This is a genomic window from Sporosarcina sp. P19 (assembly GCF_002743165.1).
GTDB lineage: Bacteria > Bacillota > Bacilli > Bacillales_A > Planococcaceae > Sporosarcina > Sporosarcina ureae.
The window spans coordinates 634,385-675,217 of the sequence record NZ_PDYR01000001.1 but is presented as its reverse complement, the minus strand read 5'-3'; the positions used below and the strand labels follow the sequence as shown (position 1 = coordinate 675,217).

Here is a 40,833-nt window from a genome sequence, read left to right as displayed (position 1 = left end):
TTCTGTGTACTTTGCAGAAATTAAGGCACCTGTCCAGGGTCTCAAGACGCACGCTGATCCCTCAGGAGTCGGCCTTTCTCCGTTCCGGTACACTCTGATACTCTAAAAAATATTTACTGATAAGAACAGAAAAAACGTAAAGGACTCCCCTTACGTTTTTTCTGTTCTGTCCCAACCTCTTCTAAATTTTTCTATTATGCTTATAGTACTCTACGAAAGCCTTCGTGAAACGCTATGAATAATCTTGCCACTCTCTTAAGACTACGCTGTGCCTGCCTATTCTTTTCATTGCCTGGGAAATGTAAAGACCCAACAAAACCATGTTTCAGCTCGTTGGGTCTTCATTATTATAGTCCGATTGAAAACAGAATAACCGCCACTGCAGCACCTAAAATAGGTACAACGACAGACAAAGCTCCAAATGCCGGATACGCGTCTTTATGTGTTTCACCAGCAATTGATCGAATCGTTGTGACAACATATCCTCCTTGAGGAAGTGAATCTAACGAACCTGAAGATATGGCTACCGTTCGATGCAATGCTTCGGGATCTACACCTAGGTCTAAATAGTGAGGAGCCAATAGTGGTAATGCGATCGCTTGTCCACCTGACGATGATCCGGTCAATCCAGCAATGACTGCTACTGCAAGCGCACCACCAATCAGTGGGCTTCCCGGAATATCTGTCATGACATTTACTGCAGCTTCGAAAGCCGGTGTCGCCTTGACTACTCCACCAAAACCAACGACCGCAGCTGTATTGGCGATAGCAATTACTGCACCCATCGCACCTTCTCCTACTGCGTGTCCAAAGTTTTGGAAGTACTTTTTATTCAAAATAAATGTGGCCAATATACCGCCACTTAAAGAAATAATTAATGCAGAGGTACCGAGATAGTTGTGTAACAGTAACGTGATGCCAAGAACTACTACTAATGGAATCATGCTCAGTATCGGATTCGGAAGAGATCTTTGCATATCTACTTCCTTATCCGTATCTCTTGCAATAAAGCCTTCTCCTTTAGCGACAGCTTTTGAAATCATTCTCTTCAGCCACCAATAACCGAACAAGAACATGAAGATTGCTACGAAAATACTGACTTCCCATCCTGCATACGGACTCGTTCCAAGGAACTCAATCGGAATCCAGTTTTGGATTTCAGGAGATCCTGCAGATGTCATTGTAAATGTGGTAGAACCAAATGCGAGTGCAGCTGGAATGAATCTTCTTGGCAAGTCAGCTTGTTTAAAAAGACTTAACGCCATCGGATATACCGAGAACGCCACCACAAACAAACTTACCCCTCCATACGTTAACACTGCACAAGCGATGACAACCGCTAAGGCTGCTCTTTTCATACCAATTTTACTGACAATCCATTGGGAAATACTATCGGCACCCCCACTGTCTTCCATAACTTTACCGAATATCGCACCCGTTAAAAACATTAAATACCAAGAAGCGATAAATCCTGTAAAACCACCCATATAGTTCGTTAAGAAATTCACCGCGCCTTCTTCTACTAACTGTGGGAAAAGCGGGATGCCATTCATAATTGCGATAAACAATGCGGTAATGGGCGCTGCAATGAGAAGGTTCATCCCCTTCATTGTCAAAAAGATTAAGATCGCAAGTCCCCCAAAAAGGCCGATCATTCCTAACATAGTCATTCCTCCTAATTACCTTGCCACCTTAAAAACTTGCTTTATCTTTTGCCATATCGATCTACTCGGAGTTGTGCTTGTCTAGCATGTCCTTCAAAGTTCTCTAGCAAACAAAGGCGTGCTGCGTACTCACCGATATATGCAGAGGCTTCAGGAGTTACTTTCTGATAAGTAACTGTTTTGATGAATTTACCGACCCATAATCCACCCGTGTACCGAGCTGCTCCCTTAGTCGGCAATGTATGGTTTGTACCAATTACTTTATCTCCGTAAGCAACATTCGTCTCGGGTCCCAAGAACAGGCAGCCGTAGTTCGTCATGTGCTCGAGGAAGTAATCGGGATTTTCTGTTAAAATCTCCACATGTTCGAATGCTAAGCGATCTGCTTCGATCCGTGCTTCTTCAATAGAATCCACGACTAATATTTGACCATAATCTTCCCAAGACACACTGGCTACATCTGCCGTCGGAAGCGTTTCCAATTGACGTGCGATTTCTTTAATTGTTTCGTGTGCAAGTTCTTCAGATGTCGTAATCAACGCTCCAGGAGATGTCGGTCCATGCTCTCCTTGACCAAGAAGATCAATCGCAATCATTTCCGCATCTGCTGTATGGTCCGCTACTACTAATGTCTCTGTTGGACCTGCAAATAAATCAATTCCTACACGTCCGTATAATTGACGTTTCGCTTCAGCAACAAATGCATTACCAGGTCCGACAATCATATCGACAGATTCAATTGTTTCTGTTCCGATTGCCATTGCCCCCATCGCCTGAATGCCGCCAAGTAAATAAATTTCATCTGCTCCTGCTAAATACATTGCGGCAATAGTCGCTTTCGGAATTTCACCATTAATTGGTGGTGTACATGCAATAACCCGCTTCACTCCTGCAACTTTTGCAGTCAACACACTCATATGTGCAGACGCAACCATTGGATATCGTCCGCCTGGGATGTAACAACCGACACTGTTCACCGGAATATTTTTATGCCCAAGAATAACCCCAGGAATATCTTCTACTTCCACATCATGCAAAGAAGCTAGCTGTGCTTCTGCAAACGCTTTTATATTAGTTTGTGCAAATTTAATGTCTTCGATCACACTATCAGGTACTTGTGCAACTATTTCTTTAATTTCTGATTCACTCAGTCTGAAAGATTCTGGAGTCCATTTATCAAATTTCTCGGAAAGTTCACGTACTGCTTGATCTCCACGACTTTCTACGTCTTTTAATGCTGCAGAAACAATTTCAGAAACCTTTGTGTCGTTTGCTACTACTTCTTCTTGAGATTTACCTGCTTTAATTACTTTAACCATAATTACGCCTCCTATTTTTAACCGCTTACATTCTGTTTTTTCTGTAAACTAATTTTGGTAATGTATAGAATGCTCAAGCAAACTTCACTCTGCATACGTATGCATTTGAGTCTACGTCAAAATACTAGTCTAAATTTTCGTCAAAGTCAACAACTTTATGTCGTTTTCCTTTCAATTAGTTTCCCATCCACTTCTATCGTTTGTACAAATCCTGTATAAGATGTCACCTCTTCCATCAAATACGTTACCGTTGCTTCAATCATTTCTTCGATTGGCTGCTCCCATGTCGTCAAATCATAAGCAGGCCAAGAAGCCATACCGATATTATCAAATCCAACAACCCTAGTATGTTCAGGTATTCGGATTTCATGTTTGCGAAGAGCATCTAATAGCCCAAGTGCCATAATATCGTTCGCCACAAAAATTGCAGACGGTAATTGATCTTCTTCAAGCAAAGTGATTGCTGTGTCATACCCACCTTCATACGTATAGTCTGAATTGTACGTACGGTATGTAACATTTTGCTGATCGAGTACTTCACAAAAACCCTTTTTACGTTCGATACTTGTAGAGGTATCTTCATTCCCGGTGACCAATACTAAATCCGTAGACCCTGTAGATACTAAAAATTGCGCAATAGAGCGTCCAGCTTCTAAATTATTGCAACTCACTGAATGAAACACATCAGTATGAGGCTTTCTATTAAAGAAAACTAGAGGGATGTGATTCTTTTTGAACTCATCCCCAACTTTTTCAGAAATTGTAGCATCAGTCACAATTACGCCCGCCACATGATAGTTCAGTAAGGTTTCAACATCCTCACCTTGAATTTCATCATTATTAGTGGAGACAAATAAAATACTATAACCTTGTTGTTTGAAAATGGAACTAAATCGTTTCAATACATGCGCGTAGAATGGATTCTGAACACTCTTCATTACAAGGCCAATAATTTTGGATTGGTTTGTAATTAGGCTTCTCGCGTATACGTTGGGACGATAGCCAAGCTCTGCTGCTGCCTCAAGAACCCGTTTCCTAGTTTTATCAGAAACAGACGCCCCTTCAAAATATACTCTTGAAACAGACGATTGTGAAACGCCCGCCAACTTAGCGACATCCATCGCCGTTACGGTTTCTCTCATATTCATTCATTCCTTTACCATGTTTTTCAATTATATGTAATAGTTTAACTAGTGCTTTTTTGTTCAATCTAATGAATTATATAGTATGGACTCAAACATTTAAAATGAAATCTACTTTGAAGGTAGTGAAAATAACAATTCACATAAACCTTTACTGAATACAAAATCGTAATTTTACACGGAAATAAACAAAAAACTGCCAGGTACCAACACAGTTATCATGTGCTCGTACCTGGCAGCTTACAGTGTAATGAACGACTTCGTAATATACTTCAGCGAAAGCAATACCACTTATTAACGTAACGCACCTTCTGCTTCCGGAATATTATTCATGTCAATAGCATTCAATTTACAGAAATAGTCCATAAACTCTTTCGCTTCTTTGATCTGTTCTTCATCCGTCTTTAACGCGATAATATCTTGTAAAATTTGGGCAGTCCAAATATTATCAAAGTAACGGAATGTACCAGAGTTCCATGAAGTACGGTCAGGATAGTTTTTATTTCTATAGTAATTCCAGAAGAGCATTTTCTCAGCTTCTTCTTCTGTAAGTTGAATTCTATATTCAGGATGGGTAGGGACCAATCCGTCCTCGCCAATGCTTCCAGTAAATGTGTCACCAACCATGAAGAGACCTAGAATAGTTCTTTCCGTTTCTACTTGATCAGGAGTTCTCACTGTTAGAATACCTGCACTGTTTGGACGCAAACGAGTTACTGGGTTAGGTAATCCTTTATTCTTCCCGCTTTGAATGCTTCCAGTCGATACTTCCCAATCGGTAAACACATCTGACTGTCTTTCTTGATCTAACCAGAAAACAATTTGTGAACTTTCGTGAATTTTGTGGTTCTTCAATATTTCTCTACGTTGCTGTTCTAACACCTGGATAGCCTTTTCTTCCTTACGTTTCTTTTCCAGAATTTTCTCTTCTGCTCTCCGTTCCACAAAAACCTTCTCTAAAGACTCTGCCATACTTCGATTGTTTAAAGTAATAAAATTCTCAAATGCATCCGGATAGACAAATCTTTTTAGATTTTTATTGAAATCAACGGTGATAAACGACTCCTCGTGTTCTACAATATTTCCTTCACCAAACACGTTATGAGTAATTTCTTCATTAATTAAATTCACTAGAAAATCTCCTCCTATAAATTCTTTGATCAAAGCTTTACAGTTAACTGATTAAAAATACGTGAAATTCTACACGTCATTTCATTGAAATAAAACAATCCTTGTTGCAAATTTAAAAAATGCGCCCTTCATTCCTTTCCGGAATAAGCTGCGCAGGATTGTTGCATGCCGTCCTGTTTACTTGTACTTATACAGTATAACACATAATCAGAAATTTCTCAAATTCATGGTTGACATTGAACATTTGTTTATCGTATAATATACGATTCTGATTTTACAAGACTGTGTATGGAACTAGTTTTATTCTTCATAGTTTCAATATGTAACTCTTACTTGCTGCATGATCATGGTGTTTTACTATCATGGAAACAGCAGCTGAATGGGGCTTTATATGTACTGTCCGTCCCCTTGCGAAACTCTCTTTCATGTCTATTTGATGCGAAATGGAAAGCTTCTCAATAGTATTCAAAGTACCCCCCTTATAGTTTATTCCCCAGAAAATACTCACGTTTAGTTTCTTAATTACATGCACCTAAACTGTGTATATTATGAAACAAATAGTTATTTCTTTTCAACTATTCATCCATTCCTACTATATTATTCTTCACACATGCCATGTATAACGGAAGGGTTACTAGATTGCTCAAATTTTCTACAAATCAAAAAGCACCGCTAGCTTTCAGCGGTGCTCTTATCAATCTATTTTATTATTGTACGGTTTCTTCAACTGGTAATTGTTCTTTAACATAACGCAATACAGGCTTACGTGCTGCCTTTGTTTCATCTAGACGACCGATGACTGTTGTGTGCGGTGCTTCTTGAACGATTTCAGGATTCTCTTCTACTTCTTTGGCGATTTGAATCATCGCTTCGATGAAGTTATCCAATGTTTCTTTTGATTCTGTTTCTGTCGGTTCGATCATCATTGCCTCTTCCACGTTCAACGGGAAATAAATCGTAGGCGGATGGTAGCCAAAGTCTAGCAAACGCTTCGCCATATCAAGTGTACGTGCACCAAGCTTCTTCTGACGACGACCAGACAAAACAAATTCGTGTTTACAGTGCTGTGTATATGGCAGGTCGAAGTATGGCTCTAGACGACGCATCATATAGTTCGCATTGAGTACCGCGTATTCCGTTACAGCTTTTAAGCCGTCTGGACCCATTGAACGAATATACGTATACGCACGTAGGTAAATACCGAAGTTACCATAGTAAGGCTTCACCCGACCAATGGATTGTGGCACGTCATAGTTCAATATAAAGCGATCATCTACTTTTTCAACAACTGGTTTCGGCATGAATGCAGCCAGTTCATCCGTTACACCTACCGGACCTGAACCTGGCCCACCGCCACCGTGAGGACCTGTGAACGTCTTATGCAAGTTCAAATGAACCGCATCAAAGCCCATGTCGCCAGGGCGTGCTTTAGACATAACTGCGTTCAAGTTCGCTCCATCATAATACAACTTTCCGCCGACTCCGTGAACCACTGCCGCCATTTCTAGAATGTCTTCTTCGAAAAGACCGAGCGTATTTGGATTCGTCAACATCAATGCTGCTGTATCAGGACCTACTTTCGACTTCAAATCTTCAAGATCTACTAAGCCTTTTTCATTCGACTTGACTGTTATTGTATCAAAACCAGCAACCGTCGCAGAAGCTGGATTTGTACCGTGTGCGGAATCGGGAACAAGTACTTTCGTACGTTGGGTATCACCGTTCGCTTCATGGAAAGCACGGATCATCATCAATGCTGTCCACTCACCGTGTGCACCCGCTGCTGGTTGTAATGTAACTTGTGGCATACCTGTAATTTCAGCCAAGTGTTCTTGCAGATCGTACACTACTTCAAGTGCACCTTGTACAGTAGATTCGTCTTGTAGCGGGTGAACGCGTGAAAATCCTGGGAAACGGGCAACCGCTTCGTTGATTTTCGGATTGTATTTCATCGTACAAGAACCTAATGGATAGAATCCTGTATCGACGCCGTGATTCCGATTGGACAATGCAGTATAGTGACGCATGATATCCAACTCGGATACTTCGGGCAGTTCTGCATCTTTCGTACGAATGACGCCTTGAGACAAAATGGATGTAACATCTACTTCAGGCACATCTAATTCAGGTAAGCTATAACCGATTCGACCTGGTTTGGATAGTTCAAAAATGAGTGATTGATTGTCCTTATGCATGGATAGCCTCCAGTTCTTGCACGTATGCATCGATTTCTTCTTTCGTACGTTGTTCCGTTACAGCGATCAGTGCGTGATTCGCCAGATTTTCATCAACAAGACTAAGATCATACCCACCAATGATTCCTTGTTCAAGCAGGCGTTTATTGACATCTTTAATAGGTGATTTACAATCCACTACGAGTTCATTGAAATGCGCAGGACCGAATTTTACTTCGAAGCCAGCTTTTTCAAATGCTTGTTTCGCGTAAGCTGTTTTCGCGATGTTCTGATAGGCGATTTCTTTAATTCCTTCTTTACCAAGAGCTGTCATCGCAACAGATGCTGCAAGAGCGTTCAGTGCTTGGTTCGAACAAATATTGGATGTTGCTTTGTCACGACGAATATGTTGTTCACGCGCTTGCAATGTCAATACGTATCCTCTACGTCCTTGATCGTCATTCGTCTCACCAACTAGGCGGCCAGGAACTTTACGCATCAATTTTTTCGATACGGCGAAATATCCACAGTGTGGCCCACCGAATGATTCCGCGATTCCGAATGGTTGTGCATCTCCAACCGTAATATCCGCTCCAAGTGCCCCAGGGGGCGTCAATAGTCCAAGTGCAAGTGGATTCGCCGAGACGATCGATAATGCACCATTTTCATGTGCAATATCACTGATCGCCTGAAGATCTTCTACTTGTCCGTAGAAGTTCGGATATTGTACGAGTACTGCTGCAGTCTCACCATCAATCATTTCTTTCAGCTTATCGAGATCCGTTACACCATTTGTATGTGGAATCGTTACCACTTCAATGTATTGCCCGTCAGCGTAGGACTTCACTACTGCATGTGATTCGTTGTGAACAGTAGAGGACACAAGTAATCTCTTACGACGTGTATGACCTGCAGCAAGAGTTCCTGCTTCAGCAAGTGCCGTGCCTCCGTCATACATCGAAGAGTTCGCTAACTCCATGCCAGTCAATTCACAGATCATCGTCTGGAATTCGAAAATCGCCTGTAACTCACCTTGTGAAATTTCGGGTTGGTATGGCGTATACGCCGTATAGAACTCAGAACGTGAGATGACATGATCTACGATAATCGGACGATAATGATCATAGACTCCCGCTCCTAGGAACGAAGCATAATCTTGAGCGTTAATATTTTTCGCTGCCAAACGTCCAAGTTCTTTTAATAGAGATGTTTCGGATTTCGCAGGTTTGATCTTGTACTCACCTTTGAATCGCACTTTTTCCGGAATATCCGAAAATAGTTCATCGATGGAAGAAATTCCGATTGTTTCAAGCATGTCTTTCTGGTCTTGCTCCGTCATAGGTAGATAACGATGCTTCATAATAATTTTACCCCTTTTCACTTATGATCTTTTATAGAAAGGTGTTGCAATGACTTTTGCCTTTAGGCGTTTGGTGCGGATTTCCACTTCAACTTCTGTGTCGAGCTCCGTGAACTTTGTAGACAGAAGCGCAAAACCAATATTCTTCTTTAATGTAGGAGACTGTGTGCCAGTTGTTACTTCGCCAATCTCTTTGTCACCATCAAATACTTTATAACCTGTACGAGGAATCCCTTTATCGATCATTTCAAGTCCAACAAGCTTACGTTCCACACCTTGTTCTTTTTGCTTCACAAGAATATCTTTACCAATGAAATCTTCTTCCTTATTCACTTTTACGACGAAACCAAGTCCTGCTTCTAACGGAGAAATGTCCTCTCTTAGTTCTTGACCGTAAAGTGGTAGTCCCGCTTCAAAGCGCAATGTGTCACGCGCACCAAGTCCTGCAGGTACAACCCCCTCTTCTTTGCCTTCTTGCAAAATCTTTGACCACAGATTCTGGATTGCTTCGGGTGTACCGTAGATCTCAAATCCATTTTCCCCTGTATAACCAGTACGTGAAACGAGTACATCTTCACCGCCCACTTGAACATGTTCTTTAAAACGGAAAAATTTGATTTCTTCCAGCGACTCTTTCGTTAGTTTCTGTAATACAGACTCCGCCACCGGACCTTGCAGTGCAAGTAACGCGTAATTTGATGATTGGTTATCGATAACGACATTGTCGGTTTGTTGTTTTTCCATCCAAGCTACATCTTTTTCGATATTCGACGCATTGACTACTAGTAAATAGCGCTCTTCCTCTAATTTATAAATTAAGAAGTCATCGATCGTTCCACCTTGCTCATTACACATCACAGTATATTGCGCTTGGCCGATCTTCAATTTGGAAACGTCATTCGTTACGAGTTTCTGCAAATAGTCGAGTGCTCCGCTACCACTGATAAACACTTCTCCCATATGCGAGACATCAAACAAACCAGCTTTTGTCCGAACGGCTTCGTGTTCTGCTTTAATACTCGAGAACTGTACAGGCAACTCCCAGCCGCCAAAGTCGATCGTCTTGCCTCCATACTCTTTATAACTTTCAAATAACGGCGTACGTAATAATTGATTCGTCAAACTGTTTCCTCCTTTTTGTTCTGATCAAGGAACGATCAGTATGTAATTCATCAAAAAAAGGACAGGGGTCTCCTATAAAAGAGAACCCCTGTCCTTTTGCCTGAAAGCTTTACAGTTTCCATACTTTCTTCGGCCGCTGATTACTCAGCACTCTCCAGAGATGCGTCATGTATGCGTTTTGTTACCTGAGAGATTCATAACATTCGTTACTTGCTCCTTCGGCGGCGCCTAATGCGCGCTCTCCCCATACAATCATTCGCATGATTCAATTAATTTTTTCTTCACTGATATCTTAACATTTCATATAAGTAAGCGCAATCTATTTATTAAAAGTGCATAAAAGCGAATGATAGCTTGATCACAAACTAAAACATTCGCTTTTACAATGAGTTATTGATATCTTTCGATTTGAAAGATAATATATTCTGCAATATCCGTTAAAGATTTGCCTGTTGTCTCCACTGTGAAATGAGCAGAGTGTAAATACTTCGGCTTGCGTTTTTTATAAAGTGCTTTTAATTCTTGCCGCGATGATTGTTGTACAATCGGACGATTGACATCAGTCGAGATTCTGCGCCAAATATCGCGGAATGATGCATTGAGGAAAAATACGATGCCTGATTCGCGCATCAGTTGAATATTTTCTTCTTTTACCGCAACGCCTCCGCCAGTCGCTACAATACAATATTCTTCAGGGAATTTTTCGAGGAATTCTGTCTCCAGCTGCCTAAAATACAGTTCCCCGTACTGATCGAATATCTCAGGAATCGTCATGTGCATTTGTTCTGAAATTTCATGGTCCATATCAAAAAACGGAATACCTGTTAGCGTATGCAGCCGTTTACCGATTGCGCTTTTTCCACATCCCATGAATCCGACTAAATAAATCCTTTTCATTTTCATCCATCCCGTTTCATTAATTCAACTGCTTTATGCTCATAATAGGTTTCGAGCCAGTCGTATATTCTGTAGATACTATCATGCCATGAAACGAGGGAGAAAAGAAAGAGACTTACGCAAAATAATAAAACAATCGCGAAAATAAATGATCCTCCCTTCTCATTTTTGATATAAACCAATAGCAAACGTCCTTTCTTTACGTATACCATCCTTCATTTCGACAGCAAGCTTCAATTCGCTATCTTTCACAGTAAATTTACTGGATTTCACATTCATTAATAAAGGGACATGACCTGTTCCATTCACAACTTTACGAAGCATTTTATCGTATTGCTGTATAGTAATCTTTCCTCTTTTAGTATGGAACGTGAAGAGAGTAGGTTTTACTTCCTCCACTCCAGTTACTTCTTCCAACAATTCCTGTAATTCCAAAGAAAATAACTCCCACTCCCCTAGTAGATCTCCTTGATAAACTTTCTCTATGGGGGCTTGCCAGTAAAAAAATAGAATTGCAAATTGAATCAACATCGTGAATATAAGTAAATGAACGATACTCTCAACTAATGAATATCCTTTTTCATTCAATTGCTTCATAAACTCACACATTTACGTTTTTCAATTTGTTGTATTTCATATGCAACGCAGATCTGTCTATCACTAACCATCCAATTATAATGCAGATCTTCATGTGTTTTGTGTCCTGTTGTTTGTCCCGACGATTTATATAAAATAGCCGCTTGATAGGAGGTTTGGGCTGCAATCATTGCTTGCTTTTTTTCGGTAGCAGATGACGTCAATATGTCGGCCAACGGTAAAAGAGATCCGAAAATCACCATGACAACGAGTAACGACAACATAGCTTCTGGCCACGATTGCCCTTTTTCATTCATTGACGATCATCCTTCCTCTTTCAAACTGAAATGAGATGAATATTTCACCTTTGCTTTGTGTGAAAAAGATCATCTTCCCTGTTTTGACCATGTATCCGGTTTCAGCAAAATCCAATCTGTTAAGTGAAGATTGTTTAGTCCTGCCCATGCCTTCAGGAAATGATCCATGAATCACAGTTTCCGCCATGTTATTTTTTACCACCTTGTACGTAGTTCCACCGTCACTAAATATCAAAGCGATATTTTCCTTATGTGTCATGGCATACAATTGCGCCTCATGAACAGTAGTAATGAATTGCTTCAGTGCTTCTTCTTCACTTCTTCTTTGCAAGTGCTTTTCACTAAACGGAAGAATGACGGCTGTTAAAACCATCATGATAGATAGAACAAGCAAAAGTTCCAAGAAGGTAAACCCTTGCTGACCTTTAATAGCTTTCTTAGCCACCGCCATTTGACGCCGTCACTTTACCGTCTCCCGCAATTGAAATTGTGTTACCATTCGGACATGCTGGATTTTCGGGTAAATATCCATCTGTTGTTAGCGACGAAATCGTGGGAATCGTTTTTTTATCCATCTTATATGCTTGCACCTGGCCCTCTACCATTTTGACATACGCTTCACAGCCCTTTTCATCTATCGATTTAGAATGCTTCGTAACGTTCGGGATTGCGATTAAGATCAATACGGTAATGATCAACAACACGATCATCATTTCGATTAAAGTAAAGCCTTTTTCATTCTTCAGCAATTCTTTTCCTCCTTTTAGATACTGTCGATCATTTTATAAACTGGCAATAAAATAGATAAATAGGACAATAAAATACAAACTGCAAGGACACCAAATAAGGCAGGCTGTAAGATCGTTATCCATTGATTGACCTTTTCCTCCAACTGTTCATTTGTGTGTTCGCTATACAGTATGAGTTCTTTTGGTAAGTAACCGGTATCTGCCCCGTGTTTCGCAAAATCTGCGAGGCGTGGTGATAAACCATCTGTTAAACGGATTGCCTCGTGTAAAGATTCACCATAAATGACATGTTCACTTAGTTCGTTAGTAATCACCGATAATATAGGATCTTCTGTTTGCTCCTTTAGGACAGCTAATGCGCTTTGCATAGAAAGTCCAGATTGTAACAAACTTCCGAGCTCACTGGCAAAATCCCTAGTTTTCATTTCACTATAGAACGTATTGATTCCAGGGACTTTTAATACATAGCGTAAAACTTCAAAAGGGGACAACTTTTTTAACCACATTCGGACTAAAAGAAAACCAACAGCTAGTATAAAGGACGCAGTTAACAAAAGATCCGGTATAGAAGAGACGAGTTTTGGTAGCAATTGGACAATCCCGCCCTCGTTATTTGCCCGCATTACAGTTAACGCTTCGAAATTCGGCAAGAAAAATTGTCGAAATGCCACTAATAAAATGAGTAAGAAAGAGAATAGAACAATTGGATACGCCAATAGTTTTCGTATTTGTTTCTGCTTCTCCGCCTTTCGATTGACGCGGTCTGCTACTTCTTTCAACGCGCGCATCAAGTTGCCGTCCACTTCTGCAATGACAATCGGCAACATCATACTTTTACCGAAACCTAAACTCTTCAAAATATGTGAAACGCCATACCCCATCTTTAATTCCTCTTCTACTTGCCGAAGTTTCTCATCGTATTCTTTCGTATGATAGGGCAAGATCAGAATGAGTCCTTCATGAAAGGTATATCCTTCTTGTAGTAATACCGAAAGTCGCACTAAAAACTCCGCTGGCTTTGTTAACTTCTTATTGGAAGTAGGTCTGTATAATTTAATCCGTGCCATATAGCACCTTTTCATACAAAGCTTGCTGTACTTCGATTTTCTTATGAGTAGGAGGCGAAAACCGTAGACCATTCAACATGGATTCCGTAGCTACTTGTAGATCTGATTCCTGCAATATTTCAAAAACCGCTGCCGTATCTCCAGACTGTTGTGTAATCAATCGCTGAGCGGATATCGCGATAATGGTCTGTCTAAGCTCTTCTACATGAATACCGAGGTCCAGTAAACGATACAAGCAACCTACAGGATCTTTTGCATGAATTGTGCTAAGAACCAAGTGTCCTGTCAACGCTGCTTCTACTGCGATTTTAGCTGTTTCTGCATCACGTATTTCTCCAATCATAATGACATCCGGAGAATGGCGCAAAATCGCTTTCAATCCAGCAGAATACGTAATACCAGAACGTTCATTCACTTGAATTTGTAGTAAATGACTATGATTATTTTCTACCGGATCTTCGAGTGAAATGACATGACGTTTGAGTTCGGATACACAATGGGATGTCAATGAATATAATGTAGTTGTTTTACCAGAGCCAGTAGGTCCAGTGACGAGGAATAGTCCTTGTTTGCAAGCAGCGGCTTCTGCCAATTGCTGCGTCCATTCGGGATCGAGACATAGCTGGTTGAGCGGCACGATTTTATCATGCTTCTGAATACGAATCGCGACACTTTCCCTCAATTGAATAGACGGAATCGTCGAGACGCGAAAAGAGAAGTTGCAGTCGAAAAAGGACTGATGAAAGGAACCACTTTGTGGACGTCGTTGTTCACTGATATCTAAAGAAGATAAAAACTTATAGAATGAAATTAAACGACCACCTAATATATGAGGATATTGACCGATTTTTGAAAAATACGAGTGCTTGCGAATCGTCACGTCATATCCTTCTGTCGTAGGTACAAAATGAATATCTGTAGCTCCAGACTTAATAGCTTTTTCAAGCAGTTGTACACAAGTTTTTTCTATAGGGTTCTTTTCAGTTTCCATAGTTCTCCCCTTTCTCTATTCGACAAAAGACCACTTTTTATCTTGGAAAGAAGTATATATGGGAATTAAATTGTTTGAAAATGCACTACATTTGTGTGAATTCATTTTTCATAGTCATTATGGAGTCATAATTCATTTCTTTACGGCAATTCGATAGCAAAATTCAATTTTCATATTATTTTCATCACAGGTTCTGTTATACTGTTATCAGCTACTATCTTAATCCGTTCGTACAAGTACACTCTTTTGACACAATGTAAAATCGATTGGAGTTTACTTTTGGGCTGACGTTCTATTATAATGGATAAGAGCTTATTGTAATGTTTGTGAAGGAGGGATTCTTAGATGGATAATATGTTTAAACTTTTAGGATTCTGGTCAGGTATTTTTGCGGTAATGTTCTATGTAGGAAATATGGTTCCAGCTGCTTTACTTATGGTAGCAGGTACAATCTTCTTTGTTCTACTTGGATACTTGAAGCTTTCAGAGCGTATGTATATTTACCTATTCGGAGCATACCTGATGATCTTCATGGTTGGTTTCAGTTACTATTCAATTTTCATTCACGTACCTGGCGGAGGACACTAATCCGTACATACAAAAAACAGCTTCCACAAAGGCAAGCTGTTTTTTGTTTGCTTTATTTTGATCAAAATCCGTGCAAGTACGGATTTTTGTCTTTTTCAATTCCAGGTGTTGTCGCCGGTCCGTGTCCTGGATAGATCAACATTTCGTCGTCTAGTGTCAATAACTGTTCGTGAATCGCATTAAGCAACGTTTCCGTATCACCTCCAGGCAAGTCGGTACGACCGACGCTACCTTGGAACAACGTATCACCTACGATTGCAAATCCTTCATCTTCAAAGATATAGCAAACGCTTCCTGGGGAGTGTCCTGGCACATGACGCGTCTCCATCTTAAATGGACCTACTTCCAATTGCTTTTCATCACGTAGTAGTACGTCAGCAGGATTACAAATGACGTCAGGTAATACCGGATATTTAGCGGAACCGTTTAACTCAGGATTCGCAAGCCATTTCTTTTCCGCCACATGCAAGTACACAGGAATATCATAAGCAGTTCGAATCTTCTCCAACGCCCCGATATGATCAAAGTGTGCATGCGTCAGCAAAATGGCAACCGGTTTTAGCGACAACTTTCGTAATTCCGATAATAATGCCTCACCATCTTCACCTGGATCAAATAGTAGACAATTTTTCTTTTCATCTTCCACTATGTAGCAATTCGTCTGAATTGGACCTAATGGATGTATATGTACCCTCATTTAATTCACCTCTTTGTCTAATATTAATGAATGTGGACACAAACTTCAAATAATCGTCATTATTTAATCTCGACAAAACGATTCATTAACAGTACAATAGAGGAGGAATATCGCTTTATGGCATTCATTTTTTCAATGTTGAAAGGAGTGTCTACTCAATGAATTTATTAGTCATCATTTTTGGATTGATTGCAATTTTAGCAGTCTTTGGAACGGTCCAAGCTTTTAAAGAGCGGAATCTGTTAAGTATAGTTTTCAATGTGGTAACGGTTGTAGTTATCGGAGGATTTACGATCGCTACTGTCATATATTCTGGATACCCGCCACAACTACACAAATAAGTTCCAAAAAATAAGGACACCCCTTCATTGGGATGTCCTTATTTTTATGTTAAGATTCGTAGAGTGATTAGTCATGATGTATCCCTTTTATAGTAAAGCTTACTCCACTCGCCCAATCTCCAACCACTTTACCGTCTCACCGGTCTCAATATCAATCCAAGTATCCAAACTATACCCCGTCAGACACTTGTTACCTTCGCAATCTAGAGTGCCGCCTTCTGGTAGCTCTTGGCGCTTCACTTCCTCACCATCTTCTATCTTCACTAGAAAACTAGTTGGCATCATCTCGGTTTGATTAGTAACAGTCATCATCCATGTATTCTCATTTAAAAGAACAGCTCGATCCATCACGAATGCATCATCTTCAGCAAGCCAAGAGTTTTTCTCTTCTCCAGTAGAATTTAGTACTGCATACCGTACTTGCTCACCTTCAAATGATTCAATCAATACCCGATCTGTAGCTGAATGAAATTGGTTGGTATTATTCGCAAGTGTAGTCTTCTCTCCTGTAGACAGTGATTGTTTCCATACATTAGCGTCTTCTATGTACACCAACTCTTCAGTACCTAACCAATGGGGGAATGGATCAGGGAGTTCCACCGCTACCAATGTATCGTTATTTGCGTCATAGCGCATAATTTCGTAACTCCAGTCATCAGAGAAAGCAGTTATAAGTATTTGTGAAGCGTCGATACCGTTCCATTGTATTTCAAGCTCTGAGGATGCTACCGACACTTCGTTTAGTGGAGTACCTGCATGATCAAGTATATGTAGGATGGCTTCCGTTGGGTCGTCCGCTGTTTTGACTAGTAGTTGTTCAGCAGTAGGATGAACTTGTACTTCAGAAATCGTTGAAGAAGTGGTAAATATCGTATGTATATCTCCGGTTTGCAAATCATACGACAGCAGACGGTCTTCGGTATCTGTGTGAGCGACGAATAAAATCGCCGTTTCATTCAACCAGCCTACAACAAAACGAATATCATCTTGCGAAGCCGTAAGGGTTTTTACTGGTTCGACTTCATTTTCTACTGATTGTTCTTCGGTTTCAATATCTTCAGATTGCGTACATGCTATTAAAAAAACTGAGCATACTAATGGGACGAGTATTCTCTTCACTTTTTCACTTCCTCTACTTTAATTAAAAAAGCTGCACGGCATAGGCAGCCGCGCAGCTCATCAAGTTATTTACTTTCATTCAGTTCAGGACTGCCATCTGGCCTTTCTTTGAATCGAAGCAAGTCACCATTGATGATGGTATCTGAATAATTTAATTCAGTATTGGCACGCTCAATATACGGCTTACATGGCGCTGCATCTGATGCTGGTTCTCCTGTTTCGATATCATAGCAAATTTCCTGCGCGTAAATATTTTTGTCCGTGACAAGACGGCCATCACGGAAAATGACGAATGGTTCACGATCTGGTGAGAATAAATCAGAACCGAATTGCATATCTGCTTTTGTATCAATTCCAAGTAGGTGAAGAATGGTAGGACGAATATCTACCTGTCCACCAAGCTCATGCATTTGCTTACCTTTACCAGACCCTGGCATATGAATGAACAATGGAACTTTTTGAAGTTCTGCATTATCGAATGGTGTAATTTCTTTATCCATGTACATACCCATTGCTTTATTGTGGTTTTCGGAAATACCATAATGGTCTCCGTACATGACGATGATCGAGTCTTCATACAAACCACTTTCTTTCAAGTCTTCAAAGAACTCCTTAACCGCTTCGTCCATATATCGAACCGTCTGGAAATACTTATTCAACGTGTTGGAATTTGATGTGTATTCAGGAATTAATTTATCCTGTTCATCCAAATCAAATGGATGATGGTTTGTTAGTGTAATCATTCGTGTAGCAAATGGCTGTTTAATATCTTTCATTAAATCAACTGATTGATGGAAAAACGGAATATCTTTCATTCCCCAGTTGACTGCTTCGTCTTCACCGATTGTGTAGCTATCTACATCATAGAACTTCTGGACATTAAGCGCTTTGTACATAATATCGCGGTTCCAGAAACTCTTGCTATTAGCGTGCATGACACTTGTAGCATAACCATTCTCTCCTAGTCGTTCAGAAAGCGAGTTATACGTATTACCGCTGTGCGTAAAGAATACTGCACTACCATTACGTCCATATAATGAGTTCTCTACGATAAACTCGGAGTCAGACGTTTTCCCTAATCCAGTTTGCTGATAAAAGTTGTCAAAGTAGAATGTATCTTTATCGTTTGTTAATTCATTCAAGAATGGAGTAATTTCATGTCCATCCATGTCATTGTTAATAACAAAGTTCTGCAATGACTCAAGTGAAACGATAATGACGTTTTTGCCTTTTGCAGTACCGAACATTTTCGGATCCGGTTGTGCGTGGTTGGCTTTGACGTAGTTCTCTATTTCCGTCAATTCCGTCCCATCAGCAAATGTACGTTGTGCATGGGATTTGGATTGAACGAATAAATCATATAAATGGTAATTATACGTACCAATGTTTTTAACGAGTAATTCGCGGTCAAAACTTCTTGTCAATAGCTGTGGGCGCTGCGCTTCAGCAAGAGCCAAGTTGAACATCATCAACGTAGCAGCTGCTGCGAAATACACTTTGCGTCCCATTTTACGGCTTGACTCTTGAATTGGCCCTTGCTTAAAGAAGCGAATGGCTATAAAAATAATCAAGGCGTCAGAGAAAAAGAATAGATCCAGAAGTCGCAAATTCTCAGTAATAGAAGAACTTAAATCTGCAAAGTTACTTGTCTGGAACAATAGAGGCAGTGTAATAAAGTCCGTAAAGAAACGATAGAACACAGCATTGGCAAACATGATAAAAGAAGTAATTAAACTAACCGCTAAAATATATCGGTTACGTGTTTTCGTCTTTTTAATAAATAAAGCAACCCCGTAAATAAATAATAGAAATGCCAAGGGGTTAATTAGTAGAATAAATTGTTGCATAGCATTATCGATCTTCATATTGAAACTGGTGAAATACCCTATGTAGGTAGTTAACCAAGTTGCGATTACAGCGATAATGAGTACGGAATGCTTAGGCCATGAAAATTTTCTCATTCCATCTCTTCCTTTCGTTTCGTTTAGATACTGTTTTATAGTCTTCATATATATAGACGTTTGACTGCGTGAAAAGTTTCACATGAGACGAGGAATGAGTAGTTCGTATATTGTTAGCTAGTTGTTAGCTCGTTTGTTCTCTTCTCAAAACAAGCAATGCTTGAATATATGTTTGTTGATCAATAAATTGATGGTCATACAGTTCTTTGACTACGGACTCCATCACCATGCTGTCCTGTCTTTTATCGCCTGTATAAATGATTACACCAAAACGTTTAAGCAATTTCATCACGTCATAAAATTCATTCATTTTCTTCACGAGCTTTCTGACAATCTATAATATGTTCGTCTGTGTAAATATAGGACACCGGAACATCGTGCGGCTCCCTAACTATATTATGACGGATTTGACAGTCAAATGCCAGTGATATCGTTTGAAATGGAAAATTTATCAAATAACGATCGTAGTAACCGCCACCGAATCCAATACGATAACCAGTCTCTGAATACACGACACCCGGTACAATTTGCAAGTCTATGTCTTCAGGTTTTATAGGCTCTGTCAGATCAATCTTCGGTTCTTTTAAATCCATATAGACCACTTCTGTTTGATCAAATGAATTGATCAGACGAAAATCCATTTCTCTCGTAGAAGAAATACATCGTGGAATCGCAATTCGCTTTCCAGCTTGCCAGGCGGTTTCTATCAAACGATGCGTGTCCACTTCCGGAAATCTGGATAATGTGATTCCGATGGTCTCCGCATGCTTAAATTCATCCGAAGCAAGAACTTTATCTCTTATAATGGCTGATTTCCGTTCGTGATCAGATGGAGTTAATTGATGTAATTGCTGTATAACCTGTTTTCGAAGAAGCTGCTTTTCCACTGTATTACCTCCCGTAAGAAAAAACCAAAACCGAAGCAGGTTTTGGTTTTAATGATTATTTCGTTTCACGGTGCAAAGTTTGCTTTTTTTCACGTGAGCAATATTTCATCATTTCAATACGTTCTGGATTGTTACGCTTGTTTTTCTTAGTAATATAATTACGCTCTGCACATTCTGTACAAGCGAGTGTTACGTTTACGCGCATTACTGTCCCTCCCACTCAATAGCTATAGATATAAGTAAAACATGAGCATGATCTATACGACTAATATATTATACCATAGTTTTATTCATTGTACAGTAAAAAATATTCAATTATCATTCATCAAATGCTTATGGTATTATGAAGGAAAATCTAGTTATTTTGGAGGGAAACGGTATGGATATCCCCTTAATCTTACTCAGCATTGGTGTATTGGCTGTCATTCTTTCATTTATAGTGGGAAATAAGACTCGTGCAATTGATGATGAGTTGGAAAATGTATCGATCAGTCTCCATCAGGAAACGAGTAATCTAAAAAAAAGAGTACGATTGCTTGAAGAAGAATTGATGGTCGCATCCCCTGCTCCAGAACCCATTGCAGTAGCACCTCAAAAACCAATACACGCAATTATTGTTAATCAAATTACCTCCCTTCACAAGCAAGGCTATACGATCCCCGAGATTGCAAAACGCGCTTCACTCAGTGAAAAGGAAGTAACTGAAGTGCTACATTCTAAAGGAGTGCGGTTGTCATGATCAAGGAAATATTGCGCGCTGTAGGTATAGGTTGTTTGATAGCCGGCGGTATTTTGTATTTTGTACAGCAGCAAACATCTGAAGGTGCGCTGCAAAAACAATTGGCTGATTCTAAGGAAGAAATAGCTATCCTTAAAAAGGAACTTGCCATTTCACAGACATTGTCGCGGAGAGAAGCTATTCGTAAACCGGAATCCGAACAAGAAACGATTCCAGCTGAAAATGAAGCGGATGAAATTGTTACAAAGAGTTTTACCGTAAAAGCAGGCATTACACCCGCTGAACTATCGCGGGAGTTAGAAAACGAAAAGTTAATACAAGATGCCGAAGCATTTGAACTATATATAATGGAAAATGAATATACCCGAAAAATCAAAACCGGTACATATGAATTACGCTCTGATATGCGCTTTCCGGAGATTGCTAGAATCTTTTTACACTTATAAAATAAAAGACGAAAACCAATTGGTTTTCGTCTTTTATTTTGATTGATCCTGTTTACTTCTGTATTCTCACATCCGGAGATGCACCGTCTGCTTTTGCGTTTCTCTGCCTTTTCTGTTCAAAATATACATCGAGTGCTTCTTTTGCGATTTCACTTGCTGTTGCGGATGGATAGCGTTTTGTATTCGTCGAAATATAGGGGACAATTACTGAATACGCAACTTCGGGTTTGTCCGCAGGAGCGTACCCTACATGAGACAAGTTAATTGTCGGAATAACGGGGTTGGATTTATTACCCGTATAATAAAACGATTCTGCGGTACCCGTCTTTCCCGCTCCCGTATACGGCGCACCCGCTAGTAATCCAGAAGCTGTACCGTTCGCTCCGTAGTACACATAATGCATACCTTTCTTTACTTGATCAATTTCCGCTTGAGAGTTTTTCAGGTGATTCAACACTTTTACAGGTGTTTCCTCAATTAGTTCGCCAAGTATCTCCCCATCTGGAGAGGGTTCACGAATTTCCTTTAAAATCTTCGGTGCTATACGATTCCCGTCAGCTGCAATAGTCGCAACATATTGTGCCATTTGCAAAGGAGTATACGTATCAAACTGTCCAATCGAGAAGTCAAGAAGTTTTCCGGGGATTGTTTCAGTACCGGTTACCCCTGTATATTCACCAGGTAAATCAATTCCTGTTTTAACACCTAATCCAAATGCCGCAAAGTTCTCGCGGAATGTATCAAAGGCTTTCTTGTCAATTGGTAATCCTTGACCTGGTCGGTATGTTGCTTTTCCTAATCCCATTGCAATGCGGAACATATATACGTTAGACGACCGACCGATAGCGGCAATATCGTTTAATGCCACTCGACCATTTGGATTAAACAACGACCGTTTGTATCTGCCACCAATATTGATCGGTTGGTCAATTTTCACCTCACCGATTCTTGCAGCTCCTTCATTATAACCTGTAAGCATCGTCGCCAATTTCACGGTGGATCCGACTTCATACGCTGAAGTAAACGTACCATATGTGTAATCTTGTATCGTCCATCGCCCTGTCGATTCGTCCTTTACTACTTTCTTACCGACAAGTGACAATATTTCTCCGTTATTCGGATCTAGCATGACAAGGAACGCTGATTCTAACGCACTTGTATTCGGACCTTGTTTTAAGCGCAATAATTTATTGGACACGACATCTTCAAGAGCCTTCTGCAAATCGGTATCTGTAGTCAACACTAGATCTTTACCGGGCTTTCCTTCTTTCACCGTTTTCGTTTCAACAACTTTTCCGGTACGGTCTTTGATATTTTTCACTATCGTTTTTTGACCTTTTAGTAAGTCTTCATAATACGATTCCAAATAACTTCGTCCGACGCGATCATTACGCGAATAATCTCTCGCTAGGAAATAGTTTACGTGAGAACGCGGAATTCCTTCTACCGGACTCGTTGTAGATCCTAGAATCGCACTATCGGATTTCTTGACCCGATCCCAGTCCGTAGTCGTATTGACGCCTGGCAGTTGATCCAACCTTTCAGACACAACAGCAAGTTCTTGATCGGTCACCCCATCGCTTTTGATGATTTGTGGTGAGTAGGCATAACCTGCCATCATTTCTCGATAAATTGCGAGTACTTCTATATCTTCCGCTGACAATGTAGCTAGTTCTTCGTCTGTGATTCGGTCACGCGTCAGCTGGTTAATCTCTCGTTGGATATCTTTTTGAGATTTATTGTCATCTTTACTGAGCTCTGCTTGCTCTTTCTTAGGTACTTTCTCTGCTGCTTTAACAGGGTTCAATAAAATCCAAAAATCCCGTTTGTCGCCTATTGTGACACGTTGTGTATCCTGATCGATCAATTGGGCAATTTTTCTTGCAAGCGCAAGCATTTCTTTTGTTGTCGTGGAGGATGTTTTCGTATACGTAATGGCATTTTTCGCTTCATTGTCTATGAGTACTTTTCCCGAACGATCAAAGATTCTTCCACGCGGCGTGCTCGTGTTGACCGCAATCTCTTCGGTTCGTTCAAGACTGCGTGCATAATCTTCCCCCTTGACGATTTGCATATAACCTAAACGGAATATGAGTAAGGAAAAAAGGACGAAAATCGCTACAAATAAAAAATTCATTCGAAATGCAATATGTTGACGTTGACCCGCTTTTAGCGGCTCCGTCTTTTTCTGGTTTCTCTTCAACAGGAATCTCCTTTCTTAGGAAGTTTATGTATAAGAATTATAGCATGAAAATAATAAAGAACACACATCTAGACGAACTAGATGTGTGTCAGGTTTCAATTACTTATTGTCTTGGTAACGCTTTTCTACTTCATCCCAGTTTACTACGTTCCAGAATGCTGAAATATAGTCAGGACGACGGTTTTGATAGTTTAAGTAGTATGCATGCTCCCAAACGTCCAAACCTAGTAATGGTGTTTTACCATCCATATAAGGTGAGTCTTGGTTAGGAGTTGATGTTACTTCAATTTCACCGTTGTTTACAACAAGCCAAGCCCAACCTGAACCGAAGCGAGTTGTTGCAGCTTTAGCGAACTCTTCTTTGAAAGCGTCAAAGCTACCGAACTCCTTGTCGATTGCTTCTGCAACTTCTCCAGTTGGGTTGCCGCCACCGTTTGGTGAAAGGATCGTCCAGAACAATGAGTGGTTAGAGTGCCCACCACCGTTATTGCGGACTGCTGTACGCTTGTCCTCTGGAACCTTGTCCAAGTTTGCAACTAACTCGTCAACAGGCATATTAAGAAGTTCTTCGTGACCTTCTAATGCATTGTTTACGTTTGTTACGTACGTGTTGTGGTGTTTCGTGTGATGGATGTTCATCGTTTCTTTGTCGATGTGTGGCTCCAACGCATCATATGCGTATGGTAGTTCTGGTAATGTATAAGCCATTTTCCATTCCTCCTCTAATTTATCTCTGTTTTGCCCTACCTCTTCACATTATCAAAATATGAGTCAGCATTCAAAGAAAATGGACTGTTAACGGAGAAAAAATAGAAAAATGACAATCATGACCACCATAATAATACCTTTTACAACAACGGATGTCAGAAAACCAACAACAGAGCCGATTCCTGTGCGGAAAGCCTGTTTGATACTTGTACGAGTAAATATCAGTTCTGCAATAATGGCACCAAGAAAAGGTCCAGCTAGAATACCCACGACAGGAATGACGAATGGACCTATGAGCAGTCCAATCGTACTTCCCCACATACCTGCTTTGCTGCCTCCGAAGCGTTTAACACCGACGAGATTAGCGAGTGTATCCGCTCCGAACAATAACAAAACGAATAATACTTGAATCACCCAAAACAACCACGTTAACTCCTCAAATGAAACGAACGCTCCATAAAGCAGGAAACCCGCCAATATAAATACAACAGATGGAATGACAGGGTAGATCAATCCGACAAACGCGATCGCGAACATGATAATTGCCAATGTCCAACCGATCCATAACATAGCTGTCACTCCTTATTTCATTATACGTGCTTGCCTAAAATTGCTTCCGCAATGTTTACTGCATGGTCACCAATTCGCTCAAGGTTCGAAACGATATCGACGAACACCATGCCAGCTTGTGCACTACAATGTCCTTCATTCAAACGGACAATATGATTTTTACGGAATCGGCGTTCCATGTTATCAATTAGATCTTCTTTCTCTGAAACGACACGCGCTAGATCTGTATCGTCTGAGTCTAGTGATTCAATCGCTTTTTGAACAGTTTCAATTGTCAATGTAAACATTTCTGAAAGATCTTCCATCGCGTCATCTGTCAGCTTCAATTTATTGGTTTCACGTAAATCTATTAGCTCGATGATGTTTTCAAAATGGTCACCAATTCGCTCGATATCCCGGACAGTATCCATTAATAAGACGTGCCGTCCGGATTCAGCTGGCGAAACGATGACTACAGATACTTCTACTAAGTAATCTGTAATTTTACGGTCGAGATTGTTGATGGCATCTTCAATTTGATACGCTGTTTCCGCATATTTTTTCTGACCTGTCTTCAAATACTCGAACGATTCCTGAAGCCCTCGGACACTGAAATCACCCATTCGGACAATTTCTTCCTTGGCTTGTCCTATCGCGACAGCTGGTGATTGTGTGATGAAGCGACGGTCGAGATGTTTCGGTTTATACTCGATCGTCACATCCTCGCCCGGTATCATCTTCGTAACTAGATATGCCCAAGCACCGATGAACGGAAATTGTAGGACGGTATTGGCGATGTTGAATGAACCGTGCGCAAATGCGATTTGCATCTTGCTTTCGAGATTCAAGATACTCGCCATCCATTCTACATACGCTGTAAATGGTATGAGCAGGATCATAAAGACAATGGTACCGACTATATTGAATAGTACGTGAACAGCTGCCGCTCGTCTTGCTGCAACAGATGCACCTAGTGCCGCAAGTACTGCAGTAATTGTCGTTCCGATGTTATCACCGAATAAAATCGGCAATGCAGCCTGCATTGTAACCAAGTCTTCAGCGAATAGTCCTTGCAAGATTCCGACAGTCGCACTGGAGCTCTGTACGATTAGTGTGAAGATTGTTCCCGCTACGACACCCAGCAATGAATGTTCACTCATTGCTAGTGTGAAATCAGCAAATGCTTCTAATGATCGTAATGGCTTCATTCCGTCACTCATTAATTCAAGTCCTAAGAACAATCCACCGAAACCGAAGATGACTTCACCTAGGTTTTTAACTTTGGCCTTACGCACGAAGAAAATTAAAAAGGCACCGAATGCCATGATCGGTAATGCATATGCACCGACGTCTAGACCAATAATAAACGCAGTCACAGTCGTACCGATATTGGCGCCCATAATGACGCCGATTGCCTGACGGAGTGTCATGAAACCAGCACTTACCAGACCAACAGTAATAACAGTTGTTCCGGAACTAGACTGGATTAACACTGTTACGATAATACCGACAAGAATCCCCATAAATGGATTGGTAGTAAAACGGTCTAAGATCGCACGAAGTCTGTCCCCTGCAGCCTTTTGCAATCCATCCCCCATGTACTTAATTGCGAATAGGAAAATTCCTAAGCCTCCAAGAAATTGGAATGCCACTTCTTGCCAGTTCACTTCCATTTAAATGTCAACCTCCATCAAACGTTTTATGTATGATTTCTAACTGCCCTTCACCTCTTGATATTGGTGTGAAGTTTCAACCTATTATGAGAGTTGTATACGTCAATTGTAAAGTGTCCTACCGCAATCTTTACATCACCTTAACAATGCGGCAATAAAATGTCATAAGAATGTCGAAATTTCTGCAAAGCAGTATGTTTTAAAAAAATGGTAGACTATATGTAGAAAGGGAGGCCGGCTCAGTGAAATTCCATCAACTTTTTAAAGCTTCTTTACATGAACCGAAAAAACTTGCGGCATTTCGCTTGTTATCGATCGGTAAAGTCATTCAATACATATTCATATTTATCTTTCTTTACACCAGTGTATCGTTTTTGCAATTTGTCATAGGCGATCACACACTGTTCCAGTCATCTCCTGAATTAGCGGAAATCGGCGAAACGATCGGCTTTTTGATCTATCCAATCGCATTTGTCCTGCAATTGGTCATTATTACGTCGTATTTATTTATTCGCATCAGTATTTTTGCTATCATAGGGGTATTGCTATTGAAACTATTGCATCGCCGAGGCGAATTCCGTTTTATGTGGCGAACGGCAGCGATTGCTGCAACATTACCCATTTTGCTGACGATGGCATTTGAATTTGTTCCATCTATCCAATCGTATAGCCTGTCGATCGCATCGTTAGTCCATCTTCTCTACGTGTGGAGGGCAGCAGTCTATTATCCAAAACAACCACGATGAATAGACTTCCTCTTGTCTGCATAGTGTAGAGCAGGAGGGATGCATGATGAGAATTTTACTGATCGCACTTGCTGTATTTTGTACAGTTCATTTTGTACGAATGGATTTAACAGAAGGGACAATCCCTCTTGCAGCCTTTTTTGAAGATGAATCGTCCTGTATAGAGGAAACGCCAAATCATTCAATTGCCATTCGAGTGGTTGAAGGTGATACAATAGAATCGTTATTCGCATTATATCCAGATTCAACACAAAACTTTCTTGAGAGGTTGGAGCAATTTTATTCCATGAACCCCCATCTCGAACGCCAACAATTTGTAGCTGGGGAACAAATTAAGCTGCCGATTGGTGAACAAATAGAATCTGTTTGCGAAGAAGCCGAAAAAAGATAACTTTATATTCCATCTATATATGATGGTATTTACTCATTTGAAGGAGAGAGACATAATGACTGAAATGATTCATCGTTCCAATACCCGTCCCGTAAAAGTTGGCAATTTAACTATCGGGGGAAGCAATGAGCTGTTTATGCAAAGCATGACGACGACAAAAACACATGATGTCGAAGCAACAGTTGCAGAAATTAAACGTTTGGAGGATGCAGGCTGCCAAATCGTACGTGTAGCATGTCCCGATGAGCGTGCTGCGTATTCGATTGGTGAAATCAAAAAGCAAATCAATATTCCGTTAGTAGTGGATATTCATTTTGACTATAAATTAGCATTGATTGCAATAGAACAAGGCGCAGATAAAATCCGTATCAACCCAGGTAATATCGGCCGTAAAGAAAAAGTAGAAGCTGTTGTTAACGCAGCAAAAGCAAAAGGCATTCCAATTCGTATCGGTGTTAACGCAGGTTCACTAGAGAGAAAAATTCTTGAAAAGTACGGCTACCCTACTGCAGAAGGTATGGTAGAAAGTGCATTGCATCATATCAAAATCCTTGAAGATTTGGATTTCCATGATATTATCGTGTCACTTAAAGCATCTGACGTTAACTTGGCGATCGAAGCGTATAAGCTTGCAGCTGCAGCATTCGATTATCCATTGCACTTAGGTATTACAGAATCTGGTACGTTGTTCGCCGGATCGATTAAAAGTGCAGCAGGACTTGGTTCCCTTCTATCAGCAGGTATCGGTAACACGCTGCGCGTATCGTTAAGTGCGGATCCAATTCAGGAAATCAAAGTTGCGAAAGAGTTACTGAAAGTGTTCGGCTTATCATCTAACGCTGCGACATTAATTTCTTGTCCAACATGCGGCCGTATTGAAATCGACTTAATTTCTATTGCCAATGAAGTAGAAGAATATATCTCGAACATTAAAGCACCGTTGAAAGTAGCAGTTCTTGGTTGTGCGGTAAACGGCCCAGGTGAAGCACGTGAAGCGGATATCGGTATCGCTGGTGCTCGCGGTGAAGGATTGCTCTTCATGCATGGTAAAACAGTACGAAAAGTTCCAGAAGAGACAATGGTCGAAGAATTGAAAAAAGAAATAGATATTTTAGCTGAGGAATATTTCGAGAAGAAGAGACAAGAAGAAGCACTTGCAGCACAAGGTAGCGTTTCTGAATGAGGGATATTCGTTTCGGGATCGACATTGACGGAACGGTAACCTGTCCTACAGCGCTTCTCCCTCATATTAATAAACGTTTCGGTTCTAACCTGACGCTTGACGACATTAAGGAGTACGATTTGACGAAAGCGTTTGATGTGGATCCTGAACAATTTGGGCAATGGTACAAGGAAACAGAAGAACTGATCTATCAGACTTCCCCTGCTCAAGAATTCGCAAAAGAAGTATTGACCAATTGGCAGAAGCAGTTCGAGCTGTATTATATTTCAGCACGTGGGTGGAATGTACTCGAGTCCACGACGAACTGGTTCCACGAGCAACAAATACCTTATGACCACGTAGAGTTGATTGGCACTCATCATAAAATTGAGGCAGCTAAGCAATTCAACGTAGATGTATTTTTCGAGGACAAGCATGACAATGCGGTAGGAATCCATGAAGAATTGGATATTCCGGTGTTCTTGTTTGATACTCCTTATAATCAGGATCCGATTCCTGAAGGCGTCATACGAGTAGCGAATTGGAAACAAGCTGATCAGTACGTTAGACAGCTGTTTCATGAGACGGAAATGATGAAGAGCAAGTAATTGGTAGAGCATCGCATATTGCGGTGCTCTTTTTTTCGTAGTATTCTTGTATATCTTCATCTTACTTTGAACTAAATCTGTATGTTAAAATGTAGTAGACAATTATTACACAAAATAGTAGATATCGAGGTTTTTTGTTCATGTCTGTTAATCTTATCGTATTAGTAATACTTGCCGTGTTTATTGGTGCTTTGTCGCGTGCCACATTCGGTTTCGGTGAAGCAGTTGTCAGTATGCCATTGCTCGCATTATTATCAGTAGACTTGCACACGTCTATTTCTTTAATAGGCTTAGTCGGACTCACGGTGGCGTTATTTACAGTAGTTTCAGAATGGCGTCATGCGGACCGCCAGGCTTTACTTCGCTTAGTCATAGGTGCTTTAGCAGGAATCCCTGTAGGTATTGTATTGGTCGTCAAACTCCCCGATACGTTAATCACTATTGCACTCGGGATCTTTTTAATTCTTTATGGTTCATATTCATTTGGCAAAAGTCTATTACAACATACTACTACTTCAGAAAGACTGAAGGCGAAGTTCTGGTCATGGCCAGTTGGATTTGTCTCCGGTGTTCTAGGAAGTGCTTATAATACACACGGTGTGCCCGTAGTAGTGTACGGTACGTTAAGACGTTGGGAACCTAAGCGTTTTCGCGGAACCTTGCAAGCCCATTTTCTTATTACAGGTATATTTATAGTTGCTGGACAAGCTTTGGGAGGGCTATGGTCAAAAGATGTATTTATATTATACGGGTACTCTTTCCCGACTGTAATACTCGCAACATGGCTTGGGATGTTTATACAACGTTGTATTCCAAATGAAAAATTTATACGGTATGTATTTCTTCTTCTAACACTACTAGGGGCTATCTTATTATTTACTTCCATTTGAATTCTGTTCAATAAAAAAGGGCGGCACATCATGACTAAAATGATGTACCGCCTTTTTTATTCAAACTACCCTACTTTACACTTCGGACATCTGCCATAAATTTCAAACTTATGCCCTTCTATTTCATACTCTGACAAATTGACCGTTACACTATCCATCGGGCAAATCGGAATGGATTTCGTGCCACCACACGCTGTACAAATGAAGTGGTGGTGATGATGATCCGTTGCACATTGCATCCGGAAAAGGCGCTCACCGTTCAATTCTGTTTCATCTAAAATACCAAGCTTAGAGAACATGGCAAGATTCCGATAGATCGTATCAAAACTAATGCCCGGATTATCCCGCTCCACTGCCATGCGAACTTCCATAGCTGTTACATAGCGATCCGCTTCATCAAAAAACCGTAATAAGATTTCTCGGTTTTTTGTCCGTTTATAATCATATTTCAATAGAATATCCCATGCTTCATCTATCGACATATTGAAACGCCACCTTTCCTGCTTCTCATGACCGTACTTTTTTTCCAAAAAGTACTAACAGCAAAATAAACACCGACGTAACTACAATGGTCCCTCCAGGCGCGATATCTAAGTAATATGCAGAAATCAGTCCGATAACTACGGCGATTTCTCCGAATAGTATGGAGTATACTAGTGCACCCTTATAGCTTTTAGCCACTTGAATCGCAGCTGCAACAGGCAGTGTCATCAACGAAGAAACGAGCAAAATCCCAACAATTCGCATAGACGCACCAATGACTAGCGCTGTGATAATCATAAATGACGCCTGAATGACGCGTTCATTTATCCCCGATACTCTCGCATACTCTGGATCAAACGCCAATGAAAATAACTCTTTATATAAGAAATATATAAATGCGATCACAACAACAGCAATTAAAATTACGATGTATAAATCCTGCCGACTCACAGCGGACACTGAGCCAAATAAATAGCCAACTAAATCTGTACCGAATCCTTTAGCAAGAGATATAAATATTGCCCCAAAACCAATTCCAGCAGATAAAATAATCGGAATCGCCAGTTCTTCAAAGCTTTTATACACTCTACGCAATCGCTCGATCAATAAAGATCCGACTACCGCTGCACCCATCCCTAAATACACTGGATTAAGCGCTGCGAAAAACAATACTTGCTGACTTAAGTAGAGACTGCCCGCAATCCCTGCAAGTGCTACGTGACTGAGCGCATCTGAAATCATCGACATACGACGCACCACGATAAACAATCCGAGCATCGGTGCAATTAAGCCGATGATCAGCCCAGATAATACAGCATTTTGTAAAAACTCGTATGTGAAAATAGCTTCAATCATCTAACCGGCTCCGTTTCTTTTTGATGGAGCCGACGAATAGGATGACCGTACCAGCCCGACAATTCCGTCTCACTCATTTTTTCATAATCTGCATGAACTCCATGAAAATGGATGGAACGATTCAAGCATGCGATATGAGTTGCGAGCTTTGTCACGACATCGATTTCATGTGTCACGAGTAAAATCGCTATTCCGTACTCACGATTCAATTCGCTAAGCATAGAATAGAAGGATTCAACATTTTGTCTGTCGATTCCCACTGTCGGCTCATCCATAATCAGTAAATCCGGGTGACTCACGAGGGCTCTTGCAATAAAGACACGCTGTTGCTGACCTCCTGACAGATCACCTATACTTTCATCTTTACGGTCTGCCATTTTCACTACATGCAACGCGTCGATAGCTCGCTGTTCATCCTCTTTATTGAACCGTTTGAACAGTCCCTTTTTACTCGTTAAACCGCTTTTCACGACTTCCAATACCGTAGCTGGGAACTTCGTCGTAAATGCGTTCGACTTTTGAGAGACGTAGCCGATTCGTTGCTGTTGGTTAAAAGAATCTATAGGCCCGCCAAACAGTTCAATCGTGCCTTGTGACGGTTTCAGCAATCCTAATATGATTTTTAATAATGTAGATTTACCCGAACCGTTTGGACCGATTAACGCCCAAAACTCCCCTTGTTTCACTTCTAAACTGACATCAGATAGCGCAATGGAATGGTTAAATTTATGCGTAATATGCTCTAAGTTAATAATGGAATTTGTCATATACATATCCCTTCCTTTAATTCGGAATCATTCCGATTACTTTATGAATTATATAGTAAGATGCGAAGGGATACAACCAATTGAGAGGAATTGATGAAGATGGATTTACTTCAGTTAATTCAGGAAATTAAACAACTGCCCGATCAAGAAGCCGTTCATTACGCGGCAAGTTACGGTGTGGAATTGTCTATTAAAGAAGTACAGCAGTTACGTCCTTTGCTTGATGAAGTTTCATTCACTTGGCTGTTTACAGGCATTCCTCCCGTATTTATTGAAAAAATCACATCAATCATTGGATACGAGAAAACTATGCTGTATATGGAACAGTATAAACTACAATAAAAAAGCGTTGCATATATGCAACGCTTATCATTTTCAGTTATTCAATTCTTCTAATCGAGCAGGAGTGAATTGATGATTTTTTAACATGTCAATTTCTACTGCATAAGGTGCTTTTTTATTCGCTTTATCTGTTCCGATAAATGGTGTTTCCAAGATTTTTGGAATCTCTTTAAATGCCGGATGATGAACGATATAAGCTAACGGTTCGAAGCCGATATGCCCCATGCCGATATTTTCGTGGCGATCTTTTCCAGCGCCGCAAATGTTTTTGCTGTCGTTAACGTGGATAACAGAAATACGATCCAGTCCGACAATATGGTTAAATTGATCTAAGACACCTGAGAAGTCATTGACGATATCATAGCCCGCATCGTGGACGTGGCATGTATCAAAACATACGGATAAACGTTCGTTATGCTTCACACCGTCGATAATCTTCGCGATTTCGTCAAAACTTCTACCACATTCTGTTCCTTTACCAGCCATCGTTTCAAGTGCGATGCGAACATTTGCGTCTTCAGATAACACTTCATTTAAGCCTTCAATAATTTTGTCGATGCCTGTTTCTGCTCCAGCACCCACATGTGCACCCGGATGGAGGACGATTTGGTTGGCACCAAGCGCTTCAGTACGCTGGATCTCTTGTTGTAAAAAGTCTACGCCCAGACGAAACGTTTCAGGCTTTGTAGTATTCGCAAGGTTGATAATATACGGCGCATGGATGACAAGATTTGATTGACCGTTTTGCTCCATACTCTGTATACCACTTTCAATATTTAATTCTTCAATTGGTTTACGTCTCGTGTTCTGAGGTGCTCCCGTATAGATCATGAATGTATTAGCTCCATAGCTCAGAGCCTCTTCACTTGAGCCAAGCAGCATCTTTTTACCACTCATGGATACGTGAGAACCTAGAAGGATATCATCTTGTGTCATGATTTCTTCTTTATTCTCCTTTGTCTTCTTTTAAAGTTCTCTTTTTGTTCTGCCATCTTTTTCTTGTAACCCGGCTTTACTTTATCCGGCTTACGAATAAAGGAATCCGCTTTTTTATCAATTTCATCCACTTCACGTACACGTTTCTTACGTGCTTGACGCTCTTTTACTTCAATCCACTCACCATTTTTGACATCTTCATGAATGAAAGGAATACCAAGCTTTTCAATTTGATTTATCGCATCTTCATCAGACGGTTCGTACAACGTAATCGCATGACCTTGCATGCCTGCACGTGCAGTACGTCCTACGCGGTGAACGAAGAATTCGAGATCATCTGGTAATTCAAAGTTAATAACATGACTGACACCAGGAATATCGATCCCTCTTGCCGCCAAGTCAGTTGCCACGATATATTGATACTCTAGATCGCGTACTTGCTTCATAACACGTGTACGTTCTCGTGGTGTTAAATCACCGTGGATTTTTCCAGGCTTATGGCCGTGTTCTGCTAAATAGGTAGCTAGACGATCAGCGTTTTGCTTCGTGTTCATGAAGATAATCGCAAGATATGGCTGTAGGGCATCCATCACGTGAAGGAGTTTCTTATTTTTATCCATACTTCTAACAGGAACCAATGAATAACGCATATTCTCCGTCAACGGTTTCTTATCATCCATCCGCACATGAACGGGTGAGTTCATATACTTCGACAAGAATGGCTTAAGTTTCTCAGGAATCGTTGCAGAGAATACATACATGCTGATCTTCTCCGGCATTCTTGAAGCAAACTTATCAATATCTTCAATAAAGCCCATATCAAATGCAAGGTCTGCTTCGTCAATGACAAGCTGAGAAGCTGTGTGGATCGGTAATGCGCCGGTTTCCGACAGATCTTGGATACGTCCTGGTGTACCGACGATGATGTGCGGTGTGCTCTTCAAGCGTTCAGCAGAGCGTTTTTTATCTGTACCGCCAATCAAGATCGCACTTTTGATCTCCGTTCCTTCAATTAGCTTTTTCAATTCATCATGAAGCTGAACAGCTAATTCACGTGTCGGTGCTGTAATGACCGTTTGCAGTTCGTTCTGCTCCGGCTTGAGTTTTTCAACGAGTGGAATTAGGAAACTATGAGATTTCCCTGTTCCTGTATGGGCTTGTCCAATAGCACTTGTGTTTTTCATGATCAATGGAATCATTTCTTTTTGAATCGGTGTTGGTTCTTCAAACCCTAATTTTTGAATGGCTTCCCTCAAAAATGGCTTGAATTGGTAATCAGTAAACTTAGACATATCGTTCCTCCTCTAGATAATTCTTATTGTACCATGATTCGGTGCCATCAGTGGTTTTTTTCGCATAGTATATAGGGGAAACAACTAAAAAATTAGAAAGGAGTTCGTGATGAGATATCAATCATTTTATCCGTTTAGTAATCAGCCACCTCCGTCTAGGATGACACCTGAAACTCCGCCTGTTCAATACAGAGCGCCCACGCCTTTTCCTCAAGGCATGCCGGGCAATTCCAGAGGCATAGGAGAAATGCGTGGCGGTGCTCCACAACAGCAAGCAGGTATGCAAGAAACTGGTCCTTCACGGGCTGATCAATACATGCAAACCGCTAATCGTTTTTTCAATACTGCTCAACAATTCGCACCTTTAGTTCAGCAGTTTGCACCACTTATCCAAAATATACCTGCTATGTGGAGATTATATAAAGGGGTGCAATCTATGCCGGACGCATCGACAGCCTCTGCTGTTTCACGACCAAATAGTCCGCAAACACCTAGATCCGCACCTTCCCAAGCCACTAATCAGCCATCTATACCGCGTATTTTCCAACCTCCCTTCTGAACTCTTTGAATCGTTCACGAATCTCCGCTATAATGAAAGAGAAGTTAATAGAGGAGTGGAGTGGAATAAATGAAAGTACTCAAGATATCACCAAGAGGTTATTGTTATGGTGTAGTTGATGCGATGGTCATTGCGAGGAATGCTGCGCTAGATCCTACCCTGCCGAGACCCATTTATATATTAGGCATGATCGTCCACAACAAACACGTCACAGACGCATTCGAAGAAGATGGAATTATTACGTTGGATGGAGAAAACCGTCTGGAAATCTTACGTAAAGTGGATAAGGGAACAGTGATTTACACGGCACACGGTGTTTCTCCGGAAGTTCGCCAATTAGCGAAAGACAAAGGATTGGTTGCAATAGATGCAACATGTCCTGACGTTTCTGTTACACATTATTTAATTGAAGAAAAAGTAGCAGAAGGCTATGATATTCTGTATATCGGCAAGAAGCATCACCCAGAACCAGAGGGCGCAATCGGTGTGGCGCCGGATTCTGTTCATTTAATTGAGCGTCTTGAAGACATTGATAAACTAGAGATCACCAATGATAAACTACTGGTTACAAATCAAACAACGATGAGTCAATGGGACGTTGCACATCTCATGGAAGAGTTGGAACGTAAATTCCCTCACATCGAAGTACACCAAGAAATTTGTCTAGCTACACAAGTCCGCCAAGAAGCTGTAGCAGAACAAGCGGGCGAAGCAGAGTTGTTGATTGTTGTTGGAGATCCAAAGAGTAATAACTCTAACCGTTTAACGCAAGTATCTGTAGAAATTGCAAACACACCTTCATACCGCGTCTCAGACGTCTCTGAAATTGATCCCGCATGGCTAATGGGCATTGAGACGGTAGCGGTCACAGCAGGTGCTTCTACACCTACTATAATCGTTAGAGAAGTTATTTCGTTCCTGAACGAATTTGATCAAGAAGACCCTACAACACATCATCCGGAAAGAAAGTTCAAGCTCGAGAAAATCTTGCCGAAAGTCAAGAACCCAACTCCTGTGATCCGGATTGAACCTTAAGCATAGAAAAACCGTCGAGTACGCTCGACGGTTTTATTTATGATAAGAATTGAAATGGCTCTGTAATGATTGTAGATCCAATAAATTCGACTGCTAATTTACTTTCCTTACAAAGGTCTGTCATTTTATTCGCAACGCCAGTAATCATAATTTTTTCGATATTATGACCAGGGTCCACAATGGCAAGATCGAGCGCCTGCGCGTCTTGCGCGACATGATAATACATGTCTCCTGTCACGAGTACATCGGCTCCTTTTCTCTTGGCAGCCGTAATGTATTTATTTCCATCGCCACCGAGAACTGCCACTTTACGGATTTTCTTCTCTGGATCACCTACAAAACGTAAAGCTGGAACTCCGAATACATCCTTCACATGTTGTCCAAATTCCTTCAGCGTCATCTCTTTGCCGATTTGTCCGATACGTCCAATCCCTTGCTCATTGATTTTCTGTTGCATCTTGACTATATCAAATGCAGGTTCTTCATAAGGATGTGCGGCAAACATCGCTTTAATGACTTTAGCCTGCTGACTTTCCGGGAAAACGACTTCAATTCGCTCTTCGTCCACCAGCGTCGGCTGGTCTACTTCTCCGATTGTCGGATTCGCTCCAGCAACCGGTGTGAATCGACCAGTGCCTTGTGAGCTGAAACTACATGCCTGGTAATCACCAATCGCGCCCGCTCCAGCACTTGCCAATTTCTGACGTACTGCATCCGCATCTTCTAACGGACAGAATACTGCTAGTTTCATCAAATGTTCAGAGTCTGTAATATCGATCGGCTCCGTCTGCTGTATGCCAAGACGGTCCGCTAACATATCATTGACACCACCTGCCGCAATATCAAGATTGGTATGGGCAGCGTAGACCGCAATATTATGCTTAATACATTTCTCAATCATTTTCCCTTGTGGTGTATCCGTCATAATAGATTTAACAGGGCGGAACAATGGAGGGTGGTGTGCAATCACTAGGCTTGCCCCATTTTCAATTGCTTCATCAATTACTTGTTCGTTGACATCCAGTGTAACAAGAACTTTATCTACAGGACGATTCAATTGACCGATATGCAGTCCAACCGGGTCTCCTTCAAATGCAAGCCGCTTCGGTGACCACTTTTCAAATAGTTCAATGATATGATGTCCATTACTTTTCTTCATGTGCTAACACCTTCCTGACTATTTCCATATTTTCTTGTAAGTTTTCCTTTTTTCGCTTAATTTCTTCCGTTTGTTCTGCGTGTTCAAGCGCATTTATGACCCGCTGCCATTCAAGCATCTCCCGCTCCCATTTCGCTCGGAATACGTTAGATTGTTTACGGCGTAAAACCGGTCCGACAAGTAAATCCGTTTTTGAGTAATCAGCCGATCCTCTTTCTAGTACAAGAACTTCATAAATTTTACTGTCTTCCAGCAAAATCTCTTCGTCTACAATGCAAAACCCATTCGCTACAGCCCATTTCCTAATCGCGATCGCGTGCAGATTGGGTTGTAAAATGATTCGCTGTACATTTGTCAGACGGTCCTTGCCCGTTTCTAGAATTGAGGTAATCAATGTACCGCCCATTCCTGCAATTGTAACGGTCTCGACGTTGTCAGCGTCTTCAATCGCCTGCAAACCGTTCGCTAGGCGCACTTCAATATGGTCAGCAAAACCATTCAATTCTACATTGCGTGTAGCCGCTTCAAAGGGACCTGTCACGACTTCTCCTGCAATGGCTTTACGTATCTTCCCTTTGTTCATTAAATAGCACGGTAGATAGGCATGATCACTACCAATATCCGCAAGCACAGTATTCTTTGGAACAAAACTGGCCACCATCGCCAGACGTTCCGATAATTGATTGGTATTCATGGTTCCCCGCCTTTCATTCTTATCTATTGTATATTCGCTACTCATTTCATGCAATGCAAAAGAGCCAGTAAACCGAGAGTTACTCTGGTTTACTGGCTCTTTAAATTAAGTAGACAATCAGTCTAATGATAAAATGTAATCAACCATTTCATCTATGTTCTCATCTGGAACTAGTCCAGCTGGCATTGCAGTTCCAGCTACACCGTTTTTAATTGCATCATGTACTTCATCTGCGTCAAGTGAGCTATTTAGAGCAGGCCCCATTCCGCCAGCCAAGCCATCACCGTGACAACTAATACACTTCTGCTGAGCAACAGCTTCAGCATCAAATTCGCCAGTGTTTGCACTTTCTTCTTCAGTTCCTTGCTCAGTGCCTTCTTCGTTAGCTCCAGCAATTTCCTCTTTTTGATCTAGGCCATAAAGTGACATGAAGAAAATCAGTCCAATTCCGAGCGCGAAAATTAGAAAAAATGGTACAACAGGATTTTTATTCATTGGATTACCCTCCTTCACCAGAATCTATTCTGTAAAAGATACAGTATACAATTAACATTGTACTGTATCTATAACAAAACTGAAAGTGTTATTGGGTGACTTTTCGTCTTTTGTGACAGAATCGCCATAATTCGCAGGTCAGCAACCAAGTTGTCGAGCGATGACCATCCGCTGTACTTCAGAAGTGCCTTCTCCAATTTCAAGGAGCTTGGCATCACGTAAGTAACGCTCTACTTCGTATTCGCGCATATAGCCATAACCACCGTGTATTTGGATCGCTTCATTGGCAACTTCCATCGCAATTTCGGAAGCATATAATTTACACATCGAAGCTTCCTTTGTAAACTTTCTGCCTTGGTCTTTCAGCCATGCTGCTTTATACACCATAGTCCGTGCAAGTTCGATCTTCATCGCCATATCCGCAAGTTTAAATTGCGTAATTTGGAAAGAGGATAATGTCTTTCCGAATTGCTTGCGTTCTTTTGAATACTTCAAAGCGCGCTCGTAAGCTGCCTGTGCAATACCTACTGCCATCGCACCGATACCGATACGACCGCCGTCAAGAGTTACAAGAAATTGCTGGAACCCTTTACCAGTGTCACCAAGCAGATTCTCTTCTGGAACTACTACATCTTCAAGCAATAGTTCTGTGGTATTGGAAGCATGCAAGCCCATCTTTTCATAGTTATCGATAACTTTAAAGCCTTTCGAATCTGTTGGAACGATAATTGCGCTAATTTCTTTCTTGCCGTCCCCACGACTCGTAACAGCAGTCAATGCTAGGTGTTTAGCGTAGCTTGCATTGGTTATATAGACCTTTGATCCATTGATCGTATACTGACCGTCAGAAAGCACGGCAGACGTCTCTGTTCCGCCAGCGTCAGAACCGGCATTGGGCTCTGTCAAACCGAATGCACCAAATGATTCACCTGTACAGATCGGTGTTAAATACTTCTGTTTTTGCTCTTCTGTTCCAAATAAGTGTAAAGGAGCACCACCTAGTGAAATATGTGCAGAATACGTAATACCCGTCGAGGCACATGCACGGCTCAATTCTTCCGTGACAATGGCAAAACTGATCGTGTCGGCTTCACCCCCACCGTATTTCTCGGGAAATGGTAAGCCCATCATGCCCATTTTTGAAAGCTTTTTAAAAATCTCCACTGGAAACTCTCCCGAGCGATCACGATCGACTGCACCTGGCGCTACTTCCTCATTTGCAAAGTCTCTCATCAGTTTTTTCACCATATGCTGTTCTTGAGTTAAATCAAAATTCATTCTGATCATCCTCTCTCCACTTATACGATTCTATTTCCGATGAAATTGTAAGCCCTTACATAGCAGTATATAGAAAACGGACGGAATATAGCAATACATTCATTGCATTCCGTCCGATTATATAGATAATATTAAAAATGCGACTACTGTCAATAGACCTAGTGAGCCCGAAATAGTAAAGTATAATAACTTTAGTACTCTTCCAGTAAATAACCATAAACCACAATTTAATACGAGAAGGCCGATCAGTAAAGTCGTGTCTCCATCAAAAAATGCAGTCCAAATCTTCAATGACATCATCAATAAAAGAAATGCCATCGATATGTAGAGGAATGGTGCAAAACCTTTCTTGATAAACGTTTTTCCAGAAACGAGCGTTAGAAAAATCATAGCCAATACAGCAGCAACAGTCAATGTAGCAACTGGATATTCCGTCAGTACGAACATAGCAATTGACGCTACGCCTGCAAGCAATAAGCTGATGAGCAAAATCATCAATTGTTTGGTTCGTAACTGTTTGCGTTCAATTTGAAGTGTGGACGATTCTTGCTCTGCCACTTCATCCGGGTCTTCTCCTTGTGCATACAAGGTAATGAGGAAATCGCAATAATGTTCTGGAAGAAGTTTATTGGCTTTCCAATACCGGATTTCAGAAATGATGATCTGTTTCTTATCTATAGCCATCCTTTCTCCTCCAATAGTATCAATCTTCTTTTTTTCA

General features: G+C 40.9%; 46 protein-coding genes and 1 riboswitch. Of the genes, 12 read left to right on the top strand and 34 right to left on the bottom strand.

Annotated elements, in window-relative coordinates:
• Positions 1 to 347: 347 nt before the first annotated feature.
• The 14 genes from CSV74_RS03400 to comGA form a co-directional block, all read right to left on the bottom strand.
• Positions 348 to 1,664, bottom strand: a complete 1,317-nt coding sequence (locus CSV74_RS03400) for a GntP family permease (RefSeq protein ID WP_099669228.1) — start codon at positions 1,662 to 1,664, stop codon at positions 348 to 350.
• 41 nt (positions 1,665 to 1,705) lie between these two features.
• On the bottom strand, positions 1,706 to 2,983 hold the full coding sequence (hisD, locus tag CSV74_RS03395) for a histidinol dehydrogenase (protein WP_099669227.1): 1,278 nt from the start codon (positions 2,981 to 2,983) through the stop codon (positions 1,706 to 1,708).
• 155 nt (positions 2,984 to 3,138) lie between these two features.
• Positions 3,139 to 4,125 carry a LacI family DNA-binding transcriptional regulator gene (locus CSV74_RS03390; RefSeq protein WP_158231740.1) on the bottom strand — a complete coding sequence of 329 codons (987 nt, stop codon included), beginning with the start codon at positions 4,123 to 4,125 and terminating at the stop codon, positions 3,139 to 3,141.
• Between the two features lie 294 nt (positions 4,126 to 4,419).
• The gene (locus tag CSV74_RS03385) at positions 4,420 to 5,256 is read right to left on the bottom strand and encodes a hypothetical protein (protein ID WP_029054534.1); all 837 of its coding nucleotides are present in this window, start codon (positions 5,254 to 5,256) and stop codon (positions 4,420 to 4,422) included.
• A gap of 707 nt (positions 5,257 to 5,963) precedes the next feature.
• A complete protein-coding gene (gcvPB, locus tag CSV74_RS03380) occupies positions 5,964 to 7,451 on the bottom strand; it encodes an aminomethyl-transferring glycine dehydrogenase subunit GcvPB (protein WP_099690551.1) in 1,488 nt (495 codons plus the stop codon).
• On the bottom strand, positions 7,444 to 8,790 hold the full coding sequence (gcvPA, locus tag CSV74_RS03375) for an aminomethyl-transferring glycine dehydrogenase subunit GcvPA (protein ID WP_099690550.1): 1,347 nt from the start codon (positions 8,788 to 8,790) through the stop codon (positions 7,444 to 7,446). The genes gcvPB and gcvPA overlap by 8 nt, the downstream gene beginning before the upstream one ends.
• 21 nt (positions 8,791 to 8,811) lie before the next feature.
• On the bottom strand, positions 8,812 to 9,912 hold the full coding sequence (gene gcvT, locus CSV74_RS03370) for a glycine cleavage system aminomethyltransferase GcvT (RefSeq protein ID WP_099690549.1): 1,101 nt from the start codon (positions 9,910 to 9,912) through the stop codon (positions 8,812 to 8,814).
• Between the two features lie 163 nt (positions 9,913 to 10,075).
• A riboswitch (glycine riboswitch) is annotated at positions 10,076 to 10,168 on the bottom strand.
• 134 nt (positions 10,169 to 10,302) lie between these two features.
• Positions 10,303 to 10,809, bottom strand: a complete 507-nt coding sequence (locus CSV74_RS03365; RefSeq protein ID WP_099690548.1) for a shikimate kinase — start codon at positions 10,807 to 10,809, stop codon at positions 10,303 to 10,305.
• Between the two features lie 162 nt (positions 10,810 to 10,971).
• Positions 10,972 to 11,406, bottom strand: a complete 435-nt coding sequence (comGF, locus tag CSV74_RS03355; RefSeq protein ID WP_158231739.1) for a competence type IV pilus minor pilin ComGF — start codon at positions 11,404 to 11,406, stop codon at positions 10,972 to 10,974.
• Complete coding sequence (locus CSV74_RS16465) at positions 11,403 to 11,702, bottom strand: type II secretion system protein (protein ID WP_143560736.1); 300 nt, start codon at positions 11,700 to 11,702, stop codon at positions 11,403 to 11,405. The genes comGF and CSV74_RS16465 overlap by 4 nt, the downstream gene beginning before the upstream one ends.
• Complete coding sequence (gene comGD / locus CSV74_RS03350) at positions 11,695 to 12,147, bottom strand: competence type IV pilus minor pilin ComGD (RefSeq protein ID WP_158231738.1); 453 nt, start codon at positions 12,145 to 12,147, stop codon at positions 11,695 to 11,697. Before comGD ends, CSV74_RS16465 begins: the two co-directional genes overlap by 8 nt.
• A complete protein-coding gene (gene comGC, locus CSV74_RS03345) occupies positions 12,140 to 12,451 on the bottom strand; it encodes a competence type IV pilus major pilin ComGC (RefSeq protein WP_099690545.1) in 312 nt (103 codons plus the stop codon). The genes comGD and comGC overlap by 8 nt, the downstream gene beginning before the upstream one ends.
• Positions 12,452 to 12,465: 14 nt before the next feature.
• Positions 12,466 to 13,518 carry a competence type IV pilus assembly protein ComGB gene (gene comGB / locus CSV74_RS03340; protein WP_158231737.1) on the bottom strand — a complete coding sequence of 351 codons (1,053 nt, stop codon included), beginning with the start codon at positions 13,516 to 13,518 and terminating at the stop codon, positions 12,466 to 12,468.
• Positions 13,505 to 14,509 (bottom strand): competence type IV pilus ATPase ComGA, encoded by a 1,005-nt coding sequence (gene comGA, locus CSV74_RS03335; RefSeq protein WP_099690543.1) that lies wholly within the window; start codon positions 14,507 to 14,509, stop codon positions 13,505 to 13,507. The genes comGB and comGA overlap by 14 nt, the downstream gene beginning before the upstream one ends.
• 345 nt (positions 14,510 to 14,854) lie before the next feature.
• Between comGA and CSV74_RS03330 the strand changes: the two genes are divergently transcribed.
• A complete protein-coding gene (locus CSV74_RS03330) occupies positions 14,855 to 15,097 on the top strand; it encodes a DUF2626 domain-containing protein (protein WP_029054524.1) in 243 nt (80 codons plus the stop codon).
• A gap of 61 nt (positions 15,098 to 15,158) precedes the next feature.
• Here the strand turns inward: CSV74_RS03330 and CSV74_RS03325 are convergent, their stop codons facing one another.
• Positions 15,159 to 15,794, bottom strand: coding sequence for an MBL fold metallo-hydrolase (locus tag CSV74_RS03325; RefSeq protein WP_099690542.1), 636 nt, complete (start codon positions 15,792 to 15,794; stop codon positions 15,159 to 15,161).
• Between the two features lie 158 nt (positions 15,795 to 15,952).
• On the opposite strand from CSV74_RS03325, the gene CSV74_RS03320 reads away from it, so the two are divergent.
• The gene (locus CSV74_RS03320; protein ID WP_029054522.1) at positions 15,953 to 16,135 is read left to right on the top strand and encodes a DUF2759 family protein; all 183 of its coding nucleotides are present in this window, start codon (positions 15,953 to 15,955) and stop codon (positions 16,133 to 16,135) included.
• A 99-nt stretch (positions 16,136 to 16,234) separates the two neighbouring features.
• Here the strand turns inward: CSV74_RS03320 and CSV74_RS03315 are convergent, their stop codons facing one another.
• From CSV74_RS03315 to rpmG, 5 genes are all read right to left on the bottom strand, one after another.
• The gene (locus CSV74_RS03315; protein WP_099690541.1) at positions 16,235 to 17,254 is read right to left on the bottom strand and encodes a YqgU-like beta propeller domain-containing protein; all 1,020 of its coding nucleotides are present in this window, start codon (positions 17,252 to 17,254) and stop codon (positions 16,235 to 16,237) included.
• 65 nt (positions 17,255 to 17,319) lie between these two features.
• A complete protein-coding gene (locus CSV74_RS03310; RefSeq protein WP_099690540.1) occupies positions 17,320 to 19,215 on the bottom strand; it encodes an LTA synthase family protein in 1,896 nt (631 codons plus the stop codon).
• 124 nt (positions 19,216 to 19,339) lie between these two features.
• Positions 19,340 to 19,525, bottom strand: coding sequence for a YqgQ family protein (locus CSV74_RS03305; RefSeq protein WP_099690539.1), 186 nt, complete (start codon positions 19,523 to 19,525; stop codon positions 19,340 to 19,342).
• On the bottom strand, positions 19,518 to 20,102 hold the full coding sequence (locus CSV74_RS03300) for a 5-formyltetrahydrofolate cyclo-ligase (protein ID WP_029054518.1): 585 nt from the start codon (positions 20,100 to 20,102) through the stop codon (positions 19,518 to 19,520). Before CSV74_RS03300 ends, CSV74_RS03305 begins: the two co-directional genes overlap by 8 nt.
• Before the next feature lie 55 nt (positions 20,103 to 20,157).
• A complete protein-coding gene (rpmG, locus tag CSV74_RS03295; protein ID WP_029054517.1) occupies positions 20,158 to 20,307 on the bottom strand; it encodes a 50S ribosomal protein L33 in 150 nt (49 codons plus the stop codon).
• Between the two features lie 174 nt (positions 20,308 to 20,481).
• Between rpmG and CSV74_RS03290 the strand changes: the two genes are divergently transcribed.
• Together CSV74_RS03290 and CSV74_RS03285 are read left to right on the top strand one after the other, a co-directional pair.
• Complete coding sequence (locus CSV74_RS03290; protein WP_099690538.1) at positions 20,482 to 20,841, top strand: hypothetical protein; 360 nt, start codon at positions 20,482 to 20,484, stop codon at positions 20,839 to 20,841.
• Positions 20,838 to 21,287 (top strand): endolytic transglycosylase MltG, encoded by a 450-nt coding sequence (locus CSV74_RS03285; RefSeq protein ID WP_099690537.1) that lies wholly within the window; start codon positions 20,838 to 20,840, stop codon positions 21,285 to 21,287. Before CSV74_RS03290 ends, CSV74_RS03285 begins: the two co-directional genes overlap by 4 nt.
• Before the next feature lie 52 nt (positions 21,288 to 21,339).
• On the opposite strand, the gene CSV74_RS03280 is transcribed toward CSV74_RS03285, so the two are convergent.
• The 4 genes from CSV74_RS03280 to CSV74_RS03265 form a co-directional block, all read right to left on the bottom strand.
• Positions 21,340 to 23,490 carry a peptidoglycan D,D-transpeptidase FtsI family protein gene (locus tag CSV74_RS03280; protein ID WP_099690536.1) on the bottom strand — a complete coding sequence of 717 codons (2,151 nt, stop codon included), beginning with the start codon at positions 23,488 to 23,490 and terminating at the stop codon, positions 21,340 to 21,342.
• 99 nt (positions 23,491 to 23,589) lie between these two features.
• A complete protein-coding gene (locus tag CSV74_RS03275) occupies positions 23,590 to 24,198 on the bottom strand; it encodes a superoxide dismutase (protein WP_099690535.1) in 609 nt (202 codons plus the stop codon).
• Between the two features lie 87 nt (positions 24,199 to 24,285).
• Positions 24,286 to 24,768, bottom strand: coding sequence for a DUF456 domain-containing protein (locus CSV74_RS03270; RefSeq protein ID WP_029054513.1), 483 nt, complete (start codon positions 24,766 to 24,768; stop codon positions 24,286 to 24,288).
• A gap of 20 nt (positions 24,769 to 24,788) precedes the next feature.
• Positions 24,789 to 26,420, bottom strand: coding sequence for a Na/Pi cotransporter family protein (locus CSV74_RS03265; protein WP_029054512.1), 1,632 nt, complete (start codon positions 26,418 to 26,420; stop codon positions 24,789 to 24,791).
• Between the two features lie 242 nt (positions 26,421 to 26,662).
• Between CSV74_RS03265 and CSV74_RS03260 the strand changes: the two genes are divergently transcribed.
• The 5 genes from CSV74_RS03260 to CSV74_RS03240 all read left to right on the top strand — a co-directional run bounded on the left by CSV74_RS03260 (position 26,663) and on the right by CSV74_RS03240 (position 30,217).
• Positions 26,663 to 27,166 carry a DUF1189 family protein gene (locus CSV74_RS03260; protein WP_099690534.1) on the top strand — a complete coding sequence of 168 codons (504 nt, stop codon included), beginning with the start codon at positions 26,663 to 26,665 and terminating at the stop codon, positions 27,164 to 27,166.
• Positions 27,167 to 27,209: 43 nt separating this feature from the next.
• Positions 27,210 to 27,557 carry a hypothetical protein gene (locus CSV74_RS03255; RefSeq protein ID WP_233190743.1) on the top strand — a complete coding sequence of 116 codons (348 nt, stop codon included), beginning with the start codon at positions 27,210 to 27,212 and terminating at the stop codon, positions 27,555 to 27,557.
• A 55-nt stretch (positions 27,558 to 27,612) separates the two neighbouring features.
• The gene (gene ispG / locus CSV74_RS03250; protein WP_037562033.1) at positions 27,613 to 28,740 is read left to right on the top strand and encodes a flavodoxin-dependent (E)-4-hydroxy-3-methylbut-2-enyl-diphosphate synthase; all 1,128 of its coding nucleotides are present in this window, start codon (positions 27,613 to 27,615) and stop codon (positions 28,738 to 28,740) included.
• Positions 28,737 to 29,327 carry a 5' nucleotidase, NT5C type gene (locus CSV74_RS03245; RefSeq protein ID WP_099690532.1) on the top strand — a complete coding sequence of 197 codons (591 nt, stop codon included), beginning with the start codon at positions 28,737 to 28,739 and terminating at the stop codon, positions 29,325 to 29,327. Before ispG ends, CSV74_RS03245 begins: the two co-directional genes overlap by 4 nt.
• Before the next feature lie 140 nt (positions 29,328 to 29,467).
• Positions 29,468 to 30,217 carry a sulfite exporter TauE/SafE family protein gene (locus CSV74_RS03240; RefSeq protein WP_099690531.1) on the top strand — a complete coding sequence of 250 codons (750 nt, stop codon included), beginning with the start codon at positions 29,468 to 29,470 and terminating at the stop codon, positions 30,215 to 30,217.
• A gap of 65 nt (positions 30,218 to 30,282) precedes the next feature.
• On the opposite strand, the gene CSV74_RS03235 is transcribed toward CSV74_RS03240, so the two are convergent.
• Genes CSV74_RS03235 through CSV74_RS03225 form a run of 3 tightly spaced genes read right to left on the bottom strand, consistent with a single transcriptional unit; the run spans position 30,283 to position 32,322 of the window.
• Complete coding sequence (locus CSV74_RS03235; protein ID WP_099690530.1) at positions 30,283 to 30,699, bottom strand: Fur family transcriptional regulator; 417 nt, start codon at positions 30,697 to 30,699, stop codon at positions 30,283 to 30,285.
• Positions 30,700 to 30,724: 25 nt separating this feature from the next.
• Complete coding sequence (locus CSV74_RS03230; RefSeq protein WP_099690529.1) at positions 30,725 to 31,555, bottom strand: metal ABC transporter permease; 831 nt, start codon at positions 31,553 to 31,555, stop codon at positions 30,725 to 30,727.
• On the bottom strand, positions 31,552 to 32,322 hold the full coding sequence (locus tag CSV74_RS03225) for a metal ABC transporter ATP-binding protein (RefSeq protein ID WP_029054707.1): 771 nt from the start codon (positions 32,320 to 32,322) through the stop codon (positions 31,552 to 31,554). Before CSV74_RS03225 ends, CSV74_RS03230 begins: the two co-directional genes overlap by 4 nt.
• 93 nt (positions 32,323 to 32,415) lie before the next feature.
• Here CSV74_RS03225 and CSV74_RS03220 point away from each other — a divergent pair, with 93 nt between their 5' ends.
• Complete coding sequence (locus tag CSV74_RS03220; RefSeq protein ID WP_232321300.1) at positions 32,416 to 32,664, top strand: hypothetical protein; 249 nt, start codon at positions 32,416 to 32,418, stop codon at positions 32,662 to 32,664.
• 33 nt (positions 32,665 to 32,697) lie between these two features.
• On the opposite strand, the gene CSV74_RS03215 is transcribed toward CSV74_RS03220, so the two are convergent.
• Together CSV74_RS03215 and CSV74_RS03210 are read right to left on the bottom strand one after the other, a co-directional pair.
• On the bottom strand, positions 32,698 to 33,600 hold the full coding sequence (locus CSV74_RS03215) for a deoxyribonuclease IV (RefSeq protein ID WP_099690528.1): 903 nt from the start codon (positions 33,598 to 33,600) through the stop codon (positions 32,698 to 32,700).
• Positions 33,597 to 34,892: a DEAD/DEAH box helicase gene (locus CSV74_RS03210; RefSeq protein ID WP_029054704.1), complete on the bottom strand. Its 1,296-nt coding sequence runs from the start codon at positions 34,890 to 34,892 to the stop codon at positions 33,597 to 33,599. Before CSV74_RS03210 ends, CSV74_RS03215 begins: the two co-directional genes overlap by 4 nt.
• 109 nt (positions 34,893 to 35,001) lie before the next feature.
• Here CSV74_RS03210 and vrrA point away from each other — a divergent pair, with 109 nt between their 5' ends.
• Both vrrA and CSV74_RS03200 read left to right on the top strand, forming a co-directional pair.
• The gene (gene vrrA, locus CSV74_RS03205; RefSeq protein ID WP_099690527.1) at positions 35,002 to 35,451 is read left to right on the top strand and encodes a VrrA/YqfQ family protein; all 450 of its coding nucleotides are present in this window, start codon (positions 35,002 to 35,004) and stop codon (positions 35,449 to 35,451) included.
• Between the two features lie 69 nt (positions 35,452 to 35,520).
• Positions 35,521 to 36,486: a 4-hydroxy-3-methylbut-2-enyl diphosphate reductase gene (locus CSV74_RS03200; protein WP_029054703.1), complete on the top strand. Its 966-nt coding sequence runs from the start codon at positions 35,521 to 35,523 to the stop codon at positions 36,484 to 36,486.
• Between the two features lie 37 nt (positions 36,487 to 36,523).
• Here the strand turns inward: CSV74_RS03200 and CSV74_RS03195 are convergent, their stop codons facing one another.
• The 5 genes from CSV74_RS03195 to CSV74_RS03175 all read right to left on the bottom strand — a co-directional run bounded on the left by CSV74_RS03195 (position 36,524) and on the right by CSV74_RS03175 (position 40,796).
• Positions 36,524 to 37,645 (bottom strand): Nif3-like dinuclear metal center hexameric protein, encoded by a 1,122-nt coding sequence (locus CSV74_RS03195; protein WP_099690526.1) that lies wholly within the window; start codon positions 37,643 to 37,645, stop codon positions 36,524 to 36,526.
• On the bottom strand, positions 37,632 to 38,339 hold the full coding sequence (locus CSV74_RS03190; RefSeq protein ID WP_099690525.1) for a tRNA (adenine(22)-N(1))-methyltransferase: 708 nt from the start codon (positions 38,337 to 38,339) through the stop codon (positions 37,632 to 37,634). Before CSV74_RS03190 ends, CSV74_RS03195 begins: the two co-directional genes overlap by 14 nt.
• A gap of 117 nt (positions 38,340 to 38,456) precedes the next feature.
• Positions 38,457 to 38,834: a cytochrome c550 gene (gene cccA / locus CSV74_RS03185; RefSeq protein ID WP_199083902.1), complete on the bottom strand. Its 378-nt coding sequence runs from the start codon at positions 38,832 to 38,834 to the stop codon at positions 38,457 to 38,459.
• Between the two features lie 138 nt (positions 38,835 to 38,972).
• A complete protein-coding gene (locus CSV74_RS03180; protein WP_099690576.1) occupies positions 38,973 to 40,112 on the bottom strand; it encodes an acyl-CoA dehydrogenase family protein in 1,140 nt (379 codons plus the stop codon).
• A gap of 117 nt (positions 40,113 to 40,229) precedes the next feature.
• On the bottom strand, positions 40,230 to 40,796 hold the full coding sequence (locus CSV74_RS03175; protein ID WP_099690524.1) for a hypothetical protein: 567 nt from the start codon (positions 40,794 to 40,796) through the stop codon (positions 40,230 to 40,232).
• Positions 40,797 to 40,833: the final 37 nt, after the last annotated feature.

Coding starts and splice junctions, on each gene's coding strand:
- CSV74_RS03400 (WP_099669228.1), bottom strand. CDS start 1,664: ATGTTAGGAATGATCGGCCTTTTTGGGGGACTTGCGATCTTAATCTTT.
- hisD (WP_099669227.1), bottom strand. CDS start 2,983: ATGGTTAAAGTAATTAAAGCAGGTAAATCTCAAGAAGAAGTAGTAGCA.
- CSV74_RS03390 (WP_158231740.1), bottom strand. CDS start 4,125: ATGAGAGAAACCGTAACGGCGATGGATGTCGCTAAGTTGGCGGGCGTT.
- gcvPB (WP_099690551.1), bottom strand. CDS start 7,451: ATGCATAAGGACAATCAATCACTCATTTTTGAACTATCCAAACCAGGT.
- gcvPA (WP_099690550.1), bottom strand. CDS start 8,790: ATGAAGCATCGTTATCTACCTATGACGGAGCAAGACCAGAAAGACATG.
- CSV74_RS03365 (WP_099690548.1), bottom strand. CDS start 10,809: ATGAAAAGGATTTATTTAGTCGGATTCATGGGATGTGGAAAAAGCGCA.
- comGF (WP_158231739.1), bottom strand. CDS start 11,406: ATGAAGCAATTGAATGAAAAAGGATATTCATTAGTTGAGAGTATCGTT.
- CSV74_RS16465 (WP_143560736.1), bottom strand. CDS start 11,702: ATGAATGAAAAAGGGCAATCGTGGCCAGAAGCTATGTTGTCGTTACTC.
- comGB (WP_158231737.1), bottom strand. CDS start 13,518: ATGGCACGGATTAAATTATACAGACCTACTTCCAATAAGAAGTTAACA.
- comGA (WP_099690543.1), bottom strand. CDS start 14,509: ATGGAAACTGAAAAGAACCCTATAGAAAAAACTTGTGTACAACTGCTT.
- CSV74_RS03330 (WP_029054524.1), top strand. CDS start 14,855: ATGGATAATATGTTTAAACTTTTAGGATTCTGGTCAGGTATTTTTGCG.
- CSV74_RS03325 (WP_099690542.1), bottom strand. CDS start 15,794: ATGAGGGTACATATACATCCATTAGGTCCAATTCAGACGAATTGCTAC.
- CSV74_RS03320 (WP_029054522.1), top strand. CDS start 15,953: ATGAATTTATTAGTCATCATTTTTGGATTGATTGCAATTTTAGCAGTC.
- CSV74_RS03310 (WP_099690540.1), bottom strand. CDS start 19,215: ATGAGAAAATTTTCATGGCCTAAGCATTCCGTACTCATTATCGCTGTA.
- CSV74_RS03305 (WP_099690539.1), bottom strand. CDS start 19,525: ATGAATGAATTTTATGACGTGATGAAATTGCTTAAACGTTTTGGTGTA.
- rpmG (WP_029054517.1), bottom strand. CDS start 20,307: ATGCGCGTAAACGTAACACTCGCTTGTACAGAATGTGCAGAGCGTAAT.
- CSV74_RS03290 (WP_099690538.1), top strand. CDS start 20,482: ATGGATATCCCCTTAATCTTACTCAGCATTGGTGTATTGGCTGTCATT.
- CSV74_RS03285 (WP_099690537.1), top strand. CDS start 20,838: ATGATCAAGGAAATATTGCGCGCTGTAGGTATAGGTTGTTTGATAGCC.
- CSV74_RS03275 (WP_099690535.1), bottom strand. CDS start 24,198: ATGGCTTATACATTACCAGAACTACCATACGCATATGATGCGTTGGAG.
- CSV74_RS03270 (WP_029054513.1), bottom strand. CDS start 24,768: ATGTTATGGATCGGTTGGACATTGGCAATTATCATGTTCGCGATCGCG.
- CSV74_RS03265 (WP_029054512.1), bottom strand. CDS start 26,420: ATGGAAGTGAACTGGCAAGAAGTGGCATTCCAATTTCTTGGAGGCTTA.
- CSV74_RS03255 (WP_233190743.1), top strand. CDS start 27,210: ATGATGAGAATTTTACTGATCGCACTTGCTGTATTTTGTACAGTTCAT.
- ispG (WP_037562033.1), top strand. CDS start 27,613: ATGACTGAAATGATTCATCGTTCCAATACCCGTCCCGTAAAAGTTGGC.
- CSV74_RS03245 (WP_099690532.1), top strand. CDS start 28,737: ATGAGGGATATTCGTTTCGGGATCGACATTGACGGAACGGTAACCTGT.
- CSV74_RS03240 (WP_099690531.1), top strand. CDS start 29,468: ATGTCTGTTAATCTTATCGTATTAGTAATACTTGCCGTGTTTATTGGT.
- CSV74_RS03235 (WP_099690530.1), bottom strand. CDS start 30,699: ATGTCGATAGATGAAGCATGGGATATTCTATTGAAATATGATTATAAA.
- CSV74_RS03230 (WP_099690529.1), bottom strand. CDS start 31,555: ATGATTGAAGCTATTTTCACATACGAGTTTTTACAAAATGCTGTATTA.
- CSV74_RS03225 (WP_029054707.1), bottom strand. CDS start 32,322: ATGACAAATTCCATTATTAACTTAGAGCATATTACGCATAAATTTAAC.
- CSV74_RS03220 (WP_232321300.1), top strand. CDS start 32,416: ATGAAGATGGATTTACTTCAGTTAATTCAGGAAATTAAACAACTGCCC.
- CSV74_RS03215 (WP_099690528.1), bottom strand. CDS start 33,600: ATGACACAAGATGATATCCTTCTAGGTTCTCACGTATCCATGAGTGGT.
- CSV74_RS03210 (WP_029054704.1), bottom strand. CDS start 34,892: ATGTCTAAGTTTACTGATTACCAATTCAAGCCATTTTTGAGGGAAGCC.
- vrrA (WP_099690527.1), top strand. CDS start 35,002: ATGAGATATCAATCATTTTATCCGTTTAGTAATCAGCCACCTCCGTCT.
- CSV74_RS03200 (WP_029054703.1), top strand. CDS start 35,521: ATGAAAGTACTCAAGATATCACCAAGAGGTTATTGTTATGGTGTAGTT.
- CSV74_RS03195 (WP_099690526.1), bottom strand. CDS start 37,645: ATGAAGAAAAGTAATGGACATCATATCATTGAACTATTTGAAAAGTGG.
- CSV74_RS03190 (WP_099690525.1), bottom strand. CDS start 38,339: ATGAATACCAATCAATTATCGGAACGTCTGGCGATGGTGGCCAGTTTT.
- cccA (WP_199083902.1), bottom strand. CDS start 38,834: ATGAATAAAAATCCTGTTGTACCATTTTTTCTAATTTTCGCGCTCGGA.
- CSV74_RS03180 (WP_099690576.1), bottom strand. CDS start 40,112: ATGAATTTTGATTTAACTCAAGAACAGCATATGGTGAAAAAACTGATG.
- CSV74_RS03175 (WP_099690524.1), bottom strand. CDS start 40,796: ATGGCTATAGATAAGAAACAGATCATCATTTCTGAAATCCGGTATTGG.